Origin of the sequence: Methanoregula sp., assembly GCF_049686655.1 — an archaeon.
GTDB lineage: Archaea > Halobacteriota > Methanomicrobia > Methanomicrobiales > Methanospirillaceae > Methanoregula.
The window spans coordinates 1-50,135 of the sequence record NZ_JBAVIG010000070.1 but is presented as its reverse complement, the minus strand read 5'-3'; the positions used below and the strand labels follow the sequence as shown (position 1 = coordinate 50,135).

Here is a 50,135-nt window from a genome sequence, read left to right as displayed (position 1 = left end):
ATATTTTGCCCTGAACCATTCGATAAGAAGCTCATCGTTAATCGGTTTGGATTCGTCCCAGATAGGATCAAGAGGAGCCAAGTAAAATCTCACCTCCTTTTTCTTTTTGCCTAAGCGATTCTGTATCTTTCATTAAACAGTAAGAATCGACCCCATCAACAGAATCGGTCCTGATTAATCTTTGAGTTAAACAACCGCCTTTACAAATAGGGTAATAATCACAGGAATTACACCTTGAAAGACCTATTTTTTTATGGTACTTTCTGATGTAATCAAATAATTTGGATGTCTTCCAAATTGTCTCGAGTGTTGTCGAATGGATGTCGTCAAGACTGTTTGAGAAACCGACTCTTTTCATGCTAACGCACGGAACGACCAGCCCATCCGGTCTAATTGTTGCTTTGGTAATACCAGCGGAACAGTTTGATTGGCAGTCAAGATGGAAACAATTGAAGGGGGTCCCTAACCGAACTTCAACCTGTTTGTCCTTTAAAATTCCATCTAGAATGTTTTTTAATTCAAGAATTTTGTCGTCCTTAATTTCCAACGAATCGCGGTTCGATAATCCCCTTCCCTGTGGAACAAAACGCAAAATACTAATTCTGTTTATTTTTAAGTCCTTGGCTAATTGAACAACCTTTGACAGGGTCAAGTAATTTTGCAAAATCGGAACAAAGTGTAACTCGATCTGATGTCCAATTTTATTTGCCCTTTTAATGGAAGTCATTAAATTGGAAAAACTACCTTTTTTGGATGTGATAGCATCATGAATTTCCGGATCCGGTCCATGAATACTAAAAATTATTTTATCGACATTTAACTCCTTCAGATCCTTGAGAAGAGAATTGGGCAACGGACCTATGCCATTGAGTCCCTTTTTTAAATTTCCACAGGAGTAAAGGTTTAACTCAAGTCCATTTTGTTTGATATACCGGATAAAATCGACGGTATTGGTAGATTCTAGGGGTTCTCCACCAGATAAGACAACCGTCTTTAACCCCAAAACCTTTGCATCATCAACAATCCGTTTTAGCTCTGACAAAGACATTTCATTAATGTCCTTGCTTCCAGCTTCCGATGAGCAGATGATACACTGCATCGGGCACTGTTTTGTAATTTCAATTGTTAACTCCCTCAGGGGGAAGGACTCAATCATAAGACATCCTCATTAACAATTTCCCAGAACACGTAGGGCAATTTGGATCTGTCTGCCTTTATGATACCTCTGCCTTCTAATTTTGCCAGGTATTTTGATGCTGTTGCAGTACTCATTTCTGCTTTTTTTGCAATCAGTTTCTGACTAGCATTTCCCTTTAAACTTATAATACCATTTACGATCCGTCGTTCTTCGTCTGAAAGTTCTGGTTTCATTCCTGTTCCTTTAACCTATACATTTAACCTATACCTTTTAGGTATACCTTTAATTGATACAATTTAGGAAAGGGATTTATTAAATAGTTTTCTCTAAATGTTTAGGATAATTCAATAATCATTCCATTAATAAGGACGATGTTTAAAAACAGGATGCGAGAAGCAGGAGTCGAACCTGCGAACGCCTGCGCGAATCGATCTTGAGTCGATCCCCGTTGACCACTTGGGTATTCTCGCTCGGGATATTATTTGTTTCAAGAAGTAAAAGGCTTTGAGTTTGGGGGTAATTGTGTTCTTTTGCCAAACTTGGTTATGAAATCTTGAGTCCGCCTCTGTTGACCACTTAGATATTCTCGCGTCCCTGTTATATTGGTCACAAGGATAGTAAAATCCTTTGACCCTTCAGAACTTTTTTGCCCGGACCATCTGCATACGGGGACAACCAGATAAAAACACCAAAAAGGTACCTGCCATGAACCTGACGCCTTTCAGCCCGAATCGCTCCGGGTAACAGAAACGGGAAAAGTCTATTTACATAAAGTCCGCAAGACCCAGCTGCTCATGCTTCTCCTCGCCGAATGTGGAGGTGATCGCAAGGTCTATCACCTCGACCCGCTGCTTGGTGTACTCCGAGATCTTGTACTTCCGGCAGATCTCACGGGACATCTCGAGATATTTCTTCACGGATCCCTCGTGCACGGTCGGGATGATAGGACCGTTGCAGATGCCCTTGCCCCGGAACTTTGTGCACTTCCCGGCGAGCGGCATCCGTCGGTAACTCGTGTTGCACTTCGTGCAACGGAACTTCTGCTTGGAGAAGGCCGAGAGGTTGCCCATCAGGTCGCGGATGAAGTGCGTATTGAGCACCCGTTCAGCCACATCGTCGGCGTCCACAGCCCGGATCTTCTCGGCAAGGACAAGCTCTGCCTCGAGTTTGTCGGTCATTGTCTTCATCTGGGTGTACATTGACTCGAGAGGACCCGCGGAGATGTCTGAGGTGTCGTGCGTGAACTGGAAGCCCTCGAGCTGCGCCGGCGTACCGAGCCGGCGTTCGACCCGGTCGATGAGCCCGGCAATCGTCTTGGGCTCGATGAATGTGAGCGCTCCCGTGTAGAGCTCGATCGGGTACTTTTCGCAGACATCAACGTTGAGTGCCTCCTTGTCGATCTCGGCCGGATCGATCCGGCTCGTCAGCACCAGCGGGGCGTCCATGGAGCCGCCGCGGTTCTGTGGCAGAAACGAGCGCGAGAAGTTGATCAGGCCGTCGAGGAGGAGCATGATGCAGTCCTCGTCGCCGTCGCACTGGCCGGTGAAGATCCCGTTTGCCACGAGCGTATGGTCGTCAGCAACCGTGAGGCAGTAGACCCGTTCCTCGGGGGCAGGAACGGGCTCAGCGACCCGGATAGTGTCGGAGATCACGCACGATCCTTCGAAGACCGGTACTGCATCGCCGGGCTTGAGTTCCATCGCCTTGATCTTCCGGAGGTAACTTGTATCCCAGCAAAGCATCGCATGGTCAGGAGTGACCACAAGCTCTTTTCCACGGGAGGTGACGAACCGGATCAGGTGTGCCGGCGCCCGGTGGATCGAAACCGTAGTGATCTTCCGGAGGTGCATCTGGCCGTTCGTGTCCACGGTCCGGGTATAGAACGGCCGGGCCGGGTCCGAGTAGTAGGTGCCAAGCCGGTCGATACCGGGCCGGCTCAGGTCGAAATTCTCCAGCACGAACTTCCGGATCGGGGTTTTTGTCCAGGTCCTCCCGTCAGAGACCTCGATACTGGTATCGCCCCAGAAGCAGTTCCTGCGTTTCGCGGCATGGAAGAACGGGTGGGCATACCCCACGTTAGCCCGGGTGAACCCTACTATCCGGGCAAGGACACCGGCACTCGTGTGCGGGGCGAGCCCGATGACGAGATGGCCCACGAGGTCGGCGGGCTTCCTGATGTTGTAGAACGGTTCAAGACCATAACATTTGACGAGCAGGTCATCCATGAACAGAGCTACGCTCACCATGTACTCGGCGCAGGAGTCCGAGACAAGGAGGTCCTGCGGGTGGAGCTCCACTACCTGCGAACCGTTCTGGAGGTCATAGCCTTTCGTATCTTTTGTGTACCCGAGGGCCCGCATCTGCTCGACCGATACCCGGACCTCGTCGGGGCGGATATGGGTGAGGGGCAGGTCGATCATGTCGAACCGGGTGGTGCCGTCCTTGAAGACGAAGATGTTCTGCTTGGCCCGGAGGATCCCCTTCTCCATCGCCTCCACGGTCTTCTCACGGGAGATCACACCCTTCACACCCTTGACAAGCGCCACGCTGTCAGCCTTCATCCCGAGCCGCTCCATCGCCTTCGCGTACTCGCCCTTCACGTTCAGGGAGATCCGCTGACTGCATGCGGCCGGGGCATTACAGGCCGGGCACCGGTCCTGCCCGATCTCCCGCCCGCACTTTGTACAGGTGAAAACAGCGGTCGTGTGTCCGCCGCATGTGCACCGGTTCAGGTACGTGATCTCCCCGCACTTCGAGCAGCGCCGTCGGCCAACCTCGATATCGATGATCCCGCCCTCCTTCTGGAAGTCGATCTCCGTATCGTTTGCATCTACTTCTGCCGTATGTGCAGAGGCGGACTGGAACGAGCGCCGTGCCCCACCGGAGTCCCCGAGAGGGAAGAGGACATGGGGAGGCGGGTTCATCTTCCGGGGCTTCGACTTCCCGGGCCTGCCCATCCGGCCGCCGATCCGGGTGCCGGACCGGGACCGCATCTTCAGTCCGGAGAGGTGCATGGCCAGGGAGAGCGTGTCGGCATAAGCTGAAGCAGTCTGCCAGGACTCCCGCTTCTTCAGGTCATCACCAAGCCCGAGACCGGTAATGAGCGTCCGGTAGGTCCGGACAAGGACCTTCCCGTCACGGACCTCGTGCGGGATCAGGAGCAGTTCGAGCGATTCCTTTTCTGCCGGGTCAAGGGAAGCCATAAGAACTCCTTCGACCACTGAGCCCTTTGTGGCGATTGCTTCGGCAAGGGACCGGAGCTGGTCGGCCGTGATATCGTCCCAGAACCAGGTCCAGGCAGGGTGGAGATAGCTCCCGTTCCGTGCGAGGGAAAGCGCCTCCTCTTCATTCGTTGGGATCTTCACACTATCGCCGACATCCAGCTGCCACCACTCCTCGCAGTAGCCGGCCGGCACGAGCGGATGGTTGTTCTCGAGGAACTCACCGAACGAGATCAGGATCTCACCCACATCGAGGATCTTCTCGATCCCCTTCTCAAGCCGTTTTGCAGTTGCCTCGTCATCGATACGGAGCACGTCGCCACTGTAGAGCCGCACGGTCGGGCCCTCGATCGTGTCGACCGGCACGACACCGCAGGCCTTGCCCGGCCGCTCGGTCTTCATCTGGGTGCCGGTGGCGAGGAATTCGCCGAGCACATAGAGCGTCGAGGGATGCATCCCGGCAGCAGCAAAGCCGGTGTTCCGCGACCTCCCGTACCGGAGCCGGAAGCCCCCTTTGCGCATCGGGTACGCAAAGACAGGCCGGCCGCCGATAAGATCGCGGAGGTACTTGTCAAGGGGTTTGATACCCCCCGTCTTATCGTCATCACCGGTCTTTGCCCCGGCGATCAGCTTGTCGAGCCAGTCCCAGCCCTCCATCTTCATCTTCTCGACCCGGCTCTTGAGCTTCCGGGCCTTGCCGGCAATGCCTTCCCCGATAACGAGCGCCATGCCGCCCCGGACGGTGTTCGTCTCCACCCGCTCGAGGTTCCGGTGGCCCGAGACCTCTTCCTGCTCGGTCGCTTCGCCGTCAATGCAGACAGGGCAGTTCTCGATTATGAGACGGATCTCTGCCTCGCTTGGCAGGTACTGGAGGTTCATGATCGAGTTGTACTGCCGGATCTCCTCGATGTACCGCTCCACCTCTTCCTGCCGGGGAATGTAGCGGCTGATCCCCAGTTTCTGCCGGACATAGTCCCCGACAAGCACTGACAGCGCCTGTGCCGTGCCGCCAGCGCTCCGGATAGGGCCTGCATAAAATATCATCAGGTACGAGGTACCGTCGTCGTTTCTGCCAAGGCCGATCTTTGCGATCCCTTCGGTGGGAGCGGCCACGACCCCTTCCGTGAGGAGGGCCATAGCAACGCGGATCGCATGGTCCAGCACCTCGTCGTTGTTCTTTTCCCCGAATTTATGGGCAACAAAATCGTCGCCGATCCGGAGCGCCACCTCTTCCCGGGACATTGATGCCTCGAGCTCCCGGATCCGGGCCGCAACACCCTTTATATTGAGGAGCGCCTCCACCCGGTCCGCAAGGTCGCTTGCGATCGGGATCTCTACGTCCATGGTCGGGTCGAGCCCTCGGGACCGGGCCTCCTTTGCGATTGCAATTGCCCGGTGCAGCTCGTCCATGAGGGACTTCTCGTACGCCTCCATCATGGGTGAGCATATCAGCATAGGGGTACGGTTGCGCGGGAGGAGATATATCTGTTCGGTTCGGGGAAAAAACGGGAGAAGGAACGTACAGGAAAGAAAATAAATTAAAAAACGTGCTTTTCCGGTATTACGGGAGTGTTACAGCCCGGTCAGGAGCGTGGAACATGGGAATAGTCCCGGCAGGCCAGATGGATCAGGACGAGGATCCGGGAACTGTTGCAGGCCGGCTCTGTTTACTCGTCTTTCCCTGCATCTTTCACGATCGTCTGCACCCCGGCCTCTCCCATCTGCCAGAGGGTCAGGGTGGCACAGGACCGGATGATATCATCGGCATCATCGAGCCGTTGCCGCAGGGGCTCAACGGCCGGCGTGCCGATCCGGCAGAGCGCCTGCGACAGGAAACCCCGCAGTTCCTTATCGTCGCTCCCCATTGCCGTGATCAGGTGTCCTATTGCCGGAATGCCAATCTCGCCGAGTGCTGCCGCAGCATAACGCCGGAAATCCCTACCCACGTCCGCCTGCATCGCCGCGATCAGCGGGGCAACCGAGGACTCTCCAATCTTCGCAAGGGCGACTGCTGTGTACCAGCGCCGGTCATTGTCCTCTGCATCCGCGAGGGCTTCAATGAGGGGGGCGATTGCGGGCCTCCCGGTCTCCCGCAGGGCTGCGATGGCCTCATGCCGCTGACCGATCAACGGTGACCCGAGGGCTGCGATCTGCTCCCGGATCTCCTCATCGGTCACCTTTGTCTTCCCACCGGTTTTTGCCATACTAAACTGATCTGGGCACTCAGCATTCTTGTTTTTTTCCCTTTGTTTATCGGGATTCCAACCCGGTGGGTGAGGGTTACGCAAGGCCAAGCCAGCCGGGTACAAACAGGACGACAAAGAAGACGAGCATCAGCGCTACGCCGAGAGGGATGCCGGTCTTTGCCCATTCGCTGCTGCTGATATCGAGCTTGCCGGCGGCGATGATGTTTGGGATGTTGCCCGGGATCAGCATGCCACCTGCAACCAGCAGGCCCATGAGGGCACTCGTGATCTGCTGGGAGGTAAGTGCCGGGCTGATCTCTGCTGCAGCAAGGGTCGCATTATCCAGCACCGCCGAGACGATGTTGATCCAGTACAGCCCTGGCGAGGAGATCGCGATCACGTATTCAAGGATGAGCGGCTTGAAACCCTCGCCGAGGAAGACGAGTGCCACGATGAACAGGTAGACCTTGCCAGCCCGGAGAAAGATTTCGGGGATCGTCTCCCGCTCAACTGTGCAGGAGAGCGTGACGTCCCCTTTGTGGCTCCGGCGGAAGAGGACAACCCCGATCACACCGAAGAGGAACATGGACGGGACAACATACCAGCCCAGCTTATTGAAGAGATACGTGAACCCTGCATGATACGGGGCGCCTGCAAGTTTTGCAACCACGATGGTAGTGAGGGGCTCGCCAAGCGGGGTAAGGCCCGCTCCAAGGCCGATCGCAAAACAGGCGACCACAACTATCTCCGTCTTTGCCTTCTTCACGACCGGGAGGGCGTTGACGATCTCGACCAGGATGATCGCTGCGAGGATCGCGGAGATGAGACTGGAGACCAGGCCAAGGATGACGATGAGGCAGAAAATAATCACCTGCAAGGAGAGACGGCCGACAAGGCCAACGATTGCTTCCTGCATCCGGTGGTAGAAGAAATGGATCAGGAGCCCTGCCACGAGTACAATCTGGACGATGCCCACCGGAATCCCGAACAGGTTCGTGATGCTGACAGGAGTGCAGAGTGCTTCCCCTATTATCGCAAGGCTCCAGCCGGTCTTCACCCCGGAGACCGCGATGAACCCTGCGATCGTCAGGGCCGTAACTCCGCAGGCAAAGAGGAAGACCTCGAGGTTGCGTTCGATGCGTTTCACCCGGAACGGGAGGATGAGTACGAGAAGGAAGATCACAAGCAACCCGAGGTTCGCAAGCACGTCCATGTCGTCACCTTTGAAAAATCCGGCTACCGTTTCGGCCGGTTCCTGATTGAAGGGTGTGCGTCCGGGACATTAATGAATTCCTTTTGGGATTTTTTCCCGCGGGCCGCCCGTGCAACGCAGGAAAGTATATAGGTAACTGCCGTATTACAGACCTGTGAGCAACGGTATCCCGGTAAGGGGCCTGATTGACTATGGTGCAGGATCTCGAAAGAGCCGTCCGGGCGCTTCGGGAAGCAGCACTCGGAAATTATCGGAAGCGGATCGCAGCAGGCTTGCGGAAAGGCGAAGGGCAGCTGGTCCCGTCGATCCCCCGGCATGATGATGAGGGACCGGGCAGCACCACCAGTTACGGCGTGACCATGATACTGAAGAGCTGGTACAACCTATAGGTGATACCGATGGCTGAAGAAAAGACACTGCTGCAACAGATACGCGAGAAGGAGCAGGAACTTGCAGTCGAGGTAGACAAAGTAAAAGCCGAGACTGACGCCGCGATCACTGCGGCCCGCAACGAAGCAGAAGACCTGGTCTGCACTGCCGACAAGGCCGGGAAGACGACTGCCGAGCAGGTGTACTGGAAAGCACGGGGAGCAACCGCTGATGAGATCGCGGATCTGAAACGGGAGGCGGAACTTGCACGGGAAACCACAGGACTCCAGAGTGAGAGGAACCTCGCGCCCGCGGTGGAGAGGATTGTCCGGTACGTGAAGGGTGAGTAGCCGGAAAGACCCGGCACAGGGTGTTCATGCTCCAGGTGATGAAACGCATCCAGGTGGTCGGGCCAAAAGCGGACCTGGGCCGGGCTGTCGACATCCTTTACCGGGCGGGAACGATCCATCTTGAAAATGCCACACGGCTGGTCCCGCAGAACGAAATTGGCCTTGTCCCGGTGGAAGTCGAACAGGCACGGGACATCGCAGATGTGCTCAGTGCGATCGATGCAATCACCGGCACACTGCCGGTGGTTGAAAACAATCCCCTGCGACAGGCGATGATCAGTGCCGGTATGGATGCCCGGTCCCACCGTGAACTCGTGCTCCGGGCCCGGGAGATCATCCGGGAACTCGAGACCACCACCCGGGCACTCTCGGCAAAGAAGAGCGAACTCGCCCTCTCGGTAACTGCCCTCGCCCGGTACGCAAAGGTACTGGACATCATCCACCCGATCGAGAAGGAACTGCCAGCTCTCGAAGGGTTCGAGGTCACGATCCTCCTCATCCAGCAGGAGCACAGCGACGTCATCGGGCTGATCCGGCAGGAGATTGCCACGATCACCGGGGAAAGGTTCGATATGATCTCGACCACGGTGGATGCCGAGACCCTCGCCGCCATCATGGTCTTCCCGAAATCATATTCAGAACAGGTGCATGCGTTCATCTACTCCGTGAACGTGAACGAGGTCCGGCTCCCGAAAGAGTATACCGGCAAACCGTTTTACGAGATGTATGCCCTGATCGCGGAGAGCCGGCTCCGGGCGCAGGAGGAGATCCAGGCGATCGATACGCAGCTCCAGTCCCTCTCCTCGGTCTGGTACCAGGAACTGGTTGTCCTGAAAAAACACCTAGAAGACGTCCATGCGGAGCTCTCGGCCTACTCGAACTTCGGGCTCTCGGAATATACCTTTGTCATCATGGGCTGGATCCCGAAAAAATATCTCAGGAAGACCCGGCTGGCCCTGCACGACGTGTTCGGCGACCGTGTGGTGGTCCAGGAGATGAAGGTGAAAGCAGAAGACATGGAGGACGCACCGGTCTTCTACGATAACCCCCGCTGGGTGAAGCCGTTCGAGTTCATCATGCAGCTCGTGGCCGCACCCCGGTACCGCGAGGTCGACCCATCCCCAATCCTCGCGATCTTCTTCCCGCTGTTCTTCGGGATCATGGTCGGCGACATCGGGTACGGCATCCTGATCCTCGCCATCGCTCTCGCCGTCCGGCACCGGTATGCCGCTATCGCGTTTGCAAAGCACTTGGCCGATATCCTGATAATCTCCTCGATCCCGACGATTTTCTTCGGGTTCCTCTTCGGGGAGTTCTTCGGGGATCTCGGGGAGACGATGGGCTGGATCCACCCGGTAACCCTGCTCGGGATAAGCTGGAACCGGGTGGACGCGATGATCCCGATGCTCGCCTTTGCCATCACGCTCGGCGTCATCCACGTCTTCCTCGGGCTTGCGATCGGCATCCGGAACGCGATCGTGAGGAAGAACCGGAAGCACCTGATGGAGAAGACCGGCATGCTGATGATGATCTCTGCTCTGATCCTCCTCGTCCTCATGCTCGGTGGCCTCGTACCCGATACGCTGGTCTGGCCAGTCGTCATCCTCATGGTCATCTCCCTGCCGCTGATCCTCCTCGGGGCAGGAGTCTTCGGTACGATCGAGGTGATGAGCACGGCCGGCAACATCCTCTCGTACGCCCGTCTGATGGCGATCGGCATGGCCTCGGTGATCCTTGCGATAGTGGCAAACCGGCTCAGCGGCGCCTTCGGGATCGCGATCATCGGCATCGTAGTCGCGATCCTGCTGCATGCTCTCAACCTGCTGCTCGCGATGTTCAGCCCCTCGATCCATGCGGTACGTCTGCACCTCGTGGAGTTCTTCTCGAAGTTCTATGAAGGGGGCGGCGTGGTGTACCGGCCGTTCAAGAAAGAGACAGGAACGAAAGGACCGGGGCAATAGAGAGGTTGCTCCCCTCCAGGAAATCGGGGCAGGTGTGACATCCTGTAAAAACGTGTAAAAATTTCAAAAGTTTTCAGGTTTTTCAAATATCCGTTGGTTTCAGGTTACAAATATTTCATAAAGTAAATTGATTAAAAATAAGGATTTTAACCATAATTCTGTCGGAGCAATTACTAATTTGGTAGAGATTGGTAGATTTTAGTAGTTGAAAAAAGTCTGGCGTTTATGTCATTAGTATAATCAACTTAGTACATCAACTGCGGTCCTGTTCATGGGATTCAGCCCGCTTCTCCCTCGCCTTCTTTTTCTTCTTCTCAAGGATACTCTTCACCTTCTTCAGCCGGAAGAGATCTTCCCGCTCCCGCTCGTCAATTGCATTCTTGATGTACTTCGCGTTCTGCTTCAGTTCCGGGATCAGGATCTGTTCCAGGGCGTTTACCCGCCTCCGGGTCATCTGGATCTCGCTGCCCAGACGCCGCATCGCGGTCTCGGTCTCGGCGAGCTTGATCAGGAGGTCGAGCTCCGCCTCGTACCGCTCGGCCGTCTCATCGATCCGTGCACTCGTGGTGATGATGCCGTAGCCCCGCTCCAGCAGTTTTCGCGAAGCCCGTTTCTTTTCGATCACCGGGACCGGGACGCCCATAATATTCTTCCCGCCGATATCGACCGTGATCGAGCGGCGGGTGGCAAACGACGCGGACCGCAGCGTGACCGGGTCATCCGTGGCCTCTGCGATCAGCAGGGCGAGGTCAGCGGCCCGGGAAACCTGCTCGAGTTCGTCTCTTGACTCGGAGACCGTGGAGAGGATTGCAAAAAACTCCCGTATAAGTGCATCCATCTTCTGCCGGAGGAGATCGCGGCCCTGTTCGGCGAGCCGGATCTGGGCCCGTGTTTTCATCAGTTCCATGCGGGTGGGCTTTACCTGCTCCATCGCTTCACTCCCCTGTTCCCTTGGCCGGCCCTTCACCCGCTGACCCCTGCCGTGCAGGATGGTACTTCGCGATATGCTCCTTCCTGATCCGCTTGAGCTCGTCCTCCGGCAGCGTGGCAAAGAGGTCCCAGGCAATGGAAAGCGTCTTCTCGATCGGCCGGTCCTCGTCGCCCTGCGTGATGAAACCCCGTTCGAAGCCTTCCGCGAACTTCAGGTACTTCCGGTCCAGCTCGGTCAGCGCCTCTTCCCCTACGATCGCGACGAGCCTGCGGAGGTCCCGGCCATAGGTATACGAGGCGTAGAGCTGGTCCGCCACGCCCCGGTGGTCCTCCCGGGTCTTGCCGGGTCCGATGCCGAGGTTCATCAGTCGTGACAGGCAGGGGAGGGCGTCGACCGGCGGGTCTGCACCGCGCCGGAAGAGGTCACGCGAGAGCACGATCTGCCCCTCGGTGATGTAGCCCGTAAGGTCGGGGACCGGGTGGGTGATGTCATCGTCCGGCATCGTCAGGATCGGGATCTGGGTAATGGATCCGGTCCTGCCTTTCAGCCGCCCGGCCCGCTCGTAGATCGAGGCGAGATCGGTGTACATGTAGCCCGGGTAGCCGCGCCGGCCGGGGACTTCCTCGCGGGCGGTCGAGATCTCGCGGAGCGCTTCGCAGTAGTTGATCATGTCAGTCAGGATCACAAGCACGTGGAGGTTGTGGGTGAAGGCAAGGAACTCGGCGACCGTAAGGCCGCACCGGGGGGCCGCGAGCCGCTCGACCGTGGGATCGTCCGCCAGGTTCATGAAGAAGACCACCCGGTCCAGGGCTCCTGTCCGCTCGAAGTCCTGCATGAAGAACGAGGCCTCCTTGTGCGTGATGCCCATAGCCACGAAGACTACCGCGAACTCTTCCCCCTCGCCCCGGACTTTTGCCTGCCGGGTGATCTGGGCGGCGAGCTTGCTTGCCGGCAGGCCGGAGCCGGAGAAGATCGGCAGCTTCTGGCCCCGGACCAGCGTGTTGAGGCCGTCAATTGCCGACATCCCGGTCTGGATGAAATCCGCGGGCTTATCCCGGGCGGATGGATTGATGGGCGTGCCCGCGATGTCGAGTACCGCCTCGGGGACGATCTCCGGGCCGTCGTCCCGGGGCTTCCCGACACCGCTGAAGACCCGGCCCAGCATATCATGAGAGACGCTGATCCGGGCCGGCTCACCGGTAAACCTGACGGTCGTGCCGGCCGTGTCGATGCCCCGGGTGCCCTCATAGACCTGCACCACCGCATGGTCCTCCGAGATGTCGAGCACCTGGCCGGTCCGGACTTCCCCATCCTGTAGGGTGATCCGCACGATCTCGCCAAACGATGCCCCGGTGACCCGGGTGACAAAGATCAGCGGGCCGGAGACGTAATCGATCGTGCGGTATTCCCGGGTCAGCAGGTCCGCTTTCCTCATTTCTCTGCCTCCACGGTTGAGAGGGTCACGTTCACGTCGTCCAGGATCTGCCGGACTGCAGCGGCATCAGGTGTATCCTTCATCCGGCCGATCGCTGCCCTCAGCGGGAGCGCCTGGACCTGCCGCAGGGAGATCCCCCGCTCCATCGCGAGGTTCACGCCGGTGAAATACGTAACGATCACTTTGAGCATCAGGTACTGTTTCTCGATCGGGCAGAACGAATCGGTATCGCTGTACGCGCTCTGCTGGAGGAAGTCCTCGCGGATCATCCGGGTAACGTCGAGGATCGCCTTCTCGCTGTCGGGAAGGGCGTCCGGGCCCACGAGCTGGACGATCTCCTGCAGCTCGACCTCTTTCTGGAGCAGGAAGATCGCCTTGTCCCGGAGCTCCCGCCAGTCCCGGGCAATGGTCTTGCTGTACCATTCCGAGATACTGTCAAGATAGAGCGAATAGCTCTTGATCCAGTTCACTGACGGGAAGTGGCGCCGGTAGGCAAGGTTCGTGTCCAGCGCCCAGAACGTCCCGACCACCCGCAGCGTATTCTGCGTGATCGGCTCGGAGAAGTCGCCACCCGGGGGCGAGACCGCCCCGACCACCGTGATCGAACCGTTCCGCTCCCCGGAACCGGAACAGATTACGCGGCCTGCCCGCTCGTAGAAGGCCGAGAGCCGGGTCGCGAGATACGCCGGGTAACCCTCTTCGCCGGGCATCTCCTCGAGACGGCCGGAAACTTCCCTCAGCGCCTCGCCCCACCGGGAGGTGGAGTCCGCCATCAGCGCTACATCGTACCCCATGTCCCGGAAGTACTCCGCGATCGTGATCCCGGTATAGATCGAAGCCTCGCGGGCGGCAACCGGCATGTTCGAGGTGTTCGCTATCAGGATCGTCCGCTCGATCAGGGGCTGTTTCGTGTGGGGATCGATCAGTTCGGGAAACTCCACGAGCACGTCCGTCATCTCGTTGCCCCGCTCACCGCAGCCTATGTAGACCACGATTTGCGTGTCCGCCCATTTCGCGAGCGTCTGCTCGGAGACGGTCTTGCCGGTCCCGAAGCCGCCCGGGATCATTGCCGTACCGCCTTTGGTCACCGGGAACATGCAGTCGAACACCCGCTGCCCCGTGATCAGCGGCAGGACCGGGTCGAGTTTCTTTTTGTGGGGCCGTGGGATCCGGACCGGCCAGTGGTGCATCATGGAGAGCTGCCGCCTGTTGTCGAGTACGCAGACCGTTTCATCAACAGTGAACTCTCCGTCACGGACCTCCGTCACGGTCCCGCCGTCCAGCGGGGGAACGAGCACCCGGTGCTCGAACCGAAATTCGCGCACGGTCCCAAGCACGTCCCCGCCCTTTACCACGTCGCCGGTCTTTACGGCCGGGACAAACGCCCATTTCCGGGACCGGTCAAGCCCCGGTGCGGTGATGCCGCGACCGATGAAGTCGCCGCTCAGCGCAAGAAGGACCGGCAGGGGTCGCTGTACACCATCGTAGATGGAGGCAAGCAGCCCGGGCCCGAGCTCTACCGAGAGCGGCGTCTCCGTGTTTGCCACGGATTCGCCAAGAGTTAACCCGGTCGTGTCCTCATAAACCTGGATCACCGCGTCGCTCCCCTCGAGCCGGATGATCTCCCCCCGGAGAGCTTCACTTCCCACGGTCACCACATCATACATCTTGGAGCCTTTCATGCCCCGGGCGATGATGACCGGGCCGGAGATCCGTATAATAGTTCCCGAGATCATGTGCGTCACCTCTTCAGTACGATGTTGTAGCCGATCGCTTTTTTGAGCAGCCGCTCAATGTAGGTCCGCCGGTCCACCTCTTTTGTCCTCGAGGGGATGGGGATCACGAGCGGGCGGTGGAGCTTCTCGATCCGGTCCATCAGTTTCGGGTCAAGGGCGAGCATGTACTCCTCGTTCATACCCACGATCCCGATCTCGTCCCTCTTCAGGAGGGGCGGGATGATCGTTCCCGCCTCGGCTGCATCCTTCGCCTCGAAGACCTCCGCACCCGCGAGACGGAACCCCGAGGCCCGGTCGCTGTCCGTGACGATGACGAACTTATACATACACGAGCTCCTCCCTGAGGTGCTCAACCGGGAAGTCCGCTGTCTTGCACCGGGAGATGATCCGGATATTCGTGATCTCGTTGTACTTTGCCCAGAAGTAGGCGATCAGGGAGGCCACGCTGAGCGGGTCCCTACGGAACAGGCCTACACCCTGCCGGACAAGGAACCGCTCGAGCTCACGCTCGATGACGGAGATCTTCTCAGGACGGAGGCCCGGCTCCTGTGCCGTGCCGGGGAACCGGTACTGCGTAGTCCCGAGAGCCGCGATCACTTCATCGGTCGAGTGAAGCCGGAGGAGATGATCGAGCTTCTTTGCGTCGAATTCCCGGCCGCCATCGATGAGGAACGGGCCTGCATCCTCCGGGCTGACCTGGTCGTGGATCATCCGCAGGACCGTCCTGAGGTTCAGCACGTCGATCTCGATCGCGAGGATATTCCGGATCATAGCGTGGTTTGCGGACGGCGCCTTCACCGTATCAAGGGCATCCCGGTAATAGTACTGGTCCAGCGAGCATTCGAGCACGGAAAGGTCGCCGCTCTTTGCAAATGCCGGGAAGCCTTCGGTGAGAGGCTTTGCGTACGGGATGCGCCAGGTAGCGAGCAGGTCGATTGTAGCCCGGAGGTCAGGCTGGCGGACGAGTTCGGTCAGGGTCGCTTCGTCAAGTTCGCCGGCCGGCACCAGGCAGTCGCGGATCTCCTCGTTCGTCACATGGATATTCTTTCCCCGGAGTATCGTCTTAATGTTCTGGACGTCCCAGCGGTGGAGGAAGATCGTGATATACTGCTCTGCCTCCTCCTGCCGGACAAAACCGATGATCTTCCGGAAGGTCCGGGTGAAGTTCTCCCGCAGTGCATGCTCGATGCAGGCAAGACCGGTATATTTCCCACGGGCTGCGACGATATCTTCCCGGTACGGGGTCTTCTCGAGCTCCCCCATCAGGGATTCGAGGTCCGGCTGGAGGATCAGGGTATCGAGCGCATGGTGGTCCAGCAGCCTGCTCTTCATGCCCCGGATCCGGGCATTGGTATAGCCCCAGTCCATGGTTAGTCCCCCGCAAGGATCGCATAGAGCTCGAGCTGCCGGTGCTCCACGGCCCGCTGGAGCCTGGACTCAAAAGTATTAGAGACGATCACTTCGCCATCGGCCGAACTGATCACGAGGCCCCCCATGCTCGTGAGGTCGGTGACGATCTCGCAGGAGAGCTGCAGGGCAGCAGTAATCTTCCGGCAGAGCTCCGCATCCTGAGAGTCGACACGGATCCGGATCGTCCCCCTCTCCCCGATCGCACCGATCGCCTCGCGGGCCAGCCGTTCAAAGACTGCAGGGTACTCCGGGTCCTGCCGGACCTGCGCAAGCCGGCGGCTGGCCCCGGCGAAGGCCGCCTGGAAGACCTGCTGCCGGTTCTTCGTCTGGAGGGCACGGATCTCCGCCCGGGCCAGGAAGAGCTCCTTATTCCGCTCGGTCTCAGCGGAGCGTTCCGCATCGGCAATGTACGTCTCTTCGATCTCCTGTGCCCGGCGTTTTGCATCCGACCGGATCGATTCGGAAGTAACACGGGCCTTCTCGCGGAGCTCCCGCTCCTTCTCCTGCGCACTCTCCTCCACGGATCTCAACAGGTTTTCAAACGCCATGGCCTCACCCGATGCTTCTGGTATTGTCCGGATGATGCCGGGGATCACCGGGAATGGTCCCGGACCCTGCTTACTTCACCATCAGGATGATCATTGCAGCGACGACAAACCCGAGGATCACCAGCGTCTCCGGGATTGCCTCCAGGATGATAATGGACCCGACAACCTCCGGCCGCTCGGCAATCGCTCCCGCACCGGCTGAACCGATCCGGGACTGGGCCCAGCCCGTCCCGATGGCACCTCCTGCAAAGGCGATCGCTGCACCGATAGGAACTTCCCAACCAGCCACACTCATGATACAACCTAACAGGTTCGTCCTATATTAAGATATGGAAAAGTCAGCAGAATGTCCGGAAAAACAGGTATTTCCGGGCTGACCTCCTGAGCATCGTGGCGGGTGCCGGAATATTCCGGAGAGCCCGGTACTGAGCGGTACCCGACGGTACCGGCACAAAGTTTATTGTCCGGCAGCGGGATTCTCTCATCATCCCCGAAACGGGGCGGGAGGAATATGTATGCCGGATATAACCCAGGCAGCGCTGGGCAGGCGGATGTACCATGTCCACCGCGAGAAGATGGTCGAGCAGGCAATGAAGATGATGCAGCAGGGGCTGGGATCTGACTGGAAGCACTTCTCCGAGTCGGATGTGCACCTGCTTTCGCACCTGCTCCAGTGCACGTGGAATACGATCGACCAGGGGGTCTGGGACAGGATCGCGTTCGTAAATGTAAAAATGATCGATGTCCAGAAGATCCTCACGTACGGCGAAGGTGTGAAGCCGGGACGGAACCCGGAGCCGGCGCAGGTAAACGAGATCGGGAAGATCCTGCTTGCGATCGGCTGAGCTTCCCTGCTTTCGATTCTTTTTCCGGTACCTGCCAGGATCCGTGACAAGCGCTCCCGGGCGGTTTATTTAAAATAAAAATGCGAAGGTACGTGCAGGAATGGCAATCATATGTCCCGGGTGCCTGCTGGAACTGCCGGACCGGCACCTTGACCCGCCGCCGCCGTGCCGGTTTAATGCCTCGGGCGAGTGCTGGCAGGCCTTCAGCGATCTCTTCTGTTATACGGTGGCAAAGGGAGATGCGGCGTTCATCCACCAGCACGCGGTCGATGCTTACGAGGCGCAGCATGCCGGCGGGAACTCGCGGCCGATCACTGCGGTCTTTGGCCTGATCGGGCTGTACCTTGCGTTGGAGAAGGGATATTCCGGCAGGGAGGTGCAGCGGGCCCACATGAGGATCGCGAAGCTCAGGAGGGACTGGCCCCGGCTCGAACCACCTGTCCGGCCGGCGGCACTGACCGTGATGGATGTCCTGAACGTAAGCACCGGCCCGGAGAGAGACGCCATGATCCTGCAGTGGGTGGCGGCCGTGTGGGAGAGCTGGGCGGACCGGCAGGCATGGGTCCGGGAGATAACCGGCGGGCTGGTGGACCGGCGGTCCCGGAAATAACAAGGCTCACGGGAGGGCAGGGCCGGTCCCCTCCCGCGGTTATGCCGGCTTCCGTGTACAGAATTCGAAGACGCACCGGTTGTCCGCGATATAATGCGGGACATGGTGACGCTGGACAATCTCAGGTGACACGAAGCCGGCGCCGGTGAGACTACCGGCCAGCTGCTCTTTTGTCATTACGCGTGGCGGCCCCCATTCCTCAGGAGACGGGGCAGCCGCTTCCCCGGCCTGCCCCAGCGTTGAACCGAAGAATATTCCCCCGGGCCTGAGGACAGACCAGGCATTCGCAATATATGTTCCGAATTCCTGGTCGTCAGCGATCACGTGGAAGACGGAGGCGGAATACACCATTTCGAACTTCGCCGGCCCGAACGTGAGCGTACCTGAAACCGTGAAGAGGTCGCTGATCTCCCCCTGGTCACAATACAGGTCGAAGCCAAGGTCGATGCTTGCCCGGTTGATGTCGAATGCGGTGATCATCTCCCGGGGAAAACCGTCGCGGAGCAGCTGCCGGACATTGTCCCCGGTGCCGCACCCGTAATCCAAAAGCCTGCCGGTTCTCCTGAGCACATGGGGATAGAAAAAGTGGTTGTTGATCCGCGGCTGCCCGATGATCATGAGGATGTGGGGATAGCGGACCTCCTCCCGGGTGTACTTCTCCAGGAGTGCCTGGTAATATCCGTCAGGATAGACGACACCATAGGCTTCGATCCGTTTCATGGCAATGCGAAGTTCCTCAGGGAGTGTCTTTCCCGGCGGGAACCTGTGGGGTTTTGGTGGTGGCATACCGGAATAAGTGTACGCCGGGAGAATATTGATGGTTACGGTAGCAGGTCCGGAAATATTTTGAGGAGTACCGGTTCATCCCGGAATTTTTTTTTGAAATTTTTTTATTCCGGCAGGGACAATCACAAAAAAGATTCCTGGCCGGTCCGAAAATTTTCCGGAAAAAATTTCTGAAGATTTTTCCAGATAATTTTGCTTTGTAGAAAACCTCATAATCGCTGACGCTCTTTTGGGCTTTGCCCCCGCCGCTATGGCATCCCCCGGTTGCGATGACGACGTATTACCTGCCATTTGACCCGGGGCATCGTCTCTTCGAAAAAAATGATTTCTACAGAGCAGATAATTTTTCAATTTTTTCCTTTTGGACTTGTCATCACGCCCAATTGTCCGGGCCCGGTCACGGACATCCCGAACCGGGATACAGTTCGCTCATGGTACGTGGCCGGTGATCTTCGAAAATCTCATCGGCGTACCATTTTATGCCAAAGGCTATGATGCTCATCAGGATCGGGATCGTGTCCTTCCCTTTTTCCGTGAGCACCCACCCGACTACCCGCGGGCTCTCCTTCACGACAACTGCCTCGATCAGTCCGCACGCTTCCAGTTCATGCAGCCGCATGACAAGAACCCGTGACGTCAGGCCGGGTAGGGAGCGCCGTATCTGGTTAAACCGGTTGATCTTCAGCAGCGCAATGTCCCGGAGGATGAGGAGCGTCCACTTTTTTCCAAGCACTCCCATCGTGACAAGGAGGGGGCATGCCAGCAATTCCACCGCAGGGACCAGGGGTCGGTCAGCTGTCGGCGGTTGCGCCTTTTTCATGGTATACTTTTGGAGCCTGCGCTATTAAAGTGGTATTATTAGTATACCAGTTCTGAGACCATGAAACACCCGGAAGATGAACAAGTGCCTGGACAGGAAAACGACCAGAAACTTCCTGCACAGGATCTGGCAGCCTGGCTGACAGAGAGCATCCGGAAGTTCTGCCGGAACTCCCCGGAGAACAGCCTTCAGAATGCGGCACATGACCGGGCCTTTGATGAGCCCCTTGTCGGATTCTCCAGCGGGGCGGACCCGTTGTATGCGTTCCTGCAAAAGGACATCGGTGCTCCCCTGATGACCCCGGCAGAAATATTCCGTAGATCGTTTCCGGAGACTGATGCCACGGCTGAAGAACTCACCGTGATCAGCTGGGCCCTGCCCCATATTCCGGCGACCATTGCGGATAATGCCGACCGGAGGTTCCTGCCTTCCGAGCGGTGGGCACGGGCCAAGCATTTCGGCGCGGGTTTTGTAAAGGAATTGTCCCGGCACGTCGTCAGCCTCCTGGAAGAGGCAGGGTACGTGGCCGTAGCCCCTCAATATACTTCGTTCTGGTCCGTGGGAATGTCAAAAAAGTACGGACTTGCATCGGCCTGGTCCGAGCGGCACGCCGCACACGTCTCCGGTCTCGGGACCTTCGGCCTCTGCGATGGGCTGATCACGCAGAAGGGAAAGGCCATCATCTGTGGTTCGGTCATTGCACGGATAGCGGTCCCGCCAACACCCCGGCCGTATATGGATCACCATGCATACTGCCTGCACTACACGAACGAGACCTGCGGAAAATGTATCACCCGCTGCCCGGCACGGGCAGTCTCGAAGAAGGGACATAACAAGCTGGTATGCAATGCGTACCTCATGGGCATCACAAAGCCCTACGTAAAACTGCGATACGGGATCGATGATTACGGCTGCGGGATGTGCCAGACCGGGGTTCCGTGCGACAGCAGGAACCCGGTGCGGCGGACCCCGCGATAAGTGAGTTTTGAAGGACCGGGGATTTCACTCCGTCCCCACCCGCACACACTCCGCGATCGTCCCGATCCTTGCGACGGCAGCACACATATCCGGCACGTACGCGAGGGCCTTTCCGCTGTTCACCATGATCGCTTCGTACTGCTCCATCACGGGCGAGACCACCATGCAGGTGTCGGCAAAGACCCGGGCCCCACTCTTCTCAATCGAATCAACCGTCCGCTGGTTCTTCTCGATCACACCCTGCGCTGCGAAGACATAGAACGGCATGGTCACCAGCTGCCCCTTGAGGAGCCGGGCGATCTCCTCCAGCTCCGCGGGAGAGCAGTGCGGGCAGCCCACCGCGACCGCTTCGACCGGGATCTCTTTGAACAGCTTCCTGATCTCCGCAGCTTCCACGGCGATTGTGTCGAGGCCGGTGAGATCGGTTGGTATTTTCAGTGCTTCCGGTGTCACGCCTTCCACGTGGTAGAGCGCCACGGCACCGGTAGCCGCCATCGCCGCCCCCAGCCCCTTGAGCTGATCCTTGTCCGGGTTGATCCCGGAGAAGAACGGGATCCGGTTGCCCACGAGCTTCCCTGTATGGTAACCGAGCGCCCCGTAGTCCGCGATAGACCATTCGCGGGTGTCGGCCTGCACCCGGACGACCACTTGCGGCTTCCGGTTCTCTTTGAGATGGAGACCATAACAGGGTGTCTTCCCCACAAGTGCAGCGGCAAGGGCGCCGGGCCCGCCCTCCCGGTTCGTCCGGGCACCAATCACCGAGTTCGCATAACTGACCGCGGAGGACTCGGACCACGCGAGGTGGTCGCCAAAGTTTGTCTCGCGGAGATAGTAGGGCGTGCAGGTACACTCAAGGCCAATACCGAGCCTTTCGTAGGCGGCGATAACGGCCTGCTGCTTCTGCGCAAAGTCCTCGTTCACGCCCATCTCCTGCCATCGTTCACGGGGCATGCCGATCGGGTTAAGCACGGCCGGGACTACCGCTTTCGCATCGAGCGAGTTGAGCCATTGGAGGCCGTACTCCCCGATCGTCTTGTAGGACGCACCACTTACCTGGGCGCTCCTGATCGGGACGAGCCGTTCGGCCCCGAAGACCTTCCCGAGTGCCACGAGGAGTTCAAGCATCTTCTGCCGGGTCTCGCCCTCTTCACCGGCAAGGATCCGTTCCTCGTCCTTATCGAGCAGCATTTTGCTCACCACGTGGCCCGCGAGAAGTCCGCCTCGCGCCCGAGCACCATCGTTGCGTCGACCCCGACCTTCACGTTCGTGCCGTCCTCGAGCTGGCACGGATCGAGCGAGGATCCGCGGACACCGGTGATCACCATGATGTCCCGGTCGCCGCTGACACGCGTAGCAATCGCGTACTCGACCTCGTGAGGGTCCAGGGGATCGATATCCTCGTCCACCACAACCACGTGCTTGAGCGAGGTATGGGCGGCAAACGCGGCCATGATCGCGTTCTTGGCATCGCCCTGCGTGCTCTTCCTGATCTGGATCACGGCATGGAGATAGCCGCAGCCGCCCTTCGTGAGGACTACGTTCCTTACTTCGGTCACGCCGGCAACGGCCTTGTAGATCTTCGGCTCGTAGGGAGCCCCCATCAGCATCTTGTGTTCGTCGCCGCCAGGAAGTATGCCGTGATAGATGAAGTCCGGCTTCGTGTACATCCCGGTGAACTCGATGATATGCTGCATGCGAACCGGGTCATAGGTGCCGGTGATGTCGACAAACGGCCCTTCCTCGGTGAGATCCCCGGTGATGAATCCTTCCAGCACGATCTCCGCGTCAGGCACCAGCACGCCGTTACTGCACCGCATCACCTTCATCTCGCCGCCCATCAGTTCTGCGGCGAACGGGAGCTCCATGCCGGTCGGTACCCGCGTACAGCTGGCAAAGGTCACGGCCGGGTGCGTACCGATCGTGATCGCGATGGGGAGTTTCTCTCCCTTCGCAAGGGCTTTCCTGAGCATCACGTGCGTATGCCTGCCCTCGACAAGCCGGGCAGCGACCCGGTGGTCGTCCAGCACCTGCATCCGGTGGATCGAGGCATTCTCCACACCGTCCCAGCGGGAGAAGACGATGGCGGAGGTGAGATATTTCCCGGCATCTTTCGGGTAGTGGTGCATGATCGGGATCTTTGCAAGATCGGGTTTCTGCATCGGGAGGGTGCCGTCTTCGATGACCTTGCCGTTGAACTGGGCATCCGCGAGGGTTTTGACAATCTTCGTTTCGTCGATGCCGAGCGCAAGGGAGAGGGAGGTCCGGCTCGCGGTGAGGTTCATCACGGCACGCGAGCCCCCAATCTTATGGAAGAAGAGGAGCTTATCAGTGCCGGCTGCCATCTTCGGCGCCTCCATGTCTACGGAGACTTCCTCTTTTACGTCCACAACGAGTCCTGCCTTCCGCATCTTTTCGATAAATTCACGCATCGTAACCGCTCCAGCGCTCTATGAGGTCGTGTTCTATTTCAAGGTGGTCGAGCACGCGGGCCACGACCATGTCCACGAGATCGTCGATCTTTTTCGGCTTGTGGTAAAACCCGGGGCTTGCGGGCATGATCGTCGCTCCAGCGTCGTCGGCGGCTAGCATATTCTTCAGGTGGATCTTCGAGAGCGGCATCTCGCGGGTGACGAGGATGCATTTCCGGTGCTCCTTGAGGCAGACATCGGCAGTGCGTGTGATCAGGTTGTCGGCATACCCGTTCGCTATCGCCGCAAGGGTCTTGGAACTGCAGGGTATCACTACCATCCCGTCGTACTTGTGTGACCCGCTCGCAATGGACGCAAAGAGCTTGTCGATCGGATGGTACTCGGCATTCATCCCCTCGAACGAGACGCCCTCGTGGGCAGCGATCTTCGCCGCCACGTCCGAGACGATGATGTGGACCTTTGCATCCTTGCAAAGCACCTCAAGCAGGCGCCGGGCATAGATCGCCCCGCTCGCACCTGTCACCCCGACTACGATCTCTTTTTTCATGGTTGCCAAAGTAGCCTCTCCTGTGATACCAATGTCGGAGTGAAGGCAAAAAGAGTTTGTGCCGGGAGAAGTTCCGGCCGGCTGATCCTTTTTCTGTACATTATTTCTTCGGCGGTGCAAAGAAGCGGTACCGGACCTGGCCCTCCTCGACCTTCTTTGCATGCGATGGGTTGAGGTCGCGGCGTGCCTCGATCACGAGCGTATTGAGGATGTTATGGAGCCGGAGGGTATCGTAGTCCTTGTCCTTGTGCTCGTTCAGGAAGTCAAGCAGGTCGTTCGTACTCCGCAGGACGCCGGTGCTCCCCACGAGGTTGAGCCGGTTGAGCGTCAGGGCGAGGTTCTTCTTTGCTACGTCCATCTTGTAGGGATCGCCCCCGGCAAGGTTCAGTTCCGTGATCGCGTTGAGGAGATCGGTATAGACCTTGAGCTTGTGGGTGCTCTCGTGCATCTTTGTCTCGGCGCTCCGGAGTTTCCACAGGACAACGGCAAGGATGATGATCACTGCCACCAGGCCGGCAGTTATGACAATTGTGTCTTCAAGCATGGGATTGCCTCAGATTTTCTTTGGTGTTACGGGTTCCTTTTCGCCGCTGTCACGTCCACCTTGACAAGGTTGCCGGTCATATCAATCCTGTACGACCCGATCGTGTACATCGGGTACTGCTGGTGTGTATCATTCCTGTATGAGTTACCGTTCCCGTCGTAGCCGTAGGTATCGGTGTGGCCGGTGTCCACGTTCGTCACATTCATCCGGAACCAGCAGGACTGCGGGTCGACGTTAAGCGGGAGGACGACAAAATCGATCCCCCACGAGGAGTTGTCCACATGGAACTGTTCGGTATAATGGTCACTTTCGCTCTGGAACGAGTAGGACTTCTGCAGGTAGTGGTCGCCCAGGGAAAAGGAGGGGTGCGGCACGACCGCTGTTGCAGCCGCAGCAGGGATACCTGCCGGGACCGGCGTCGCAGTAGCGACGGGGGCCTGGTTCTGGGTGCATCCGGCGATTACGACCGCTGCAATGATCAGGACAAGAGCTACGAGTACACTGTGTTGCATATGAGTGAGTGTTTGGGGATTGTAATATATTATGGTTATTTGTGATTTCGTTGCATCCCACCCGTTTTTACCCTGCTTCCTGGCAGGCCCCCGATGGGTAAACATGGGGACACTCCCGGCAAACGGAACTGTTTTTGAAAAGCGTCTCCTAAAAAAGTGTATCCTGCCGGGTCGGTTTCCTGATGTGCAGGATCTCGCAAGCCGCATCCGTAACCTGTTCCCGGAACGCCGGCAGCGTGTACACACCGAGACGCCACTGCTCGCGCCGGGTCGCATTGAGCGTGCGGACCCGGGGGGAGATCTCCTCGAAACTGGTCTCGGAATGCCGGTTCCGGACCCGGACCGCAAGGGACATCTCGCGGGGAACGGAAGGGATATCCACCAGTACTTCGTGGGGCCGGATGCCGGCAAGCTCCGCGATCAGGCCTGCATACTCCCGGCTCTTCTCCAGCGGGACGCCGTCCTGGTACGCCGCGACTGATACCTGTTCGCTGCCGACCGTGATCGCCCGCTTGTAGAGCCGGCGTTCGTAGAGCCGGGACATGATCTCCCGGGATACGGTGCTGCCCGAGCTGGCCAGTACATGCATGCACCCCGCATCGTCGAGACGGAGGAATTGCTCCGCGTCGTTCCCGCCATTATCCTGCAGGTGCGCGAGGGCCGCAAGCTGGAACATGCTCTCGCCGATCCGGCTGACATGGTGGTAATAGACGCTCGGGCGCATCAGTGTCCGGGCGATCAGGAGCGACTCCGCCGCATTCACACCGTTCTCATCCAGCACGGTGCCTCCGGAGGTCCAGACCAGGTGCCGGATCAGGCGCTGGGCGTCGACCGTGCCATACGGCGCGCCGGTATAGTAGGCGTCCCGGAGGAGGTAATCCATCCGGTCCACGTCGAAATCACCGTGGATGATCGCCGAAAGCCTGTGCCTCCCGTTCACTACGGCACAAAGTTCCCCGGGATCGATGCCCTGCTGTTCGAGCAGGCCTCCCACCGTCTCTTCCAGGACCGGGCCGATATCGTCATGCGTGCGGTGAAGGTATTTTTCCATCAGGGGCTCGCTCGCATGGGAGAAAGGTCCGTGACCGATATCATGGAGGAGAGCGGAGGCAACGATCAGCTGCCGCTCGTCATCAGCCAGCTGGAACCGCCGGCTCGCAACGTCAGCGAGATGCATGGTCCCAAGGGAATGCTCGAACCGGGTATGGTTTGCACCCGGGTAGACGAGGAACGAGAAACCGAGCTGCCGTACATAGCGCAGGCGCTGGAGTGCGGGAGCGTCCAGCAGTGCCCGGGCAAAATCCTCGACCTCAATGTAGCCATGGACCGGGTCCTTGATGATCTTCAGGGTCACTAAAGAATCTTCATATACATCGCATAAAAGTATTGAGTAATGATTACCTTCCTATCGGGCGGGACTGGCACCCCGAAGCTCCTGCGGGGCATGCAGAAAGTGGTGGACCGGCACGAAATCGCAGTGATTGTCAACACGGCCGAGGACATCTGGATATCAGGCAACCACATCTCGCCTGACGTGGACACGGTGATGTATCTCTTTGCCGGTATCCTCAATACAGACACGTGGTGGGGTGTCCGGAACGACACGTTCACCACGCATGAGGAGACAACCCGGCTCGGCATCGATGAATTCATCGCTATTGGCGACCGGGACCGGGCCGTGCACATTGCCCGGGCCGAGATGCTCCGCAGCGGGATGCGCTTAACGAACGTGACCAAGGTGCTCTGCGAGCGGTTCGGGGTCCGCGAGACCGTGCTGCCTATGACTGACACTGAAGTGACAACGCAGGTGAAGACCGATCTCGGCCTGATCCATTTCCAGGAGTACTGGATCCGGGCAAAGGGAAAGATTGAGATCCAGCAGATCGTGAGGAGTTTTGATGAGCCTCCGGTGGCGACACCGGAAGCGCTTGAGGCCATCGAGGCGAGCGATGCGATCGTTATCGGCCCCTCGAACCCGATCACGAGCATCCTGCCGATCCTTGACTGTGCCGGGATCAGGGAGGCAATAAAGAACAAGTTCGTTGTCGCGGTAAGCCCGTTCATCGGCAACGCGCCCATCAGCGGCCCGGCCGGCGCCTTCATGGAGGCAGCGGGGTACGAACCGAGCGCGATCGGGACGTTCAACTGCTACCGGGGACTCCCCGATGTGTTCATCCAGGACACCCGGGACCCGGTGAACGTGAGCCAGTCGGTGAGGTTCGATACCCTGATGGTTGATGAGGACAAGAGCGTGGCGCTGGCGCAGGAGATCCTGCGGCTGATCGAAAAACATTGAACGCGGCACATGCCGGGATGACTCCTGCATGAATATCCCGGCAGGGCTTTGCACGTAAAGTAGGGATTTGGCCTGACATTACGTGCAGACACCGGACTTTACGTGCAGGATTGACTTTACGTGCAAAGCCTCCCGGCAGCAAACCTATATCATGCTGCGCAATAACGATTTACGTGAGAGATATGAGAGATTTTCCCGTATATTCCGCGTCCTTTTTCGCGCTCCTTTTCCTTGTGGCAACCGCTTCCGCTGCTTCTGCCGGCGGGGGGTTCATCAAAAGCATTGATCTCGGCCATGGCGCCGTGACTATGTTGTCCATGACTTCGGACGGTTCCTTTGTCTCGGCAGCGACCCAGGACGGCACGATACTCCTGCTGAGTCGTAATAATGGCGCGGCCTGGGGCTATTTCAATACCAAGAGCAACTCGCAGTACTCGGTTGCCGCCATCCACCCTTCCGGCACGACTGTGCTGGGTGCTTCGGGATCGGCAGTGTACATGCTCAACGATACGGGTGCGGAGATCTGGAGCGACCAGCGGGTCCGGCAGGCAAGTGTGGAGGACGTGGCAATCTCGACCGATGGCTACGGGTATACGACTTCCGGTAACAACCTGTTTTTTTTTGACAAGACCGGAAACCCGCTCTTTACCCTGAAGACCGCAAGCACGGTCTGGCGGTTTGCAATCTCAACCGACGGGACGTACATCGCAACAGGCACAACGAACCCGGACCACCGGGTATACCTGTATGACCGGAACGAAAGCCTGCGCTGGACCTATGACCCGGATGCCCAGATCAGCGACGTGGATGTCTCATACCAGGGCACGCGGGTAGCAGCCGGGGCAGGACAGGACCTGTACATATTCTCAAATGACGGGACGCTGCTCGGAGCCTATGACTGCGGCAGTCCCATAAACGGGGTCTCGATGTCCCGGGACGGGACCCGGATTGCCGTGGGCACTCAGGACGGCAGTGCAAAGATCATCTCTGATGCCGGTCTCCTGCTCTGGCAGACCCAGACCTCGGGAAAGGTGTACGATGTGGCCCTGTCTTCTGACGGCACCCAGCTCGCCGTAGCCGTGGACTCGTCGGTCCAGTGGTTTGCCCCCGATATTCCCGCTATGAATCCGTCTGCTTCCGCGACCACGGCAATCACAGCGCCGGGTACAGGAGCAGTGATCGTTTCGTCCATACCGGCAGGAGCGGGTATATATGTGGATAATTCCTATCGTGGAGTCTCACCGCTGACGGTGGCTGACCTGTCACCTGGCAACCACGCCATACTTCTGAAAGAGGCAGGCTATAGCGACTGGTCAACGACCGTGACCGTGATACCGGATACAGGGATCAGCCTCTCAGGCAGTCTCTCGCCAGCAGTATCAACGACCCACTCCCCCGATCCCATTCCGGCCCTGATCGCAGGACTGGCAATCGCAGGACTGGCTGTCGGACGGAAAGGACGCAGGGAACAGTAAGATTCCCTGTTTTTCCTGAGGGGGAAGGGGGTGCTGCCGGTATATACACTCCCGGGCAGGCCATGAGGACCGGGAAAAGGTCTTTTCACCCGGTTTTTTCCCACGATAACTGGTTGCCATTTTCCGGGCGGATCTCTTTCAAACACTGTAAAAAAAACGTGAGTTGTGCAAATTTCGGTAATTTTCCATCCGATACCTATTTGAAGGATTTATATACTAATATTTGTTCGGAGATGTAATATGAGTATCATCAAGAAATTCCTCAACCTGTTCAAGTCAGGGAAAGGAGAAGAGGACGAAGCGCGCCTTCAGGCACAGAAGGAGCGCTATGACAATCTCCTCAGGGCTCTCACCGAGGGCGATCTCGATGCCCGCTGGGCAGCTGTAAGGTCGGTTGGCGATCTTGGCGAGCCGTTTATCGAACCGTTGATCCGGGGGCTCAAGGACGAGTACTGGATCATAAGGCGGGGTTCAGCCGATACACTGGGCAAGATCGGGGCGCCTGCCGTAAAACCGTTGATCGGGGCGCTTGATGAGCCGCTTGAGGACATCCGTCAGGAAACGATCCGGGCCCTCCAGCTGGTCGGGGAACCTTCCGTGGGTCCCCTGGTCCAGGCAACAAAGCACGGCCACCCGCTGATCCGGCGGGGTGCGGTCCAGGCACTCGGTATCATGGGCGAGGGGCGTGCAGTCCCGGTCCTTATCGATGCCCTGAAGGACCCGGATGCCGGTGTCAGGTACGAGGCCACGGTGGCTCTCGGCCGCATCGGGGATCCCCGTAGCGTCCCCCCGCTCATCGAGAGCCTGAACGACCCGCAGGAACACGTGCGTGTTGCCGCCATGGCCACGCTCTGCTCACTCGGTGCCCCGTCCATTGAGCCGCTGATCCATGCTCTCGTTGATCTGAACGAGGATGTCTGTCGTAGGGCGTCGCTTGCGCTGGTAACGATCGGGGAGCCGGCCATGGATGCACTGATCGCGGCACTGGGCGACCAGAACCCGGGCATCCGCAGGGGTGCTGCCGAGGCGCTTGGCCAGATCGGGAACACCCGTGCCATACCAAAGATCATTGAAAGCCTCAGGGACCCCGAGCGGCTGGTCCGGATCGAGTCCGTCAAGGCCCTTGCCGCACTCGGCGTCCCTGCAATCGCTCCTCTCATGCAGGTCTTCCGCGAAGGCGACGGCCATATGCGGACCGGCGCAATGGAGGCGCTCTGGATGCTCGGCCAGCCGGCCACTACACCCCTCATCATGGTGCTAAAAGACGATCAGAGCGATGTCCGGAAGCGGGCGGCCCTCCTGCTCGGCGAGATCGGCGACCAGAAAGCGGTGGATCATCTCACCGGCCTGCTCTCCGATGATAATGTCACAGTCAGGAAAGAGGCATTCGAAGCCCTTGAGATGATCAAGAACCGGACAGCGGCCTGATCCAGCTTTTTTTTCAATAGTTTTTTATTGCAGTCTCCGTGCCTCCTATGGAGGAGCTGATGCCGTGGTGATCAGTGAACCCGATATGGATCCCCCGTGGACGTGCACCCTTTGGCCCAAACCGTTCTACATAAGCCTTTTTTCCCCTTCCGCCCAATATCCTCACCAGCATGCCCGAGTTGTTTTCGCGCACACGGAATGTGCAGAAACGTTCTGCCGATGAGGAAAAACAGAAAACCGCCCATCTCTCGGTCCTCTCCAACATCACCCTTGTCCTGATGAAACTTTCCGTCGGGTTCGCGGTCGGCTCCCTTGCGATCATCTCCGAGGCGATCCACTCGGGCATCGATCTCCTTGCTGCGGTGATCGCGTACATCTCGGTGAAGAAGGCGAGCGAACCTCCGGACGAAATCCATGAGTTCGGGCACGGCAAGTTCGAGGATATGTCCGGCTTTTTTGAGGCGCTGCTGATCTTTGCCGCCGCCGTACTGATCATGTACGAGGCGATCATGAAGCTGATCCACGGGTCGCCCACCCTCCTCAACGAGGACCTGTTCGGGTTGTTCGGGATTGGTATCCTCGTGATGGGTATCTCTGCCGTCATCAACTTCTATGTCTCCAGCCGGCTGATGAAGGTGGCAAAGGAGACCGAGTCCATAGCCCTCGAGAGCGATGCCTGGCACCTGCGGACCGATGTCTACACCTCGGCCGGGATCATGGCGGGCCTTGTCCTGATCAAGCTCACGGGTATCCTGATCCTCGACCAGCTCTTTGCCTTCGGGGTTGCCGTCATCATCATGCATGCTGCGTACGAACTGACGGTGCGGTCGTTTGGCACCCTCACCGATCGCAAGCTCTCGGACGAGGAGGAGAACAGGATCAAAGAGATCCTGTGCGATCATGCAACCGATTTTGCCAACTTCCATGACCTGCGGACCCGTCGGTCCGGGGCGGACCGGTTCATCGACCTCCATCTCGTGGTGGCAAAGGACACGACCGTGGAAGAGGCCCATGATCTCTCCGACCACCTGGAATCCGATATCCTCCTTGCATTCCCGCGGACGAGCATCACCATCCACATCGAACCGTGCAAGGGTACCTGCTGGGAATGCACCTCGCTCTGCCGGAAGGGGAACAGCCCGGCAAAGTGAACTCTAAAGATTGGCAACGTCATTCTGCCGGTTTTTCCCGTTCCGGTATGCGGACAAATAAACCTGCCTGGTAACGTTTTTGCTCTCGTGCGGGAATGACCGCATGAGTGACGGGTATGCGTCTGGTCGTAACAAAAAGGAATCTTGCAGCCGTAACGGCCGGTGCCCGGGTTTTTTAAAAAATGTTTGCTCTGTAGAAATCATTTTTTTCGAAGAGACGATGCCCCCCTCTTGCGCCACCAGTCCCCGCGGGGGACGGGGCGCAGTGCGATGACCCGAGTCAAATGGCAGGTAATACATCGTCATCGCAACCGGGGGATGCCATAGCGGCGGGGGCAAAGCCCAAAAGAGCGTCAGCGATTATGAGGTTTTCTACAGAGCAAAAATGTTTTTAATCCAGGCCGAACTTCCGGACAATCTTCTCCCTGATCGCTTCCTTTGGGTAGGCGCCGATGATCCGGTCCACCAGCTGGCCTTTGGAAAAGAGCATCATCGCGGGAATCGCGTCTATGTTGAACTGCATTGCAAGCCTCCGGTTCTCATCGGTATTGCACTTTCCGAATGCCACCTTGTCACCGTACTCTTTCGCAAGCTCGTCCATGATGGGCGCAATCCGCTGGCAGGGACCGCACCATTCCGCCCAAAAGTCTACCACGGCATACTGGTTTGTGGCGAGGAACTGCTGGAAATGCATCTCGTCGACATGCTGTACCGCACCCTTATCTGCGTGTCTCATCTTCTCCCTCATCTCCTGCATCCGCTTCTCGCGGAGGCGCTGGATCTCATCATCCATGATCCAGATATGCCGGCATGGTTCATTTAATGCTAACGAACACGGCATCCCTGCACAATCTCCTGTAAGTGAGTAAAGTATATCTGCGGATGCCGACTATATTATAACCCTGATTATAGGAAGCGAGGTAGGGTAGTCAGGATATCCCGACGGGCTCATAACCCGTAGATCGATGGTTCAAATCCATCCCTCGCTACTGTTTTTCGTGAGTTATGCAGGATTGCGGTTTCCTCCGGAAAAATTGAACGCGGAGTAATATACCTCGGTTATTCGGAACAGGCCATCATTCTTCCTGCAGGGAAGACCGTGAGCACCCGATGGCAAATTCATACCTTCCTCGCCACCGTCACGATGAATGTCCGGTTCCGGTACACCACATCAACATCGGAGAACCCGGCCTCCCGCAGCCAGGCGAGCTGGTCTGATAGTTTCTCGTTCCTGTCAAGCTCATCCCGGCGTTTCAGGATCTCCGCCTGCTGCGATCCGGTCATCGGGCCGCTCTTCAGGAACCCGTTCCAGTAATCCAGGTAACGCTGCCGGAAGTACGGTGTCTCGCCATCTGCCTGGTCCGCGTTCACGAACATCCCGCCCGGTTTCAGGTATGCAAAAATGCGCCGGAAGAGGAGCCGCTTCTCCTCAGGTGCAAGGTGATGGATGGAGAGCGCTGAGCAGACAATATTGTACGGTCCTCCGAGATCTCCCGTTGAATAATCACTCACCACATACCGGGTATACTTACGGCCGGCAAACCGCTGTCGTGCCATCCCCAGCATGTTCTCCGCGATATCCACGAGCGTCAGGTGTGCCTGCGGGAATTTTTCCAGCAGGTACGCACTCATGAGGCCGGTGCCAGCACCGATGTCGAGAACTTCCGGTTCGGAGTCTCCCGATTCCGCTGCCCAGACCGCAGTACGGTAAAACTGCCGCATCTCCGGGATGATGTACTCCCGCTGCGTGTCGTAATCCTGTGCGAACCGGTTGAACGCCTGCCTGATGTGCTCCATGGAAGATCCTGCCTCTTATACGGGGATTTGTTATAATCAGGAATAGGGTTTTGGCGATTTCTCTTTTATGGACATGAAAACGGCAAGGAACTTTCCGCGCGTATCCAATACCGGACGAACCGACACCTTCACTTTCCGGCGCTTTGACGTGGTTGTTACCATCGCGGTATTGGAATCATGAAATATACCGGCCATCTGATTGGCAGCATCAGTAACGGGGTCCTTCAGTTGCTCTTCAGTCTGTTCGTTGATAAGCATCAGGACGTCCCGCCAGTGTTTCATAAGGATCCGGTTGGCCGGAATATCGAGAAGCCACGCCGCGTAGGGATTGAAAAAGATGATCCGGCCGCGTTTATCCATGATGAGGATCGCCTCGAGCAGTTCCATGATCTTTTTTGGATCTCCCGCGGGATACTGCTCCGGGCCACTGGGCCGGTTGCTGTGATTGTAGATCGCAAGATCCACATTCGTCGAGATCTCGATTGCAGTGAACGGTTTGAAGATGATCCCGTACGGCTGCGAGTACTTGACCCGTTCGAGCTGCTTCTCATCCGATATGCCTGTTATAAAAATAAGGGGACAATGGAAGAGCTGGAAGATGTAATGGGCTGCGTCCATGCCATCCATCGCCCCGGACAGGTTGACATCCATCATCACCAGGTCGGGCATCAGCTCAGCGGATTTCATGATGGCTTCCGCACCGGAAGAGGCGGTGCCGGCAATCGTGTACCCCCTCTTCTGGAGCATGGTTGAAAGCACGTGGGTGATGATGGCATCGTCATCGACAATCAGGATGCGGGGAGTTGAAACCATAACCAGCTGATCCTCAGGTTCTGTAAGGGTACAATCATTATCTTATCGGTTAAAATGTGGTTTTAAAACCAGGCCGGGGATTGCCGGGAAACCGGACGATTCATGATGACAAAAAAACGGCGGGAGCGATGCCGGATCCCGCAGTATTTACGCTTCGAACGACCCGAGCTTGGACTGGACCGTGCCGTCAACGAAGTTGACCTGGCATGTCTTGGCCTTTTCCCCCTCTATCGGCAGGGGGTAACATCCCGTGAGGCAGCCCGTACAGAGGCTCTCGCGGTCAAATCCGATCGCCTCGACCAGCGCATCGATCGAGACATGGTGGAGGGTTGTGGCTGTAATGCTGTGACGGACTTCGTCCTCGACCTTGTTGCTCGCGATCAGCTCTTCGCGGGTCGGCATGTCCACACCAAGGTAACAGGGGGCCTTGATCGCAGGGGAGCCGATCCGCATATGGACTTCCCGGGCACCCGCGTCCCGCATCATCTCGATGATACGCTTGGAGGTCGTGCCCCGGACAATGCTGTCGTCAACGAGCACGACTGACTTGTCCTTGAGGTGTGCAGGGATGGGGTTGAGCTTGATCCGCACCGCCTTCTCCCGCTCTTTTTGGGAGGGCATAATGAATGTCCTGCCCATGTACCGGTTCTTCATAAGGGATTCAACAAACGGAATTTTCGAACGTTCCGCGTACCCGATCGCGTATGCGGTTCCCGAATCGGGCACCGAACAGACCGAGTCGGCCTTCACCGGGTCTTCCTCAAAGAGTTTCTGGCCAATCTGCCGGCGGACATCGTACACGAGTACGCCATCGATGACTGCATCCGCCCGTGCGAAATAGATATATTCAAAGATGCAGTGGGCACGTTTGCCGGCCACCGCAATCTGCATGCACTTGACTCCTTCTGCATCGATCCGGATCAGTTCGCCCGGCTTCACGTCCCGGAGGAACTTTGCACTCAGGGCGTCGACTGCAACACTCTCCGAGGCCACCATGTACCCGCTTCCGGTCTTTCCGATGCAGAACGGCTTGATGCCCAGCGGATCCCGGAAGCCGTAGAGGACTCCATCGATCATGATTACGACCGAGTAGGATCCGACAAGCTTACGCATGCAGAAGCTTACTGCATCTTCCACGGATCCCGAGTTGCTGATCGCATCGATCAGGATCTTTGCGATGATCTCAGTATCGGTCGTCGTCGTGAAGATCTGCCCGGCCTGCTCGTACTCTGCCCGGAGCTCACAGGTATTGACCAGGTTCCCGTTGTGTGCAATAGAGATGAAGTGTTCCTGAAACTGGAAGTTCAAAGGCTGGATATTCTCAGGAAGGTTTGCGCCCGTCGTCGGATACCGCACATGGCCGATGCCGGCGGTGCCTTTCAGATCGGATAAAACAGAGGGGGAAAACACATCGGCGACAAGCCCGTTTCCCTTGAACTTGTGGAGCAGGGTGCCGTCAAAAGTGGATATTCCGGCGCTCTCCTGGCCACGGTGCTGGAGAGCGTACAGGGCATAATAGAGCTGGATTGATACACCGCCAGCATCGACGATGCCAACGATTCCGCACATGGTACAACTCTTAATGCGTCGGGATTTTCGGTCTCTTGGTGTTCCACTTGTTGCTGATCATCTTTGTGCTCCTGCCAAAACCACAGGCAGAGCAGACTTTCTTCTGGGCGTGGAACGAGATCTTCCCACAGCGCCGGCAGGCGATGTGAGTGAACTTGTTCCTCTTTCCCATTGATGGAGTGCCTTTTGACATGTTACTTCACCTTATTGTTCGAGTGATGGAGAGATATAAATTACATTATCCCCACGGACGATGAGCGTGCCTACTTTCTGGACCTGCCCGTTCTCCACTTCCTCTGCCTTGTCGAGCACGAGGTTCATATGTACATCATATCCCTGGAGAACACCCCGTATTTCTCTCCCGCCTTTGAGAGATACAATAACGGGCTGACGGTTCAGCACCAGATCCAAAATATCCAACGGCCTTTTGGTCATAATAATACCCTGTTACCATCGCTCTGGAGTAATATATGTGTGCGAGCAGTTTACTTAAACATACCGTAGATCCCCTCAGGGCAATAAGGTTTCCTGTGCCGGGGAATGACGGGAAAGACAGGGAATGCAGCGTGCGCACGCGGCGTATAAACGGGTCCTGCAGGATGCATATTATTTTTTAGCCTGCGCTCTGAATATTGATGCAGAACGATGAAAAAGATTGTCGTAAAGAAACGTCATTCGATCCGCAAGAGCCAGGGCCAGGAGCTGCTGGAGCGGCTCGAAGCCCAGATCGGGCCATCGGCAACCCTCTTCCACGCGGAGATGATCGAGGTACTGGAAACGAACGCAAACGTCTCGCTCTTCATGGTCGGTAAGAAACCGCTCCTGATGGCCACAGACGACTGGGTCTTCCCTACGCTGAAAGGAGCGGTCCAGCTGCCGTTCCCGGAGCGCCGTGTAGTTGTCGATGCCGGGGCAATTCCCTACGTAGTGAACGGGGCGGATATTATGCGTCCCGGGATCGTCTCGTGCACAGATGACGTGAAAGCGGGCAGTCCCGTGCAGATCGTAGATGAGCGGCACGGCAAGCCGCTTGCGATCGGCATTGCCCTCCTGGATGCGCCCGATCTGCGTGCCAGTACGGGAGGAAAGATGGTAAAAAAGTTCCATCACGTCGGTGACGAGATCTGGAACATGGAAATCTGATCGGCAACAGTCTCTTTTCGCGTGCGGGAAACGGGCAGTTTTGCCCATTTTTTTCGCATAAATGGTCCCAAGACGGTTTCAAAATAGATACTATTAAATAAGTTTCGTCATACAGTTTTTTTATGGTTAAGATCATAGACACCCTTCTTGGCAAGAGTTCCGCGAACTCGGACGACGATTACATGGAACTTGACCTCGCATCGTACGAGGAACACGGGGGATCCTCCCCGGCACTGCTCGTGAAGATTGCAACTATCACCGACCTCAAGGATACCCCCCGCGTCAAGGACGAGGTCTACTCCGGCAACATCGTAATCGTGGATATCTCCCGCCTGAAGATGGACAAGATCTCCTACGAGCGTGTGCTCAAGGACTTAAAAGAAGTGGCAAAGGATGTCAACGGCGACATCATCGGTCTCGGGGACCAGCGGTATGTCGTCCTGACCCCCATGTCCGTAAAGATCTCCCGCGACAAGATCGGTGGAGCATAAGTGCAGGCAGAAACGAAGGCAGTCGTCCCGGGTCCGTGCCCCTGTTGCAATACTGAAATCAAATACCTGTATAAGACGGAAAATATTCCCTATTTTTCTGATATCCTCATTATTTCGGCGATCTGTCCCTCCTGCGGGTACAAGTTCGTCGATACACAGCTCCTGAAACATGGAGAGCCTGCACGGTATACAGTTGCGGTGGATACGCAGGACGATCTCTCGATCAGGGTCGTACGGAGCATGAGTGCCGCGATCGAGATTCCGGAACTCGGGGTACATATCAGCCCGGGCCCCTCGTGCCAGGGGTTCGTGTCCAATGTGGAAGGTGTGCTCGACCGGATCGAACAGGTTGTAAAAGGTGCCCTGCAGTGGGGGAATGACGTTGAGAAGGAGAATGCAGCGGCACTCCTTGCGGATATTGTGCGGGTGAAGGCCGGGACGTTCCCGATTACGCTGATTCTCGAAGACCCCTCCGGGAACAGCGGGATCATTTCCGATAAGACGGTGAAGGAAGCGTACGTGCCGGAAGAGGAGTATCCTCAGGTAAAAATTTCTGAAGAGTAAGTTCCGGTTCTTTTTCCCGGTAGATCTTTTTTTGGATTTCTTTCAGAGGGTTCACGCCCAGGGTGGCTGCCTCAGGGATTTTGTACCGACGCGACCCCCTCTTCATTGCTGTTGGCTCATAATGTACCCGATCACATTTCAGCACCATCTCAAGACGCTCCCGGGGGCTCCGCCCCCGCCGTTGTGGCGCCCCCGGTCGCGATAGCGCCGTATTACCAGTTTACCAGAATTAATTTAGTCTCCGTAAATCGAAAATGTCCTGAACCGCCGCGGGGGCGCCCCGTCGGGGGCGGCGGCGTGTATCGCAACCCATAGAACAGATGCGCCAGAATGTCGATATGGCCATGAAGACGCCAAATCAAAGTGCGATTGAATCAAACTTTGATCGATCCGGATCAAATTTTCAATCGCACTCATGATCGCGATGAAAAATTTCAGCCAAGATTCGATTAGAATAAAGGCTAAGAGAATTCCGCCTTACGTAATCTCCATCTTCCCAAGCCACGCCCCGGGCTCCTTCACAACCTTCCCAACGATCTGTGCACCCTTCACCATCTTCAACACGCAGTCAATGCTTCCCTTCGGCACAACATACGCATACCCCATGCCCATGTTGAACGTGCGGTACATCTCGACCGAAGAGATGTCGCCTGCCTTCTGGATCCACGTGAAGATCTCCGGCGGGGTGATGGGGGTGTCGAACCGGAACCCGTACCTGCTGAGCCGGTTGAAGTTGAGCAGGCCGCCGCCCGTGACGTGGCACATGCCGTGCACCGTGCAGGATGCCGCGACCTTCAGGCTCTCGCTGTAGATCCGGGTCGGGGTGAGGAGTTCCTCGCCGAACGTCTTCCTGCCTCTGAATTTCTTGTCATAGCCGGCATACTTCTCCACTACACGGCGGGCAAGGGAGAGACCGTTGCTGTGGACACCGGTCGATGCGACACCGATGATCACATCACCCGGTCTGATCTTTTCCCCGGCAATGATCTTGTCCTTCTTCTGTATGCCAAGGCAGGTGCCGGCAAGGTCGAGGCCGTTCACGAGGCCCTTGAGTGACGCGGTCTCGCCACCCACGATATCGATGTTCGCCTGCTTCGCCCCCGCGTTGAGGCCGATCCCGATCTGGGCCATCTTCTCAATGGACAGCTTGTCGGTCGCTATGTAATCGACGAACGCGATGGGTTCCACGTTCATCACGTAGAGATCGTTGACGTTCATCGCAATGCAGTCGATGCCGACCGTGCTCCAGTCTTTCTGCTGGTCGGCGACGAGCATCTTCGTGCCCACGCCATCAGTAGTCAGGGCAAGGGCCATCTCGCCGAAATCGATCAGTCCGGCAAAGTGCCCCACGGATCCCATCATCTTCGTGCTTCCTTTGCGCCGGTAACCAAGGTTGCCGATCAGTGCTTTTATTGCCGTTACTTCGAGATCGATGTCCACGCCGGCTTCTGCATAGGCACTCTTACCTGCTGTCTTACTCATCGCTTTCCTCCGAGAGACGGAACTCGTCATGGAGCACGCGGACCGCCCGGGGGCCGTCGCTCTGGCTAACGACAAACGAGATGTTCGCTTCGCTCGAACCCTGCGAGATCATCATCACGTTCACTTCTGCATGGCCGAGTGCCGTGAAGATTCGTCCACCGGTGCCCGGGGCACCCGCCATGCCGGCCCCGACCACCGCGACCGCACAGACATCGTGGTTGTGGGACACTTCCCGCACCACGCCCTGCTTCATGAGCTCGGAGAGGGCTTTTACCGCGGCTGAAAGATGGGACTCGTCCACGATCAGCGAAATGTTCGCCTCGCTCGAGCCCTGCGAGATCATCATCACGTTCACCTCGTGGTCGGCAAGGATCGTGAAGATCGCCTTTGCCACGCCGGGCCTTCCGATCATCTGGGCGCCGTTGATATTGATTGCTGCAACTTTGTCGATATACGTCAGGGCTTTTACCACGCGGTTGTCGCGCTTGCCGTTGCGCACGATAACTGTTCCCGGGTGGGAGGGATTGAAGGTATTCTTGACCCGGACGAGGATATTCTTGCGCATCGCCGGCTCGATTGAACGGGGGTGCATCACCTTGGCGCCGAAATATGAGAGCTCCATCACTTCCAGGTAGGAAAGCGAGGGCATCACCCGGGCGTCGTTGATTACGCGGGGGTCGCAGGTCATGATGCCATCGACATCGGTCCAGATCCAGATCTCGTCCGCGTCGATACCGGCGCCGATAATGGAGGCAGAGTAGTCTGAACCGCTCCTGCCGAGCGTGGTGAGAACCCCGTCCCGGGTGCAGCCCATGAACCCCATGATCACCGGGATCTCTTTCCCGAGGAGGGGGCCAACCCGCCTCTTGATCCGCTCGTCGCTCTCAGGGAGTGACGTGGATTCCCCGTGCTGGGGGGTTGTCAGGATCCCGGCCTCGCAACCGTCCATCACGGTCGATGCGATGCCCCGCTGCCTGATAGCCGCTGATAGGATCGGGGCGAGGAGCCGCTCGCCAAACGATATGACATAGTCCTTTGAGCGGGGAGTGAGTTCCCGCAGGTGGTAGATCGCAAAGAGGATGTTCTGGAGCCGAATGAGCTGCTCTTCCATCTCCGCCCCGACTTCTCCCACATAATCAGGTGCCGCTCCTTCGAGCGTGGTAATATGGCGCCTGCTGAGCGCCTGGATCAGGGGGGCGATAGCGGTGTCATCCTTTGCGGTCGGAAGCGCGGTGGCGATCCCGATGAGCTGGTCGGTCACGCCACGCTTGGCAGACACGACGACGGCGAGTTCGTCTCCTGCCTTGTGGTGCTTTTCGAGGATATCGACAACACGCTGGATGCACTGGGCATCGGCAACGGATGTCCCACCGAATTTCATCAAAAATCTCATTCTTTCGCTCACTTTTGGACGTGCCATTTATTTATGTAACTATACGATCCACAAAATAATAAGATGCCTGCAGATGAGGTTTGTGACTGCCACGTGCTTGTGATCGGGAGCGGAGGAGCGGGCGTCCGCGCGGCGATCGAGGCCTCGCAGTACGGCGAAACCGTCCTCATCTCCAAGACTATCGTGGGAAAAGGTGGCTGTACCCCGATGGCGGAAGGGGGATACAACGCGGTCCTGCGGGAGCAGGATGCCTGCGGGATCCATTTCGAGGACACCCTGAAAGGCGGGGCATACCTCAACAATCCGGAACTGGTCGATCACCTGGTCAGGGAGTCACCGCTCCGCATGGGCGACCTTGTGAAGTGGGGCGCTGTTTTTGATTTTACGGAGGACGACGAGCTCGCCCAGCGGCCGTTCGGGGGCCAGCGGTTCCCCCGCACCTGCTATGCCGGCGACCGGACCGGCCACGAGATGATGGTGACCCTGGTAGAGCGGCTCGATGGCACGGGAGTTACGACTCTGCAGGAATATACCGTCATCGACCTGCTGAAAGATGGCGATGCCGTGATCGGGGCGATGGCGCTGGACGAAAAAGGAGACCTCGTCCTACTGAAAGCGGACAGTACGATCCTTGCTACGGGAGGAGGAACGAAGATCTACGATATCTCCACCAACTCCTCAAGCGGCACCGGGGACGGGTTCGCGATGGGATACCGGGCCGGCGCAGAACTGATCGACATGGAGATGGTCCAGTTCCACCCGACCGGTGCGGTCTACCCCTACGATGCACGGGGCCGGCTCGTTACCGAGGCGGTCCGGGGCGAGGGCGGGATCCTGAAGAACGCGAAGGGTGAGCGGTTCATGAAGAATTATGATCCCGCACGGATGGAGCTCTCCACCCGGGACGTGGTAGCCCGGGCAATTGCAACCGAAATCCAGCAGGACAGGGGAACCGTACATGGCGGGGTCTACCTCGATGTGACCCATCTCCCCCGGGAGCAGATCGAGGCACGCCTCCCGGTGATGCTCGAGCAGTTCCTCAGGTTCGGTGTCGATATCCGCATCACGCCGATGGAAGTTGCCCCCACTGCCCACCATGTCATGGGCGGTCTCCGGATCACCCCCCACGGACAGTCCACCCTCCCCGGGCTATTCGCCTGCGGGGAAGTGGCAGGGGGGGTCCACGGTGCAAACCGGCTCGGCGGCAATGCGCTGGCCGACACCCAGGTCTTCGGTAAACGGGCTGGAGAGGCCGCAGGAAAAGCCGGAACGCGGAAAAAGACCGTGGACAGGGAGCAGGTCGGGGGCCAGCAGAAGCGGATCGCCGGTTTCCTTGACGGGAACACAAACCCTGCTCTCGTGCGCAGGGAACTCCAGCTCGCGATGTGGCAGGGGGCCGGGATATTCCGGAACGCGGGTGAGCTTGAGAACACCCTTGCCACGGCAACGCAACTTTCAGGTATGCACCTCCGGGCAGCATCAGCCCGTAACCTTGCCGAGTGCTGCATTGTGCAGAACATGTGCTGTGTCGCTTCGCTTGTCTGCCGGAGCGCCCTGCTCCGTCGCGAGTCCCGCGGGGCGCACGTCCGTACGGATATCGCGCAGTCGTACGATGCAGAGCACTCGCCCTTCGGCCATACGTTTATCTCGCAGTCCCGCGAAGGTATCGAACCCCGTGAGGTGACGCCATGAAGGAACTCGCGGTCAGGATATCACGGTTCGATCCGGACAAGGACAAGGCACCGCATCTTGAGACCTACACAGTGAAAGTCAACGAAGGCGCCCGGGTCCTCAACGTGCTCCACGCGATCCACGATGAAATCGATCCCACCCTCTCGTACCGCTATTCCTGTTCATCAGGCCAGTGCGGGAGCTGTGCTGTGCGGGTGAACGGCGAGCCGGTCCTTGCCTGCATGGAGGAGGCAAAGGACGGGATCACGATCGGGCCCCTGAATCTCGATGTGAAGAAGGACCTTGTCACCGATCTCGTGCCGCGCCTCGAACAGATTGCCTCTCTCATACCAAAGAAGGAGACGGTGCTCCCGAAGAAGGCCGACATCGATGCGATGAAACCCCTCAAGGACTGCATAGAATGCCTCTGCTGTGTCTCGGTCTGCCCTGCAGTGGACGTGACAAAGTTCCTCGGCCCGACCGCGATGCGTCAGGAGATGCGGCTCGTGCTCGACCCCCGGGACAGCGGCGACCGGGTCCCCGACGCGGTCCGGGACGGCCTCTTCACCTGCACCACCTGCCAGGCTTGCTGGAAGGTCTGCCCCAAGGAGATCGAGATCCCGGCAAAGGCGATCGAGAAGCTCCGGGCACACGCGAACCGGAAGGGGCTTACCCTCCCCCGGCATCTTGAAGTTGCGGCCCTCATCAAAGAGACCGGCAGGAGCGTGCCCCGGACCGGCACCACATTCCTCGAACAAGTCGGGGAAATCCTGGAACCCTACAGGCCCGTGAAGGCAACGGTCGGGTTCTTCATCGGCTGCATGTACAACATGCGCCAGGTCCAGTCAGCGCTCGATGCAATGGAAGTGCTGAGGCGGAATGGCATCCGGGTAATAATCCCAAAAGAGCAGGTCTGCTGCGGTTCGCCCCTGATCCGTACCGGCCAGCTCGCTATCGTTGATTCACTCAAACAGCGGAACATCGGGACATTCACCACCCGGAAGATCGATACCGTCATGACGATGTGCGCCGGGTGCGGCTCTACGCTGAAGAACGATTACAAAACCCCGTTCAAAGTGATGGACATCAATGAGGTCCTGACCAAGTTCGGGATCGAGCCCCCGGCACGGCTCCCGATCAAAGCAACCTACCATGACCCCTGCCACCTTATGCGGGGCCAGGGGATCCGCGATCAGCCCCGGGAGCTGATCCGGCAGGTCGTCGATCTCGTGGAGATGCCCTCGATCTGCTGCGGATCCGGCGGGGGCGTGCGGTCCGGCAACCCGGAGGAGGCGGCAGCGCTCGGAAGCAGGCGGGGCGAGGAGATCAAGAAGACCGGCGCGGAGATCGTGATTACCTCGTGCCCGTTCTGCGAGTTCCACATCATGGGGCACACGGACAAGCCGGTGAAGAATATCGCCACGGTTTTGCTGGAAGGGTACTGGGAGAAGGACCGGCTGAGCGGGAAGAAGTAAAAGGGCCGGACCCTTTATCCGGCACTAAAATCAAAGCGGCAGTAATATTATGGATCCAATATATTTTCAATAATGCAGGGATGGAGTCCGGGCAGGGCGGTGCTGCTGGCGGTTTGTTTGTCGCTGGTATTTTCGACCGCGGCTTCAGCATTTACCGTATCTTCATTTTCCATCAACCCCAGGGGATCCCTTACGCAGTGTGAGGCCGTCTCCGGAAATTTTACCATCACCTTATCCCCGAATGAGACCGGGACGCTCCCCTCAGTATATGACGGGGAATTTTTTACCGATATCGATCATCCGGACTGGTCGGTAATCCTGTTCAGCGACGGCGTGGAAACTTCCAGGGTTTCGATCAATAACAAGACATTTTTCCTTTCGTCCCTCAACATGACGGGCTCAGGTAACCCGGGATCAGACCGAACCTTACAGGTTTCTTTCTCCGGCTGGACACTACCGGAGATTTCACAACCAACAAATCTGACCGTGCTGAGTATCCGCGAGCTGGACACCACAGAAAGTCAAACTGAATCCACAGAAAAATTCCTTTATACCCCATTTGTGGTCGATTGTGCCTGCATCTGTCTTTCACCCTCAATTCCTGATCTTAAGCCGTTCCAAACCGATATTGATGAAAACTCGTCACTGGGCATCGATACCACAGAGGCGGAGGCAAAATACAATGAAGCACAACAGGATATCGCTTCTGCACGTGCACGACCTAAGACGCAGTTCGCTGAGGCATATAATGACCTGGACGCTGCAAAGGCTGCGATTAATCAAGGGGAGACAGCGCTCGATAAAGCGTGGGCGGAGAGTGAAGTCGCGAATGCCCGAGTCCCGATCAATAACGCAGATGCAGTTATCGCATGGTTCAAAGGCAACAGCAGCACAGCAAATAACCCGGACCTTGCTCAGATTATTGCAGAACGGGATCTTGCCGCGAATTACCTCTCTGCCGCAAATGATGAGATCACCAGTGGCAACTATTCTGCGGCTCGCGCAAATGCACAGGAAGCGTACGAGATGGGAAACGAATCCTATAGTGACGCTCTCCATGATCAGGATGCGTCACATTGTCTCGGGTGTGATGACAGGAGATTCCTCATTCCATACATTGCAGCCGGTATCGGAGTGTTCGCGCTTCTCATCGCGGGAATCGTCTGGTGGAAGAAGAGACCCGGAACATAACCGGGAAAATTTTCCAAAAACCCATAAAATTTTTTTACAAAATTTTCCGGATTTTTTTTCAGAAAATTTTTTGTTGGACACCCGCTCTAAAAAATTCTCCGGACCCCGGACACCCGATCACCCTCCCGGACATGCCCTGAATCCCGTTCCCCTGCCCGATCCTCAGACTGGAAGGGTTCTGTTAGCGCAGTTTTGCCTCTCCAGCGTAAAAAATGAAAATCGGGGGCCAGACTGAACGATTTAAAATGATTTCCGCAGGTGTTTTTGCGAATTCCGTAGTTTTTGGGGAGATCTAAATTTTCGGGTGATTCGCGAAACGTCCAAAATAACCCCCGCTTGTCAAAATAAGCCTGATTTGCAACAGGGTATTCCCAAGCCGGGGAGGTACTCCCTATGATACGGTTCTCCGACGTGGGGCTTCTCCTGCTAGGATATCCGAAGGAGCCCGCGGTCCCGAGTCCTGATCGCGCAGAGCTACCGGATCCGGAAATTGTCGGCTGCCCCAGGTACCGCAAAAAAATTTCTTAAAACTTTGTTGTGGATTTTCTCACAGATAATTAAAAAAATTACCGGACCGGAATTTCTGCTGGCCATTTCACGCCGTTAATACCGGAAAAATTTCGCGGCCGGATTAAAGCCGGGTGACTTCCCACCTTACTGCTTCACCAGGTACTCGAACGCCTCGAGCGCCGCCTTCGCCCCATCACCGGCAGCGATGATGATCTGTTTGCTCTTTGCGTTCGTGACATCGCCGGCAGCAAAAATTCCGGGGGCGCTCGTGCAGCCGTTGATATCCACCACGACCTCCTTCTTCTCGTTGAGGTCGACCAGGCCTTCGAGCATCTCGCTGTTGGGGAGCCAGCCTATCTCGATGAATATCCCGTCAAGGGGGATCTTCTGCTCGGCTCCCGACTCATCCTTAATGGTGATGCCGGAGAGGAACTTCTCCCCGTGCAGGGCGGTGATAACGGTGTTCTTGTGCACGGTGATATTTTTCTTCGTATTCAGTTTCTCGGTATAAACCGGATCGGCCCGGATCGTGCTCCTGACGATGAGGCTCACCGACTTTGCGATCTCGCTCATCTCAAGCGCAGTCTGGAGTGCGGAGTTCCCGCCACCGACTACCGCCACCATCTTGCCCTTGTAGAGCGGCCCGTCGCAGGTGGAGCAGATCGAGAGCCCGCGGCCGAGGTAATGCTCCTCGTTTGCCACGCCCAGCTTTTTCGGCCGGTTCCCCTGCGTGAGGATCAGTGCCCTTGCCCGGATCGTATTGTCCGAGAGGGTTTTGACAACGAATATGTCCTCCTCCCGGGTGATGGACACGACCTTGTCCAGCTCCAGGCGGATATTGAGGGTCCTGACGTGCTCTTCGAATTTCTTCATCAGGTCCTCACCGGAGATCATCCGGTAGCCCATGTAGTTCTCGATCGCCCATGATTCCAGCGCCTGCCCGCCGATATTCTCGCTGATGACCATGGTATTGAGCATCTTCCGTGCGCAGTAGACGGCCGCCGTCAGTCCTGCAGGACCTGCACCGACAATCAGGACTGCATAGATATCCGTTGCCTCAGATTCGCCGAAGAGCTCGTTGAGCCGGGGTGCGTCGAACCCTACAATCACTTCGTTGTCAACAGTAATGACCGGGACCCCGCGCTGGCCTGACAGCTCGATCATCTTCTGTGCAGCAGCCTCATCGGCACCGACATCGATGCTTTCGTACGGGACGCCATATTTCTCCAGGAAGGCCTTGGCCATACGGCAGTACGGGCAGTTCTTCGTCGAATATACGGTGACTTTGGTCATTAAGCCGTAAACGTTCCAGAAAAATATAAAGATGTTGACTGGGATAACCAGAACGATTCGTACCCGGTCAAACGCAATCTTCTTTTTGGACGACTCCCTATACACCACTAGAGATACCCGTATGAATTCCCCGCACCCGATAACGAGGCTGCACCGGTACGTCCTTATCTATCTTGCATTTCTGGTCCTTGCCGGGTGCGTTCATGCCATTCCTGCCGGTGCAGCGACCGGCACACAGGCTGAACCTGCGGTATACCTTGACTTCAATGAGGGGAGCGGCAATATAGCGCTTGACGCGTCTGGCCACGGGGATGCAGGAACACTCTACGGCCCTACACGTACCGAGAGCGGGGGATGCGGGGGCGCACTGGTATTCAACGGTGAGAACGCCTATGTCACCATCCCCCCAAGTACCCTGAACCACCCGACACAGGAGATCACGGTCTCGACGTGGTTTTACGTTGATCAACTCGAACCCCAGACACTGGTCTCAGCCTACAAGGACGGGGGATACCAGCTGGGATTTGACGATGGCAACGACCTGTACTGGACGGTGAACCTTGTGGGAACCGGGGACGTCTCGGTAGCGGTCCTGCACGAGGGGATCACTCCCCGCCAGTGGCACTATGTTACCGGCACGTATGATGGCAATATTTTAAAAATATACCTCGACGGTGTGCTCAGGAACCAGGTCAACGCGTCGGGCACGATCAATTACGAATACAATAATTATGTAATCCTCGGCGCCGACGCCGGTACGGATTCTGCGCCGGACACACCCTGTCCCCACTACCTGCAGGGGGGCCTTGACGAGGTCAGGATCTACAATGTGGCACTGGAATACAGCCAGGTCATGGACGATCGGTTCCGGTGCTCGCCAGCGCCGGGGACACTTTCGCATGAGCCCCCGAATGCAACTGCCATCTCCCCTGCATGCACGATCAATTCCGGATCTGTCCTGCTCGGAAACGGTGATACGATTGCGCGGACCCTCGTTTTCACCGACAAAAACCAGAACGGGACATGGCAGGTCTCCGTTCCACCGGGTTCCAGGCTGGTGGTGGGGGCAGACGATCGTTATTCCACGACAAGTCCCGATTCGTGGTATATCGAGATCGCAGATTCCAGAGGAAGGATCGACCGGTCGGTGGCCTTCCCTAATACCCACAATACCCCGATCGAAGGGGTGATCCCTTCAGGGAATGCAACCGTCACGGTCCACTATTTTGATGGCACGTACCGGTTCCCGGTCAGCGTTGCCGTCTGGTTCCAGTCCGTCCCGGCGCCTCAACTTCCACCCATAATCATCCCGCAGAATATCCTGACCAACCCCATCATCGCGATCTATTCGGCCTCATGGGCGACCCTGATCGCTGTCCTGCTCGTGGTCATCTGGCTGCACAGGCGCAGATCGGAGCGCCGTAAAGAAGAAACCGGAGCCGGAAAAGAGAAAGAGTAAAAGATTTACAGGGTGATTTCCCGGAACTGCTTGCCAAAAACCCCGCAGATCGGGCACTTGTCGGGTGCTTTCACGAATTCGATATTGCCGCAGACCGGACAGAGGAAAATTTTCTCCCTCCCGAGGTCGTGGCCCGCCTTGATTGCGTCAAGGGCCTTCTTGTAAAGTGCCGCGTGCACCTGCTCTGCCTTCATCGCGTGAGTGAACGCAATGATCGCGTCAGTCTTTTTCTCATCCTCTGCCACCCTGACAAAACCGGGGTACATGGACGTGAACTCGTGGGTTTCTCCTGCAATGCTTGCCTCAAGGTTCTTCTCGGTCGGACCGACCATAGCAAGGACTTTTAACAGCTTTTTTGCATGGATCGTCTCGGCTTCCGATGCGGCCTTGAAGAGCGTTGCCACATTCGTGAATCCTTCCTCGGCAGCTTTCTCAGAAAACGCCAGGTATTTCCGGCTTGCCTGAGATTCCCCGGCAAACGCCTCCTTTGCATTGTCGCTTGTTACCATGAGGGAATGATATGACAGGGGCTTAATTTAAAGATTCTTCAAGGGGCACCGCGGAACAAGCCCGTATCAGGGAGTGGGCGTGGCCGGGGGATCCCGCCACGGGTATCGCATATCTCAAATCGAATAATTTAACATCGATAAAAAGAAAGAATATACTGCTGCAAATCAATACCCCGTAACTCAACACCACACGGGATATTCCACAAATCATCGGCAACAGCCGGGAAAGAAACACAGGAGGCCTCGGGAAGGCCAACACGGGATACCATGCGAAAGATGAAAGACATGCCCCTGCAGGATCGGCCGCGGGAGAAGATTGCGAAACGGGGAGCAGCTGCTCTCTCTGATAACGAGCTGATCGAGGCGATTATCGGCAGAGGGACGCGGACAAAGGATGTACGGATGATCTCACAGGAGATCTGCGGGATCCTCAGGGACCGGCGGCAGGGTATCCGGTACGAGGACCTGTGCGCCATCGAGGGGATCGGTCCCGGGAAGGCATCCCAGATCCTGGCCTGCTTCGAAATGGGGAGGCGCTACTTTGAGACAGCACCGGCAGATCGGGTCACAAAACCGGAAGATATCCTCCCGCTGGTCGCCCACCTCCGGGACAAACGGCAGGAGCACTTCACCTGCATCACCCTCAACGGTGCCGGGGAGGTGCTGGGGAACCGGGTCATCACGGTCGGCCTCTTAAACCACAGCCTTGTCCACCCGAGGGAGGTATTTGCCGATGCGATCACGGACAGGGCAGCCTCCGTTATTTGCGTGCACAACCATCCTTCGGGGTCCCTGGAACCAAGCAGCCAGGATATCGCGATTACCACCCAGCTCAAAGAAGCCGGATCCCTCATTGGTATCCAGCTGGTTGACCATGTGATCGTGACGAGGACCGGGCACCTGAGCCTGCGGGAACGCGGGCTGATCTGATGAGGGCGTTTACCGGAACCTGCTGTTCCGGCGCATGGGTGGCAGCACTGCACGAGTCACGGTGTGAGGCGTGAAATCGGGAAGCCTGCCAGTGAGCGCATATTCCTGTAACCGTAAAAGGGGTCCTGTCCGTACCTCCCGGCATTTTCGAAACATTGATGTCTGCTACTGCCTTAATCGGATACATTAACAAGCCGCTGGTAGGAGATCACGGCCGGTTACCGGATTGACATATGGCAGACAATACCCCGGATCTTCCGGTAAGAGGGTGCGGATCCCATCGGAACCGGTTTTCCTGTGCCAGGGTTCTTTTTGTCCTCATCCTCGTCTCCCTGATCCTGTACCCGGTGCTTGCTGCACCATCGGCCGGTCCGGAAAACATGTCCGGGATAGTGTGGGAGAGAACGTTCGGGCAGCATATACAGGGCAGCGGTCATGCCGTCATCATGACAAACAACGGGGGCGTTGCTGCAACCGGCGAAGTATTGGGAACCGACGGGATACCGCGCCTCTCTGTTGTCACTGCAGACGGTAACGGAAACCTGCTCTGGGAATACGTGGGCGGGGAGGGAACCTATGAAGGAAATTCCCTTGTGCAGACTCCTGATGGCGGGTTTATTGTTGCCGGCAGTTCCGGCGATGGGGTGCGAACCGGGGTGCTCCTCCTGAAACTGGACAGCGGGGGGAGGATCGAATGGAACAGGACATTCCTTGCGGGAACCTCCGGGCAGGCAGATGCCATCAGGATAACCAGCGATGGGGGCTATGTGATCGCCGGCTCTGTACAGGGAGACAGCGGGCCCGGTTCGTCAAACTGGGACGGCTATATCCTGAAGACGGATGATCAGGGAATCGAAGAATGGAGCCGTTTTTTTAAGGGTGTGAAAAATGATTACTGCACGGCAATCGAGCAGACACCTGATGAC

Annotated in this window: 49 protein-coding genes, 2 tRNA genes and 1 pseudogene; 20 read left to right on the top strand and 32 right to left on the bottom strand. The window is 57.4% G+C overall.

Going from position 1 to position 50,135, the window contains the following annotated elements:
• Positions 1–67: 67 nt before the first annotated feature.
• From WBL42_RS10425 to WBL42_RS10400, 6 genes are all read right to left on the bottom strand, one after another.
• The gene (locus tag WBL42_RS10425; protein WP_424721207.1) at positions 68–1,156 is read right to left on the bottom strand and encodes a radical SAM protein; all 1,089 of its coding nucleotides are present in this window, start codon (positions 1,154–1,156) and stop codon (positions 68–70) included.
• Complete coding sequence (locus WBL42_RS10420) at positions 1,153–1,371, bottom strand: MarR family transcriptional regulator (protein WP_424721206.1); 219 nt, start codon at positions 1,369–1,371, stop codon at positions 1,153–1,155. The genes WBL42_RS10425 and WBL42_RS10420 overlap by 4 nt, the downstream gene beginning before the upstream one ends.
• Before the next feature lie 154 nt (positions 1,372–1,525).
• A tRNA-Leu gene (locus WBL42_RS10415) sits at positions 1,526–1,608 on the bottom strand.
• A 294-nt stretch (positions 1,609–1,902) separates the two neighbouring features.
• Positions 1,903–5,814: a DNA-directed DNA polymerase II large subunit gene (locus tag WBL42_RS10410; protein ID WP_424721205.1), complete on the bottom strand. Its 3,912-nt coding sequence runs from the start codon at positions 5,812–5,814 to the stop codon at positions 1,903–1,905.
• A gap of 212 nt (positions 5,815–6,026) precedes the next feature.
• Positions 6,027–6,563, bottom strand: a complete 537-nt coding sequence (locus WBL42_RS10405) for a HEAT repeat domain-containing protein (protein WP_424721204.1) — start codon at positions 6,561–6,563, stop codon at positions 6,027–6,029.
• A 76-nt stretch (positions 6,564–6,639) separates the two neighbouring features.
• A complete protein-coding gene (locus WBL42_RS10400; protein ID WP_424721203.1) occupies positions 6,640–7,758 on the bottom strand; it encodes a DUF1646 family protein in 1,119 nt (372 codons plus the stop codon).
• A gap of 191 nt (positions 7,759–7,949) precedes the next feature.
• Here WBL42_RS10400 and WBL42_RS10395 point away from each other — a divergent pair, with 191 nt between their 5' ends.
• From WBL42_RS10395 to WBL42_RS10385, 3 genes are read left to right on the top strand one after another with little or no spacing between them, the layout of a single operon-like run.
• Positions 7,950–8,147, top strand: coding sequence for a hypothetical protein (locus tag WBL42_RS10395; RefSeq protein ID WP_424721202.1), 198 nt, complete (start codon positions 7,950–7,952; stop codon positions 8,145–8,147).
• Between the two features lie 9 nt (positions 8,148–8,156).
• Positions 8,157–8,477, top strand: a complete 321-nt coding sequence (locus WBL42_RS10390) for a hypothetical protein (protein ID WP_424721201.1) — start codon at positions 8,157–8,159, stop codon at positions 8,475–8,477.
• 38 nt (positions 8,478–8,515) lie between these two features.
• Positions 8,516–10,438: a V-type ATP synthase subunit I gene (locus WBL42_RS10385; RefSeq protein ID WP_424721200.1), complete on the top strand. Its 1,923-nt coding sequence runs from the start codon at positions 8,516–8,518 to the stop codon at positions 10,436–10,438.
• 253 nt (positions 10,439–10,691) lie between these two features.
• Here WBL42_RS10385 and WBL42_RS10380 read toward each other — a convergent pair whose 3' ends face one another.
• From WBL42_RS10380 to WBL42_RS10350, 7 genes are all read right to left on the bottom strand, one after another.
• Positions 10,692–11,369 carry a V-type ATP synthase subunit D gene (locus WBL42_RS10380; RefSeq protein WP_424721199.1) on the bottom strand — a complete coding sequence of 226 codons (678 nt, stop codon included), beginning with the start codon at positions 11,367–11,369 and terminating at the stop codon, positions 10,692–10,694.
• A 4-nt stretch (positions 11,370–11,373) separates the two neighbouring features.
• Positions 11,374–12,804, bottom strand: coding sequence for a V-type ATP synthase subunit B (locus tag WBL42_RS10375; RefSeq protein ID WP_424721198.1), 1,431 nt, complete (start codon positions 12,802–12,804; stop codon positions 11,374–11,376).
• Positions 12,801–14,540: a V-type ATP synthase subunit A gene (locus WBL42_RS10370; protein ID WP_424721197.1), complete on the bottom strand. Its 1,740-nt coding sequence runs from the start codon at positions 14,538–14,540 to the stop codon at positions 12,801–12,803. The genes WBL42_RS10375 and WBL42_RS10370 overlap by 4 nt, the downstream gene beginning before the upstream one ends.
• Before the next feature lie 5 nt (positions 14,541–14,545).
• Positions 14,546–14,866 (bottom strand): V-type ATP synthase subunit F, encoded by a 321-nt coding sequence (locus WBL42_RS10365; protein ID WP_424721196.1) that lies wholly within the window; start codon positions 14,864–14,866, stop codon positions 14,546–14,548.
• On the bottom strand, positions 14,859–15,908 hold the full coding sequence (ahaC, locus tag WBL42_RS10360; RefSeq protein ID WP_424721195.1) for an ATP synthase A1 subunit C: 1,050 nt from the start codon (positions 15,906–15,908) through the stop codon (positions 14,859–14,861). The genes WBL42_RS10365 and ahaC overlap by 8 nt, the downstream gene beginning before the upstream one ends.
• Before the next feature lie 2 nt (positions 15,909–15,910).
• Positions 15,911–16,498: a V-type ATP synthase subunit E gene (locus tag WBL42_RS10355; protein WP_424721194.1), complete on the bottom strand. Its 588-nt coding sequence runs from the start codon at positions 16,496–16,498 to the stop codon at positions 15,911–15,913.
• 70 nt (positions 16,499–16,568) lie between these two features.
• Positions 16,569–16,793 carry an ATPase gene (locus tag WBL42_RS10350; RefSeq protein ID WP_424027333.1) on the bottom strand — a complete coding sequence of 75 codons (225 nt, stop codon included), beginning with the start codon at positions 16,791–16,793 and terminating at the stop codon, positions 16,569–16,571.
• A 220-nt stretch (positions 16,794–17,013) separates the two neighbouring features.
• On the opposite strand from WBL42_RS10350, the gene WBL42_RS10345 reads away from it, so the two are divergent.
• Both WBL42_RS10345 and WBL42_RS10340 read left to right on the top strand, forming a co-directional pair.
• The gene (locus tag WBL42_RS10345) at positions 17,014–17,343 is read left to right on the top strand and encodes a hypothetical protein (protein WP_424721193.1); all 330 of its coding nucleotides are present in this window, start codon (positions 17,014–17,016) and stop codon (positions 17,341–17,343) included.
• Between the two features lie 100 nt (positions 17,344–17,443).
• Entirely contained in the window at positions 17,444–17,953 is a 510-nt protein-coding gene (locus WBL42_RS10340; RefSeq protein WP_424721192.1) for a DUF5946 family protein, read from the top strand.
• 39 nt (positions 17,954–17,992) lie between these two features.
• On the opposite strand, the gene WBL42_RS10335 is transcribed toward WBL42_RS10340, so the two are convergent.
• The 3 genes from WBL42_RS10335 to WBL42_RS10325 form a co-directional block, all read right to left on the bottom strand.
• Entirely contained in the window at positions 17,993–18,739 is a 747-nt protein-coding gene (locus tag WBL42_RS10335) for a class I SAM-dependent methyltransferase (protein WP_424721191.1), read from the bottom strand.
• Between the two features lie 75 nt (positions 18,740–18,814).
• Complete coding sequence (locus tag WBL42_RS10330) at positions 18,815–19,030, bottom strand: hypothetical protein (protein WP_424721190.1); 216 nt, start codon at positions 19,028–19,030, stop codon at positions 18,815–18,817.
• 106 nt (positions 19,031–19,136) lie between these two features.
• On the bottom strand, positions 19,137–19,559 hold the full coding sequence (locus WBL42_RS10325) for a winged helix-turn-helix transcriptional regulator (RefSeq protein ID WP_424721189.1): 423 nt from the start codon (positions 19,557–19,559) through the stop codon (positions 19,137–19,139).
• Between the two features lie 60 nt (positions 19,560–19,619).
• Here WBL42_RS10325 and WBL42_RS10320 point away from each other — a divergent pair, with 60 nt between their 5' ends.
• Positions 19,620–20,537, top strand: coding sequence for an epoxyqueuosine reductase (locus WBL42_RS10320; protein ID WP_424721188.1), 918 nt, complete (start codon positions 19,620–19,622; stop codon positions 20,535–20,537).
• A gap of 24 nt (positions 20,538–20,561) precedes the next feature.
• Here the strand turns inward: WBL42_RS10320 and WBL42_RS10315 are convergent, their stop codons facing one another.
• The 6 genes from WBL42_RS10315 to WBL42_RS10290 form a co-directional block, all read right to left on the bottom strand.
• On the bottom strand, positions 20,562–21,725 hold the full coding sequence (locus WBL42_RS10315) for an aconitase X (RefSeq protein ID WP_424721187.1): 1,164 nt from the start codon (positions 21,723–21,725) through the stop codon (positions 20,562–20,564).
• Positions 21,726–21,730: 5 nt separating this feature from the next.
• Positions 21,731–22,966, bottom strand: a complete 1,236-nt coding sequence (locus tag WBL42_RS10310; protein ID WP_424721186.1) for a UbiD family decarboxylase — start codon at positions 22,964–22,966, stop codon at positions 21,731–21,733.
• On the bottom strand, positions 22,959–23,513 hold the full coding sequence (locus WBL42_RS10305) for a UbiX family flavin prenyltransferase (RefSeq protein ID WP_424721208.1): 555 nt from the start codon (positions 23,511–23,513) through the stop codon (positions 22,959–22,961). Before WBL42_RS10305 ends, WBL42_RS10310 begins: the two co-directional genes overlap by 8 nt.
• Positions 23,514–23,613: 100 nt before the next feature.
• A complete protein-coding gene (locus WBL42_RS10300) occupies positions 23,614–24,057 on the bottom strand; it encodes a hypothetical protein (RefSeq protein ID WP_424721185.1) in 444 nt (147 codons plus the stop codon).
• A gap of 26 nt (positions 24,058–24,083) precedes the next feature.
• On the bottom strand, positions 24,084–24,569 hold the full coding sequence (locus tag WBL42_RS10295) for a hypothetical protein (RefSeq protein WP_424721184.1): 486 nt from the start codon (positions 24,567–24,569) through the stop codon (positions 24,084–24,086).
• Between the two features lie 148 nt (positions 24,570–24,717).
• Positions 24,718–25,923 carry an HD domain-containing protein gene (locus WBL42_RS10290; RefSeq protein WP_424721183.1) on the bottom strand — a complete coding sequence of 402 codons (1,206 nt, stop codon included), beginning with the start codon at positions 25,921–25,923 and terminating at the stop codon, positions 24,718–24,720.
• Between the two features lie 39 nt (positions 25,924–25,962).
• Between WBL42_RS10290 and cofD the strand changes: the two genes are divergently transcribed.
• The 4 genes from cofD (at position 25,963) to WBL42_RS10270 (ending at position 30,919) form a co-directional block, all read left to right on the top strand.
• Positions 25,963–26,865 carry a 2-phospho-L-lactate transferase gene (gene cofD, locus WBL42_RS10285; protein ID WP_424721182.1) on the top strand — a complete coding sequence of 301 codons (903 nt, stop codon included), beginning with the start codon at positions 25,963–25,965 and terminating at the stop codon, positions 26,863–26,865.
• Between the two features lie 182 nt (positions 26,866–27,047).
• A complete protein-coding gene (locus tag WBL42_RS10280; RefSeq protein WP_424721181.1) occupies positions 27,048–28,340 on the top strand; it encodes a DUF5711 family protein in 1,293 nt (430 codons plus the stop codon).
• Between the two features lie 240 nt (positions 28,341–28,580).
• Positions 28,581–29,768 carry a HEAT repeat domain-containing protein gene (locus tag WBL42_RS10275; RefSeq protein WP_424721180.1) on the top strand — a complete coding sequence of 396 codons (1,188 nt, stop codon included), beginning with the start codon at positions 28,581–28,583 and terminating at the stop codon, positions 29,766–29,768.
• A 170-nt stretch (positions 29,769–29,938) separates the two neighbouring features.
• Entirely contained in the window at positions 29,939–30,919 is a 981-nt protein-coding gene (locus WBL42_RS10270; RefSeq protein WP_424721179.1) for a cation diffusion facilitator family transporter, read from the top strand.
• Between the two features lie 391 nt (positions 30,920–31,310).
• On the opposite strand, the gene trxA is transcribed toward WBL42_RS10270, so the two are convergent.
• Complete coding sequence (gene trxA, locus WBL42_RS10265; RefSeq protein ID WP_424721178.1) at positions 31,311–31,712, bottom strand: thioredoxin; 402 nt, start codon at positions 31,710–31,712, stop codon at positions 31,311–31,313.
• Positions 31,713–31,833: 121 nt separating this feature from the next.
• Here trxA and WBL42_RS10260 point away from each other — a divergent pair.
• A tRNA-Met gene (locus tag WBL42_RS10260) sits at positions 31,834–31,908 on the top strand.
• Between the two features lie 130 nt (positions 31,909–32,038).
• On the opposite strand, the gene WBL42_RS10255 is transcribed toward WBL42_RS10260, so the two are convergent.
• The 5 genes from WBL42_RS10255 to WBL42_RS10235 form a co-directional block, all read right to left on the bottom strand.
• Positions 32,039–32,716, bottom strand: coding sequence for a class I SAM-dependent methyltransferase (locus WBL42_RS10255; protein ID WP_424721177.1), 678 nt, complete (start codon positions 32,714–32,716; stop codon positions 32,039–32,041).
• Positions 32,717–32,752: 36 nt separating this feature from the next.
• Positions 32,753–33,529, bottom strand: coding sequence for a response regulator (locus WBL42_RS10250; RefSeq protein WP_424721176.1), 777 nt, complete (start codon positions 33,527–33,529; stop codon positions 32,753–32,755).
• 147 nt (positions 33,530–33,676) lie between these two features.
• Entirely contained in the window at positions 33,677–35,098 is a 1,422-nt protein-coding gene (purF, locus tag WBL42_RS10245; RefSeq protein ID WP_424721175.1) for an amidophosphoribosyltransferase, read from the bottom strand.
• A 10-nt stretch (positions 35,099–35,108) separates the two neighbouring features.
• Entirely contained in the window at positions 35,109–35,291 is a 183-nt protein-coding gene (locus WBL42_RS10240) for a 50S ribosomal protein L37e (RefSeq protein ID WP_424024065.1), read from the bottom strand.
• An 11-nt stretch (positions 35,292–35,302) separates the two neighbouring features.
• The gene (locus WBL42_RS10235) at positions 35,303–35,533 is read right to left on the bottom strand and encodes an LSM domain-containing protein (protein ID WP_299964479.1); all 231 of its coding nucleotides are present in this window, start codon (positions 35,531–35,533) and stop codon (positions 35,303–35,305) included.
• 210 nt (positions 35,534–35,743) lie between these two features.
• On the opposite strand from WBL42_RS10235, the gene WBL42_RS10230 reads away from it, so the two are divergent.
• From WBL42_RS10230 to WBL42_RS10220, 3 genes are all read left to right on the top strand, one after another.
• On the top strand, positions 35,744–36,241 hold the full coding sequence (locus WBL42_RS10230) for an RNA-binding protein (protein ID WP_424721174.1): 498 nt from the start codon (positions 35,744–35,746) through the stop codon (positions 36,239–36,241).
• 122 nt (positions 36,242–36,363) lie between these two features.
• Positions 36,364–36,732, top strand: a complete 369-nt coding sequence (locus WBL42_RS10225) for a cell division protein SepF (RefSeq protein ID WP_424024062.1) — start codon at positions 36,364–36,366, stop codon at positions 36,730–36,732.
• Positions 36,733–37,296, top strand: coding sequence for a ZPR1 zinc finger domain-containing protein (locus WBL42_RS10220; protein ID WP_424721173.1), 564 nt, complete (start codon positions 36,733–36,735; stop codon positions 37,294–37,296).
• Between the two features lie 477 nt (positions 37,297–37,773).
• On the opposite strand, the gene purM is transcribed toward WBL42_RS10220, so the two are convergent.
• Both purM and WBL42_RS10210 read right to left on the bottom strand, forming a co-directional pair.
• A complete protein-coding gene (purM, locus tag WBL42_RS10215) occupies positions 37,774–38,778 on the bottom strand; it encodes a phosphoribosylformylglycinamidine cyclo-ligase (RefSeq protein WP_424721172.1) in 1,005 nt (334 codons plus the stop codon).
• Positions 38,771–40,159, bottom strand: a complete 1,389-nt coding sequence (locus WBL42_RS10210) for an aspartate kinase (RefSeq protein ID WP_424721171.1) — start codon at positions 40,157–40,159, stop codon at positions 38,771–38,773. Before WBL42_RS10210 ends, purM begins: the two co-directional genes overlap by 8 nt.
• A 75-nt stretch (positions 40,160–40,234) precedes the next feature.
• Between WBL42_RS10210 and tfrA the strand changes: the two genes are divergently transcribed.
• From tfrA to WBL42_RS10195, 3 genes are all read left to right on the top strand, one after another.
• Positions 40,235–41,863 carry a fumarate reductase (CoM/CoB) subunit TfrA gene (tfrA, locus tag WBL42_RS10205; protein WP_424721170.1) on the top strand — a complete coding sequence of 543 codons (1,629 nt, stop codon included), beginning with the start codon at positions 40,235–40,237 and terminating at the stop codon, positions 41,861–41,863.
• Positions 41,860–43,317, top strand: coding sequence for a fumarate reductase (CoM/CoB) subunit TfrB (gene tfrB / locus WBL42_RS10200; protein WP_424721169.1), 1,458 nt, complete (start codon positions 41,860–41,862; stop codon positions 43,315–43,317). The genes tfrA and tfrB overlap by 4 nt, the downstream gene beginning before the upstream one ends.
• Positions 43,318–43,389: 72 nt before the next feature.
• Positions 43,390–44,508: a hypothetical protein gene (locus tag WBL42_RS10195; protein ID WP_424721168.1), complete on the top strand. Its 1,119-nt coding sequence runs from the start codon at positions 43,390–43,392 to the stop codon at positions 44,506–44,508.
• Positions 44,509–45,162: 654 nt separating this feature from the next.
• Here WBL42_RS10195 and WBL42_RS10190 read toward each other — a convergent pair.
• Positions 45,163–46,311 carry an FAD-dependent oxidoreductase gene (locus tag WBL42_RS10190; RefSeq protein ID WP_424721167.1) on the bottom strand — a complete coding sequence of 383 codons (1,149 nt, stop codon included), beginning with the start codon at positions 46,309–46,311 and terminating at the stop codon, positions 45,163–45,165.
• Between the two features lie 121 nt (positions 46,312–46,432).
• Here WBL42_RS10190 and WBL42_RS10185 point away from each other — a divergent pair, with 121 nt between their 5' ends.
• Complete coding sequence (locus tag WBL42_RS10185; RefSeq protein ID WP_424721166.1) at positions 46,433–47,770, top strand: LamG domain-containing protein; 1,338 nt, start codon at positions 46,433–46,435, stop codon at positions 47,768–47,770.
• 5 nt (positions 47,771–47,775) lie between these two features.
• On the opposite strand, the gene WBL42_RS10180 is transcribed toward WBL42_RS10185, so the two are convergent.
• Positions 47,776–48,279, bottom strand: a complete 504-nt coding sequence (locus WBL42_RS10180; RefSeq protein ID WP_424721165.1) for a rubrerythrin family protein — start codon at positions 48,277–48,279, stop codon at positions 47,776–47,778.
• Positions 48,280–48,546: 267 nt separating this feature from the next.
• Between WBL42_RS10180 and radC the strand changes: the two genes are divergently transcribed.
• Together radC and WBL42_RS10170 are read left to right on the top strand one after the other, a co-directional pair.
• Positions 48,547–49,209, top strand: coding sequence for a RadC family protein (gene radC, locus WBL42_RS10175; protein ID WP_424721164.1), 663 nt, complete (start codon positions 48,547–48,549; stop codon positions 49,207–49,209).
• Between the two features lie 233 nt (positions 49,210–49,442).
• Positions 49,443–50,135, top strand: a pseudogene (locus WBL42_RS10170) (hypothetical protein); the annotation flags it as partial.

Excerpts from the sequence above, each read along its gene's own strand:
- WBL42_RS10410 (WP_424721205.1), bottom strand. The coding sequence starts at position 5,814 with ATGCTGATATGCTCACCCATGATGGAGGCGTACGAGAAGTCCCTCATG.
- WBL42_RS10310 (WP_424721186.1), bottom strand. The coding sequence starts at position 22,966 with ATGCGTGAATTTATCGAAAAGATGCGGAAGGCAGGACTCGTTGTGGAC.
- purM (WP_424721172.1), bottom strand. The coding sequence starts at position 38,778 with ATGAGTAAGACAGCAGGTAAGAGTGCCTATGCAGAAGCCGGCGTGGAC.
- WBL42_RS10365 (WP_424721196.1), bottom strand. The coding sequence starts at position 14,866 with ATGTATAAGTTCGTCATCGTCACGGACAGCGACCGGGCCTCGGGGTTC.
- WBL42_RS10325 (WP_424721189.1), bottom strand. The coding sequence starts at position 19,559 with ATGAAAAAGGCGCAACCGCCGACAGCTGACCGACCCCTGGTCCCTGCG.
- WBL42_RS10280 (WP_424721181.1), top strand. The coding sequence starts at position 27,048 with ATGAGAGATTTTCCCGTATATTCCGCGTCCTTTTTCGCGCTCCTTTTC.
- WBL42_RS10275 (WP_424721180.1), top strand. The coding sequence starts at position 28,581 with ATGAGTATCATCAAGAAATTCCTCAACCTGTTCAAGTCAGGGAAAGGA.
- radC (WP_424721164.1), top strand. The coding sequence starts at position 48,547 with ATGCGAAAGATGAAAGACATGCCCCTGCAGGATCGGCCGCGGGAGAAG.
- WBL42_RS10230 (WP_424721174.1), top strand. The coding sequence starts at position 35,744 with ATGAAAAAGATTGTCGTAAAGAAACGTCATTCGATCCGCAAGAGCCAG.
- WBL42_RS10295 (WP_424721184.1), bottom strand. The coding sequence starts at position 24,569 with ATGCAACACAGTGTACTCGTAGCTCTTGTCCTGATCATTGCAGCGGTC.
- WBL42_RS10395 (WP_424721202.1), top strand. The coding sequence starts at position 7,950 with ATGGTGCAGGATCTCGAAAGAGCCGTCCGGGCGCTTCGGGAAGCAGCA.
- tfrB (WP_424721169.1), top strand. The coding sequence starts at position 41,860 with ATGAAGGAACTCGCGGTCAGGATATCACGGTTCGATCCGGACAAGGAC.
- WBL42_RS10370 (WP_424721197.1), bottom strand. The coding sequence starts at position 14,540 with ATGATCTCGGGAACTATTATACGGATCTCCGGCCCGGTCATCATCGCC.
- WBL42_RS10340 (WP_424721192.1), top strand. The coding sequence starts at position 17,444 with ATGGCAATCATATGTCCCGGGTGCCTGCTGGAACTGCCGGACCGGCAC.
- WBL42_RS10250 (WP_424721176.1), bottom strand. The coding sequence starts at position 33,529 with ATGGTTTCAACTCCCCGCATCCTGATTGTCGATGACGATGCCATCATC.
- WBL42_RS10255 (WP_424721177.1), bottom strand. The coding sequence starts at position 32,716 with ATGGAGCACATCAGGCAGGCGTTCAACCGGTTCGCACAGGATTACGAC.
- WBL42_RS10300 (WP_424721185.1), bottom strand. The coding sequence starts at position 24,057 with ATGCTTGAAGACACAATTGTCATAACTGCCGGCCTGGTGGCAGTGATC.
- WBL42_RS10225 (WP_424024062.1), top strand. The coding sequence starts at position 36,364 with ATGGTTAAGATCATAGACACCCTTCTTGGCAAGAGTTCCGCGAACTCG.
- WBL42_RS10210 (WP_424721171.1), bottom strand. The coding sequence starts at position 40,159 with ATGAAATTCGGTGGGACATCCGTTGCCGATGCCCAGTGCATCCAGCGT.
- WBL42_RS10380 (WP_424721199.1), bottom strand. The coding sequence starts at position 11,369 with ATGGAGCAGGTAAAGCCCACCCGCATGGAACTGATGAAAACACGGGCC.
- WBL42_RS10350 (WP_424027333.1), bottom strand. The coding sequence starts at position 16,793 with ATGAGTGTGGCTGGTTGGGAAGTTCCTATCGGTGCAGCGATCGCCTTT.
- WBL42_RS10385 (WP_424721200.1), top strand. The coding sequence starts at position 8,516 with ATGAAACGCATCCAGGTGGTCGGGCCAAAAGCGGACCTGGGCCGGGCT.
- WBL42_RS10305 (WP_424721208.1), bottom strand. The coding sequence starts at position 23,513 with ATGAAAAAAGAGATCGTAGTCGGGGTGACAGGTGCGAGCGGGGCGATC.
- WBL42_RS10180 (WP_424721165.1), bottom strand. The coding sequence starts at position 48,279 with ATGGTAACAAGCGACAATGCAAAGGAGGCGTTTGCCGGGGAATCTCAG.
- WBL42_RS10400 (WP_424721203.1), bottom strand. The coding sequence starts at position 7,758 with ATGGACGTGCTTGCGAACCTCGGGTTGCTTGTGATCTTCCTTCTCGTA.
- WBL42_RS10240 (WP_424024065.1), bottom strand. The coding sequence starts at position 35,291 with ATGTCAAAAGGCACTCCATCAATGGGAAAGAGGAACAAGTTCACTCAC.
- WBL42_RS10320 (WP_424721188.1), top strand. The coding sequence starts at position 19,620 with ATGAAACACCCGGAAGATGAACAAGTGCCTGGACAGGAAAACGACCAG.
- WBL42_RS10425 (WP_424721207.1), bottom strand. The coding sequence starts at position 1,156 with ATGATTGAGTCCTTCCCCCTGAGGGAGTTAACAATTGAAATTACAAAA.
- WBL42_RS10190 (WP_424721167.1), bottom strand. The coding sequence starts at position 46,311 with ATGACCAAAGTCACCGTATATTCGACGAAGAACTGCCCGTACTGCCGT.
- WBL42_RS10235 (WP_299964479.1), bottom strand. The coding sequence starts at position 35,533 with ATGACCAAAAGGCCGTTGGATATTTTGGATCTGGTGCTGAACCGTCAG.
- WBL42_RS10345 (WP_424721193.1), top strand. The coding sequence starts at position 17,014 with ATGCCGGATATAACCCAGGCAGCGCTGGGCAGGCGGATGTACCATGTC.
- WBL42_RS10185 (WP_424721166.1), top strand. The coding sequence starts at position 46,433 with ATGAATTCCCCGCACCCGATAACGAGGCTGCACCGGTACGTCCTTATC.
- WBL42_RS10335 (WP_424721191.1), bottom strand. The coding sequence starts at position 18,739 with ATGCCACCACCAAAACCCCACAGGTTCCCGCCGGGAAAGACACTCCCT.
- trxA (WP_424721178.1), bottom strand. The coding sequence starts at position 31,712 with ATGGATGATGAGATCCAGCGCCTCCGCGAGAAGCGGATGCAGGAGATG.
- cofD (WP_424721182.1), top strand. The coding sequence starts at position 25,963 with ATGATTACCTTCCTATCGGGCGGGACTGGCACCCCGAAGCTCCTGCGG.
- purF (WP_424721175.1), bottom strand. The coding sequence starts at position 35,098 with ATGTGCGGAATCGTTGGCATCGTCGATGCTGGCGGTGTATCAATCCAG.
- WBL42_RS10330 (WP_424721190.1), bottom strand. The coding sequence starts at position 19,030 with ATGGCAGGTAATACGTCGTCATCGCAACCGGGGGATGCCATAGCGGCG.
- tfrA (WP_424721170.1), top strand. The coding sequence starts at position 40,235 with ATGCCTGCAGATGAGGTTTGTGACTGCCACGTGCTTGTGATCGGGAGC.
- WBL42_RS10270 (WP_424721179.1), top strand. The coding sequence starts at position 29,939 with ATGCCCGAGTTGTTTTCGCGCACACGGAATGTGCAGAAACGTTCTGCC.
- WBL42_RS10315 (WP_424721187.1), bottom strand. The coding sequence starts at position 21,725 with ATGCTGCTCGATAAGGACGAGGAACGGATCCTTGCCGGTGAAGAGGGC.
- WBL42_RS10405 (WP_424721204.1), bottom strand. The coding sequence starts at position 6,563 with ATGGCAAAAACCGGTGGGAAGACAAAGGTGACCGATGAGGAGATCCGG.
- WBL42_RS10195 (WP_424721168.1), top strand. The coding sequence starts at position 43,390 with ATGCAGGGATGGAGTCCGGGCAGGGCGGTGCTGCTGGCGGTTTGTTTG.
- ahaC (WP_424721195.1), bottom strand. The coding sequence starts at position 15,908 with ATGGACTGGGGCTATACCAATGCCCGGATCCGGGGCATGAAGAGCAGG.
- WBL42_RS10375 (WP_424721198.1), bottom strand. The coding sequence starts at position 12,804 with ATGAGGAAAGCGGACCTGCTGACCCGGGAATACCGCACGATCGATTAC.
- WBL42_RS10390 (WP_424721201.1), top strand. The coding sequence starts at position 8,157 with ATGGCTGAAGAAAAGACACTGCTGCAACAGATACGCGAGAAGGAGCAG.
- WBL42_RS10420 (WP_424721206.1), bottom strand. The coding sequence starts at position 1,371 with ATGAAACCAGAACTTTCAGACGAAGAACGACGGATCGTAAATGGTATT.
- WBL42_RS10355 (WP_424721194.1), bottom strand. The coding sequence starts at position 16,498 with ATGGCGTTTGAAAACCTGTTGAGATCCGTGGAGGAGAGTGCGCAGGAG.